The sequence below is a fragment of the Mycobacterium sp. E802 genome (assembly GCF_001666875.1).
Classification (GTDB): Bacteria; Actinomycetota; Actinomycetes; order Mycobacteriales; family Mycobacteriaceae; genus Mycobacterium.
Genome location: NZ_LZJD01000094.1, coordinates 1 through 55,408, shown reverse-complemented (window position 1 = coordinate 55,408; position 55,408 = coordinate 1). Strand labels below are relative to the sequence as shown.

Annotated in this window: 60 protein-coding genes, 5 tRNA genes and 1 pseudogene (1 of these 66 cut by a window edge); 37 read left to right on the top strand and 29 right to left on the bottom strand. The window is 66.4% G+C overall.

Annotated elements, in window-relative coordinates:
- The 3 genes in view from A5699_RS14670 to A5699_RS14660 are tightly spaced (at most 44 nt apart) and all read right to left on the bottom strand, a layout consistent with a single transcriptional unit that may run on beyond the window.
- Positions 1-327: the 5' portion of a hypothetical protein gene (locus A5699_RS14670; RefSeq protein WP_067770436.1), read on the bottom strand. 204 nt of this gene lie to the left of the window's left edge; the window shows 327 of its 531 coding nt (coding positions 1-327); the start codon lies at positions 325-327; its stop codon lies beyond the left edge, outside the window.
- A gap of 44 nt (positions 328-371) precedes the next feature.
- A complete protein-coding gene (locus tag A5699_RS14665; RefSeq protein WP_067770434.1) occupies positions 372-797 on the bottom strand; it encodes a PPOX class F420-dependent oxidoreductase in 426 nt (141 codons plus the stop codon).
- A gap of 24 nt (positions 798-821) precedes the next feature.
- Positions 822-1,571: a Clp protease N-terminal domain-containing protein gene (locus A5699_RS14660; protein ID WP_067770432.1), complete on the bottom strand. Its 750-nt coding sequence runs from the start codon at positions 1,569-1,571 to the stop codon at positions 822-824.
- Positions 1,572-1,737: 166 nt separating this feature from the next.
- On the opposite strand from A5699_RS14660, the gene A5699_RS14655 reads away from it, so the two are divergent.
- On the top strand, positions 1,738-3,081 hold the full coding sequence (locus tag A5699_RS14655; RefSeq protein WP_067770481.1) for a HAMP domain-containing sensor histidine kinase: 1,344 nt from the start codon (positions 1,738-1,740) through the stop codon (positions 3,079-3,081).
- Between the two features lie 10 nt (positions 3,082-3,091).
- On the opposite strand, the gene A5699_RS14650 is transcribed toward A5699_RS14655, so the two are convergent.
- A complete protein-coding gene (locus tag A5699_RS14650; RefSeq protein WP_067770430.1) occupies positions 3,092-3,757 on the bottom strand; it encodes a FadR/GntR family transcriptional regulator in 666 nt (221 codons plus the stop codon).
- Between the two features lie 140 nt (positions 3,758-3,897).
- Between A5699_RS14650 and A5699_RS14645 the strand changes: the two genes are divergently transcribed.
- Positions 3,898-5,055, top strand: a complete 1,158-nt coding sequence (locus A5699_RS14645; RefSeq protein ID WP_067770479.1) for an MFS transporter — start codon at positions 3,898-3,900, stop codon at positions 5,053-5,055.
- 76 nt (positions 5,056-5,131) lie between these two features.
- Entirely contained in the window at positions 5,132-6,268 is a 1,137-nt protein-coding gene (locus tag A5699_RS14640; protein ID WP_067770428.1) for a TDT family transporter, read from the top strand.
- 2 nt (positions 6,269-6,270) lie between these two features.
- Here A5699_RS14640 and A5699_RS14635 read toward each other — a convergent pair whose 3' ends face one another.
- Positions 6,271-7,206: a LysR family transcriptional regulator gene (locus tag A5699_RS14635; protein ID WP_067770427.1), complete on the bottom strand. Its 936-nt coding sequence runs from the start codon at positions 7,204-7,206 to the stop codon at positions 6,271-6,273.
- Positions 7,207-7,474: 268 nt separating this feature from the next.
- On the opposite strand from A5699_RS14635, the gene A5699_RS14630 reads away from it, so the two are divergent.
- Entirely contained in the window at positions 7,475-8,533 is a 1,059-nt protein-coding gene (locus A5699_RS14630) for a 3-deoxy-7-phosphoheptulonate synthase (protein ID WP_067770425.1), read from the top strand.
- Here the strand turns inward: A5699_RS14630 and A5699_RS14625 are convergent.
- From A5699_RS14625 to A5699_RS14605, 5 genes are all read right to left on the bottom strand, one after another.
- A complete protein-coding gene (locus A5699_RS14625; protein WP_067770423.1) occupies positions 8,530-9,342 on the bottom strand; it encodes a hypothetical protein in 813 nt (270 codons plus the stop codon). The genes A5699_RS14630 and A5699_RS14625 overlap by 4 nt on opposite strands.
- Before the next feature lie 116 nt (positions 9,343-9,458).
- Positions 9,459-11,030 carry a PPE family protein gene (locus tag A5699_RS14620; RefSeq protein WP_067770421.1) on the bottom strand — a complete coding sequence of 524 codons (1,572 nt, stop codon included), beginning with the start codon at positions 11,028-11,030 and terminating at the stop codon, positions 9,459-9,461.
- 129 nt (positions 11,031-11,159) lie between these two features.
- A complete protein-coding gene (locus A5699_RS14615) occupies positions 11,160-11,816 on the bottom strand; it encodes a heme oxygenase (biliverdin-producing) (RefSeq protein WP_067770419.1) in 657 nt (218 codons plus the stop codon).
- A 110-nt stretch (positions 11,817-11,926) separates the two neighbouring features.
- Complete coding sequence (locus A5699_RS14610) at positions 11,927-12,493, bottom strand: TetR/AcrR family transcriptional regulator (RefSeq protein WP_067770417.1); 567 nt, start codon at positions 12,491-12,493, stop codon at positions 11,927-11,929.
- A gap of 88 nt (positions 12,494-12,581) precedes the next feature.
- Positions 12,582-12,657: transfer RNA gene (locus tag A5699_RS14605), tRNA-Gly, on the bottom strand.
- 182 nt (positions 12,658-12,839) lie between these two features.
- On the opposite strand from A5699_RS14605, the gene A5699_RS14600 reads away from it, so the two are divergent.
- The 14 genes from A5699_RS14600 to A5699_RS14540 all read left to right on the top strand — a co-directional run bounded on the left by A5699_RS14600 (position 12,840) and on the right by A5699_RS14540 (position 23,144).
- Positions 12,840-14,492: a serine/threonine-protein kinase gene (locus A5699_RS14600; RefSeq protein WP_067770415.1), complete on the top strand. Its 1,653-nt coding sequence runs from the start codon at positions 12,840-12,842 to the stop codon at positions 14,490-14,492.
- Between the two features lie 338 nt (positions 14,493-14,830).
- Positions 14,831-15,973 carry a site-specific integrase gene (locus A5699_RS14595; RefSeq protein WP_067770413.1) on the top strand — a complete coding sequence of 381 codons (1,143 nt, stop codon included), beginning with the start codon at positions 14,831-14,833 and terminating at the stop codon, positions 15,971-15,973.
- A 181-nt stretch (positions 15,974-16,154) separates the two neighbouring features.
- Positions 16,155-16,364 carry a helix-turn-helix domain-containing protein gene (locus A5699_RS28565; RefSeq protein WP_369806700.1) on the top strand — a complete coding sequence of 70 codons (210 nt, stop codon included), beginning with the start codon at positions 16,155-16,157 and terminating at the stop codon, positions 16,362-16,364.
- Entirely contained in the window at positions 16,361-16,591 is a 231-nt protein-coding gene (locus A5699_RS14590) for a hypothetical protein (protein ID WP_067770411.1), read from the top strand. The genes A5699_RS28565 and A5699_RS14590 overlap by 4 nt, the downstream gene beginning before the upstream one ends.
- A gap of 507 nt (positions 16,592-17,098) precedes the next feature.
- Positions 17,099-17,329 (top strand): hypothetical protein, encoded by a 231-nt coding sequence (locus tag A5699_RS29170; protein WP_157561260.1) that lies wholly within the window; start codon positions 17,099-17,101, stop codon positions 17,327-17,329.
- Positions 17,326-17,622: a hypothetical protein gene (locus tag A5699_RS14585; RefSeq protein WP_067770409.1), complete on the top strand. Its 297-nt coding sequence runs from the start codon at positions 17,326-17,328 to the stop codon at positions 17,620-17,622. The genes A5699_RS29170 and A5699_RS14585 overlap by 4 nt, the downstream gene beginning before the upstream one ends.
- Positions 17,619-18,983, top strand: a complete 1,365-nt coding sequence (locus A5699_RS14580; RefSeq protein ID WP_067770407.1) for an AAA family ATPase — start codon at positions 17,619-17,621, stop codon at positions 18,981-18,983. Before A5699_RS14585 ends, A5699_RS14580 begins: the two co-directional genes overlap by 4 nt.
- Before the next feature lie 428 nt (positions 18,984-19,411).
- On the top strand, positions 19,412-19,612 hold the full coding sequence (locus A5699_RS14575; protein WP_067770405.1) for a hypothetical protein: 201 nt from the start codon (positions 19,412-19,414) through the stop codon (positions 19,610-19,612).
- Positions 19,613-19,829: 217 nt separating this feature from the next.
- Positions 19,830-20,105, top strand: coding sequence for a hypothetical protein (locus A5699_RS14570; protein WP_067770403.1), 276 nt, complete (start codon positions 19,830-19,832; stop codon positions 20,103-20,105).
- Between the two features lie 208 nt (positions 20,106-20,313).
- The gene (locus A5699_RS14565; protein WP_067770401.1) at positions 20,314-20,505 is read left to right on the top strand and encodes a hypothetical protein; all 192 of its coding nucleotides are present in this window, start codon (positions 20,314-20,316) and stop codon (positions 20,503-20,505) included.
- Positions 20,489-20,947 (top strand): HNH endonuclease, encoded by a 459-nt coding sequence (locus A5699_RS14560; RefSeq protein WP_157561258.1) that lies wholly within the window; start codon positions 20,489-20,491, stop codon positions 20,945-20,947. The genes A5699_RS14565 and A5699_RS14560 overlap by 17 nt, the downstream gene beginning before the upstream one ends.
- Before the next feature lie 187 nt (positions 20,948-21,134).
- Complete coding sequence (locus tag A5699_RS14555) at positions 21,135-21,488, top strand: hypothetical protein (protein ID WP_231965719.1); 354 nt, start codon at positions 21,135-21,137, stop codon at positions 21,486-21,488.
- Positions 21,488-22,021, top strand: a complete 534-nt coding sequence (locus A5699_RS14550; RefSeq protein ID WP_067770397.1) for a hypothetical protein — start codon at positions 21,488-21,490, stop codon at positions 22,019-22,021. The genes A5699_RS14555 and A5699_RS14550 overlap by 1 nt, the downstream gene beginning before the upstream one ends.
- Positions 22,022-22,292: 271 nt before the next feature.
- Positions 22,293-23,144 (top strand): hypothetical protein, encoded by an 852-nt coding sequence (locus A5699_RS14540; RefSeq protein ID WP_067770392.1) that lies wholly within the window; start codon positions 22,293-22,295, stop codon positions 23,142-23,144.
- Positions 23,145-23,276: 132 nt separating this feature from the next.
- Here A5699_RS14540 and A5699_RS14535 read toward each other — a convergent pair whose 3' ends face one another.
- The 7 genes from A5699_RS14535 to A5699_RS14505 all read right to left on the bottom strand — a co-directional run bounded on the left by A5699_RS14535 (position 23,277) and on the right by A5699_RS14505 (position 25,727).
- The gene (locus A5699_RS14535) at positions 23,277-23,747 is read right to left on the bottom strand and encodes a hypothetical protein (protein ID WP_157561256.1); all 471 of its coding nucleotides are present in this window, start codon (positions 23,745-23,747) and stop codon (positions 23,277-23,279) included.
- 327 nt (positions 23,748-24,074) lie between these two features.
- Entirely contained in the window at positions 24,075-24,269 is a 195-nt protein-coding gene (locus A5699_RS14530; protein ID WP_067770388.1) for a hypothetical protein, read from the bottom strand.
- Positions 24,266-24,730 (bottom strand): hypothetical protein, encoded by a 465-nt coding sequence (locus A5699_RS14525; protein WP_067770386.1) that lies wholly within the window; start codon positions 24,728-24,730, stop codon positions 24,266-24,268. Before A5699_RS14525 ends, A5699_RS14530 begins: the two co-directional genes overlap by 4 nt.
- A 115-nt stretch (positions 24,731-24,845) precedes the next feature.
- Positions 24,846-24,920: transfer RNA gene (locus tag A5699_RS14520), tRNA-Val, on the bottom strand.
- Between the two features lie 17 nt (positions 24,921-24,937).
- Positions 24,938-25,011: transfer RNA gene (locus A5699_RS14515), tRNA-Cys, on the bottom strand.
- Positions 25,012-25,041: 30 nt separating this feature from the next.
- Positions 25,042-25,114 (bottom strand) — tRNA-Gly (locus tag A5699_RS14510).
- Between the two features lie 109 nt (positions 25,115-25,223).
- Positions 25,224-25,727 (bottom strand): hypothetical protein, encoded by a 504-nt coding sequence (locus A5699_RS14505; RefSeq protein WP_231965718.1) that lies wholly within the window; start codon positions 25,725-25,727, stop codon positions 25,224-25,226.
- A gap of 118 nt (positions 25,728-25,845) precedes the next feature.
- Here A5699_RS14505 and A5699_RS14500 point away from each other — a divergent pair.
- Both A5699_RS14500 and A5699_RS14495 read left to right on the top strand, forming a co-directional pair.
- Positions 25,846-25,920, top strand: a tRNA-Val gene (locus A5699_RS14500).
- Positions 25,921-26,025: 105 nt separating this feature from the next.
- Entirely contained in the window at positions 26,026-28,413 is a 2,388-nt protein-coding gene (locus A5699_RS14495) for a Tex family protein (protein WP_067770384.1), read from the top strand.
- A gap of 3 nt (positions 28,414-28,416) precedes the next feature.
- Here A5699_RS14495 and A5699_RS14490 read toward each other — a convergent pair whose 3' ends face one another.
- From A5699_RS14490 to A5699_RS29165, 4 genes are read right to left on the bottom strand one after another with little or no spacing between them, the layout of a single operon-like run.
- Entirely contained in the window at positions 28,417-29,130 is a 714-nt protein-coding gene (locus A5699_RS14490; RefSeq protein ID WP_067770382.1) for a TVP38/TMEM64 family protein, read from the bottom strand.
- Positions 29,131-29,174: 44 nt separating this feature from the next.
- The gene (locus A5699_RS14485) at positions 29,175-30,200 is read right to left on the bottom strand and encodes a ketopantoate reductase family protein (RefSeq protein WP_067770380.1); all 1,026 of its coding nucleotides are present in this window, start codon (positions 30,198-30,200) and stop codon (positions 29,175-29,177) included.
- Between the two features lie 47 nt (positions 30,201-30,247).
- Positions 30,248-31,162: a LysR family transcriptional regulator gene (locus A5699_RS14480; protein ID WP_231965717.1), complete on the bottom strand. Its 915-nt coding sequence runs from the start codon at positions 31,160-31,162 to the stop codon at positions 30,248-30,250.
- Between the two features lie 17 nt (positions 31,163-31,179).
- On the bottom strand, positions 31,180-31,329 hold the full coding sequence (locus tag A5699_RS29165; protein ID WP_157561255.1) for a hypothetical protein: 150 nt from the start codon (positions 31,327-31,329) through the stop codon (positions 31,180-31,182).
- Positions 31,330-31,534: 205 nt separating this feature from the next.
- Between A5699_RS29165 and A5699_RS14475 the strand changes: the two genes are divergently transcribed.
- The 3 genes from A5699_RS14475 to A5699_RS14465 are packed head-to-tail and all read left to right on the top strand — an operon-like array spanning position 31,535 to position 34,334.
- Positions 31,535-32,488 carry a TauD/TfdA family dioxygenase gene (locus A5699_RS14475; protein ID WP_067770378.1) on the top strand — a complete coding sequence of 318 codons (954 nt, stop codon included), beginning with the start codon at positions 31,535-31,537 and terminating at the stop codon, positions 32,486-32,488.
- 32 nt (positions 32,489-32,520) lie between these two features.
- Positions 32,521-33,540, top strand: coding sequence for an aldo/keto reductase (locus A5699_RS14470; protein WP_067770376.1), 1,020 nt, complete (start codon positions 32,521-32,523; stop codon positions 33,538-33,540).
- On the top strand, positions 33,537-34,334 hold the full coding sequence (locus tag A5699_RS14465) for an NADPH-dependent oxidoreductase (protein ID WP_067770374.1): 798 nt from the start codon (positions 33,537-33,539) through the stop codon (positions 34,332-34,334). The genes A5699_RS14470 and A5699_RS14465 overlap by 4 nt, the downstream gene beginning before the upstream one ends.
- Positions 34,335-34,413: 79 nt before the next feature.
- On the opposite strand, the gene A5699_RS14460 is transcribed toward A5699_RS14465, so the two are convergent.
- From A5699_RS14460 to A5699_RS14440, 5 genes are read right to left on the bottom strand one after another with little or no spacing between them, the layout of a single operon-like run.
- Complete coding sequence (locus A5699_RS14460) at positions 34,414-35,628, bottom strand: acyl-CoA dehydrogenase (protein WP_067770372.1); 1,215 nt, start codon at positions 35,626-35,628, stop codon at positions 34,414-34,416.
- A gap of 5 nt (positions 35,629-35,633) precedes the next feature.
- The gene (locus tag A5699_RS14455; RefSeq protein WP_067770370.1) at positions 35,634-37,268 is read right to left on the bottom strand and encodes an ABC transporter substrate-binding protein; all 1,635 of its coding nucleotides are present in this window, start codon (positions 37,266-37,268) and stop codon (positions 35,634-35,636) included.
- Positions 37,265-38,863 (bottom strand): ABC transporter ATP-binding protein, encoded by a 1,599-nt coding sequence (locus tag A5699_RS14450; protein WP_067770368.1) that lies wholly within the window; start codon positions 38,861-38,863, stop codon positions 37,265-37,267. Before A5699_RS14450 ends, A5699_RS14455 begins: the two co-directional genes overlap by 4 nt.
- Before the next feature lies 1 nt (position 38,864).
- Entirely contained in the window at positions 38,865-39,713 is an 849-nt protein-coding gene (locus A5699_RS14445; protein ID WP_067770366.1) for an ABC transporter permease, read from the bottom strand.
- Complete coding sequence (locus A5699_RS14440; protein ID WP_231965716.1) at positions 39,710-40,651, bottom strand: ABC transporter permease; 942 nt, start codon at positions 40,649-40,651, stop codon at positions 39,710-39,712. Before A5699_RS14440 ends, A5699_RS14445 begins: the two co-directional genes overlap by 4 nt.
- A 156-nt stretch (positions 40,652-40,807) precedes the next feature.
- On the opposite strand from A5699_RS14440, the gene A5699_RS14435 reads away from it, so the two are divergent.
- The 3 genes from A5699_RS14435 to A5699_RS14425 are packed head-to-tail and all read left to right on the top strand — an operon-like array spanning position 40,808 to position 43,884.
- Positions 40,808-41,761: an LLM class flavin-dependent oxidoreductase gene (locus A5699_RS14435; RefSeq protein ID WP_067770364.1), complete on the top strand. Its 954-nt coding sequence runs from the start codon at positions 40,808-40,810 to the stop codon at positions 41,759-41,761.
- A 32-nt stretch (positions 41,762-41,793) separates the two neighbouring features.
- Entirely contained in the window at positions 41,794-43,068 is a 1,275-nt protein-coding gene (locus A5699_RS14430) for an NtaA/DmoA family FMN-dependent monooxygenase (protein WP_067770471.1), read from the top strand.
- Between the two features lie 15 nt (positions 43,069-43,083).
- The gene (locus tag A5699_RS14425) at positions 43,084-43,884 is read left to right on the top strand and encodes an SDR family NAD(P)-dependent oxidoreductase (RefSeq protein ID WP_067770362.1); all 801 of its coding nucleotides are present in this window, start codon (positions 43,084-43,086) and stop codon (positions 43,882-43,884) included.
- Here A5699_RS14425 and A5699_RS14420 read toward each other — a convergent pair whose 3' ends face one another.
- Positions 43,885-44,382, bottom strand: coding sequence for a DUF1990 domain-containing protein (locus A5699_RS14420; RefSeq protein ID WP_067770360.1), 498 nt, complete (start codon positions 44,380-44,382; stop codon positions 43,885-43,887).
- A gap of 31 nt (positions 44,383-44,413) precedes the next feature.
- Between A5699_RS14420 and A5699_RS14415 the strand changes: the two genes are divergently transcribed.
- From A5699_RS14415 to pdxT, 11 genes are all read left to right on the top strand, one after another.
- Entirely contained in the window at positions 44,414-45,043 is a 630-nt protein-coding gene (locus tag A5699_RS14415) for a PaaI family thioesterase (protein WP_067770357.1), read from the top strand.
- The gene (locus A5699_RS14410) at positions 45,040-45,471 is read left to right on the top strand and encodes a TIGR02611 family protein (protein WP_067770355.1); all 432 of its coding nucleotides are present in this window, start codon (positions 45,040-45,042) and stop codon (positions 45,469-45,471) included. Before A5699_RS14415 ends, A5699_RS14410 begins: the two co-directional genes overlap by 4 nt.
- A gap of 74 nt (positions 45,472-45,545) precedes the next feature.
- Positions 45,546-47,591, top strand: a complete 2,046-nt coding sequence (gene thrS, locus A5699_RS14405) for a threonine--tRNA ligase (RefSeq protein WP_067770353.1) — start codon at positions 45,546-45,548, stop codon at positions 47,589-47,591.
- A complete protein-coding gene (locus tag A5699_RS14400; protein ID WP_067770351.1) occupies positions 47,588-48,184 on the top strand; it encodes an HIT domain-containing protein in 597 nt (198 codons plus the stop codon). The genes thrS and A5699_RS14400 overlap by 4 nt, the downstream gene beginning before the upstream one ends.
- Entirely contained in the window at positions 48,181-48,858 is a 678-nt protein-coding gene (gene pgsA / locus A5699_RS14395) for a phosphatidylinositol phosphate synthase (RefSeq protein WP_067770469.1), read from the top strand. Before A5699_RS14400 ends, pgsA begins: the two co-directional genes overlap by 4 nt.
- A complete protein-coding gene (locus A5699_RS14390; protein ID WP_067770349.1) occupies positions 48,855-49,766 on the top strand; it encodes a phosphatidylinositol mannoside acyltransferase in 912 nt (303 codons plus the stop codon). The genes pgsA and A5699_RS14390 overlap by 4 nt, the downstream gene beginning before the upstream one ends.
- Positions 49,767-49,800: 34 nt before the next feature.
- Positions 49,801-50,925 carry a glycosyltransferase family 4 protein gene (locus A5699_RS14385; protein WP_067770347.1) on the top strand — a complete coding sequence of 375 codons (1,125 nt, stop codon included), beginning with the start codon at positions 49,801-49,803 and terminating at the stop codon, positions 50,923-50,925.
- 2 nt (positions 50,926-50,927) lie between these two features.
- On the top strand, positions 50,928-51,989 hold the full coding sequence (locus A5699_RS14380; RefSeq protein ID WP_067770345.1) for an NUDIX domain-containing protein: 1,062 nt from the start codon (positions 50,928-50,930) through the stop codon (positions 51,987-51,989).
- Between the two features lie 163 nt (positions 51,990-52,152).
- Positions 52,153-53,001 carry a pyridoxal 5'-phosphate synthase lyase subunit PdxS gene (gene pdxS / locus A5699_RS14375; protein WP_231965720.1) on the top strand — a complete coding sequence of 283 codons (849 nt, stop codon included), beginning with the start codon at positions 52,153-52,155 and terminating at the stop codon, positions 52,999-53,001.
- Positions 53,002-53,034: 33 nt separating this feature from the next.
- The gene (tesB, locus tag A5699_RS14370; protein ID WP_067770341.1) at positions 53,035-53,883 is read left to right on the top strand and encodes an acyl-CoA thioesterase II; all 849 of its coding nucleotides are present in this window, start codon (positions 53,035-53,037) and stop codon (positions 53,881-53,883) included.
- Entirely contained in the window at positions 53,880-54,461 is a 582-nt protein-coding gene (gene pdxT / locus A5699_RS14365) for a pyridoxal 5'-phosphate synthase glutaminase subunit PdxT (protein ID WP_067770339.1), read from the top strand. The genes tesB and pdxT overlap by 4 nt, the downstream gene beginning before the upstream one ends.
- Before the next feature lie 54 nt (positions 54,462-54,515).
- Here pdxT and A5699_RS14360 read toward each other — a convergent pair whose 3' ends face one another.
- A complete protein-coding gene (locus tag A5699_RS14360) occupies positions 54,516-55,160 on the bottom strand; it encodes an RES family NAD+ phosphorylase (protein ID WP_067770337.1) in 645 nt (214 codons plus the stop codon).
- A pseudogene (locus tag A5699_RS29610) lies at positions 55,157-55,408 on the bottom strand (hypothetical protein); the annotation flags it as partial. The pseudogene A5699_RS29610 and the gene A5699_RS14360, both read right to left, overlap by 4 nt.

The window sequence follows — 55,408 nt, the reverse complement described above, 5'->3', positions numbered from 1 at the left end:
GGCGTACGGAGTGACGCCGTTGAACGTGAAATCCAGAGCCATCTGGTACGGGTTGGGCGCCGCGATGGTGGTCACGGTGACCGGGGCGCGCCAGGGACTGCCCTGGGCGCGCCAGCGCGGGGAGCCGTTCCAGCCCCAGCCGGGCGGGACGTCGCTGGCGAGCACGTCGTGCACGGTGACATCGGCGACGAGGCCGTCGTTCTCGACGCGAAGCGTTTCACCGATCCGGCCGATGGGGGTTCCTTCGGCCGAAGCCGCCGGCGGGGCCACCACAGTGGCGACGGCCACCATCACGGCCGTGAACATGAACGCGAACCAGCGAGGCATGCCAGGCATGATCGCACAGACTGAAACGTGTTACAGCCGGTTGGTCATGACACCCAGGGACCGACGCCGCCGACCTTGTCGATCCGGATCCGGGTCAGCCACCCGGGCGGGGCGTCTTTCGGTGGGAACGGCACCCCGGGAGCGGCCAAGGTCTGGGCCAGCTCTTTGAGAAGTTCGGGTGCACCGCCCTCGACGACCCGGGCCGTGCCGTTGATCGCGAGGTACGGCCGCATCGCCTCGCCGACCCGGCCGGGGTCCAGGATGGTCACCGCCACCCGCGGGTCGCGACGGATGTTGCGGACCTTTTTGTGCTCGGAAAGGTGTGCGATGACGAGCTCGTCACCGTCCGGGGTGGATTGCAGCGCGACCCAGACCAGCGTGACCTGTGGACTGCCATCGGGGTTCAGCGTGACCAGAGTGGCGTCGGCGCCTGCGCCGATCAATTCGCGTGCGGCGTCATTGAGTAACACCTTTCCTTGTACAGTCGCGCGGCGTCATTCATTCCCTGGGGTCTCCTGACTTTTCGTCATGAACGGGGCCAGGGCAGCGGCCAGTTCGGTCTCGAACCGGGCGGGGTCGGCGCCAAGTCGGTGCAACGGACCGTCTTGGTCCTCGGCTTCGGCCAGTGCGAGCAGGATGTGTTCGGTGCCGACGTAGTTGTGGCCCAGCCGAAGCGCTTGGCGGAAGGTCAGTTCCAGGGCCTTCTTGGCCGCGCCGTTGAACGGGATCAGTGCCGGGACCGCGCCGGTGGGCGGCGGCAGCGTGATGACGGCGCGGGCGGCCTCGGCGGTGATGCCCTGCCCGGCAAGGAGTTTGGCGGCCAGGCCGTCCGGTTCGGCGAACAGCGCCAGAAGCAGGTGGTCGGGGGTGATCTCGGAATTGCCGGCGTCGTGGGCGGTGTTCTGGGAGACCACGACGACGTTGCGGGCCCGCGGCGTGAACCGGCCGAAACCGGCGTTGGGATCGAGGGTGGACGGATCGAAATCGGGAACCTTCGGCACGAAGCGTTTCTGGGCAGCCTGTTTGGTGACGCCCATGGCCTTGCCGATGTCGGTCCAGGAGGCACCCGAGCGTCGGGCCTGGTCGACGAAATGTCCGATGAGGTGATCGGCGATCTCACCGAGGGCGTCGGCGGCGATCACCGCGTCGATCAATTGCTCGAGAGGTTCGGTGTGCGCTTTCTTGATGGCGCCGATGAGGTCGTCGAGGCGGACGGGGTTGGTGATGGTGACGGGTTGGCTCATGCGTCAACCCTAGGTTGACGCCGATGGATCGTCAACCGCAAGTTGACGGCTGGGCCGACCGGGGTGACGGTGTCGCAACGTCCGTGTGCGCGGATCGGGCAAGATAACGCCGGTGAATCTCGAAGAGCGTGTGCTGCGGCTGCTGCGCCCCGTGCTGCGGCCGGTGATGCGGGTGCTGTCGTTGCGCACCATCGTCATCGTGGCCGCGCTGTCGGTGGTGGTCACGGTCATCACGCTCGGAACCTGGGTGTGGATCGGCGTCACCAACGACCAGTACAGCCAGCTGGACCGCCGCCTGGATTCGTTGAGCAGCCTCGGTGACGTGAGCACGCTGCTCACCGCCACCAAACCGGGCTCGGCGGACACGGCGATGCCCGACGACGGCGGCCTGGTGCGTACCGCCCACATCGGCGGCGTCAGCGTCTCGGTGCCCAGTGACATCGTCTTGCCCAGGTTGGAGAACGGCTACGCCAACACCACGATCGACGGCGTCGAGTATCGGGTGCGCACGTTCACCGCCGGGCCGGCCACGATCGCATTGGGCGCACCACTGGCCGAGACGCAGCGCCGGATCGACGAACTGCATCTGCGGGTGCTGTTGATCTGTGCCGGTGTCATCGGCAGCACGGTCGTGGTGGGTTGGATGATCTCCCTGGTGATGATCACGCCGTTCCGTCTGCTGGCCCAGCAGGCCCGCGCCATCAACGCCCAGTCCAAGCCCGACGAGGTGCAGGTGCGCGGCGTGCGCGAGGCCGTGCAGATCGCCGAGGCGGTCGAGGGCATGCTGGCGCGCATCGGCAATGAACAGGAACGCACCAAGGCGGCGCTGGAGTCGGCCCGCGATTTCGCCGCGGTGGCCTCCCACGAGTTGCGGACTCCGTTGACGGCCATGCGCACCAACCTCGAAGTGCTCTCGACGCTGGACATGACCCCCGAGCAGCGACAGGAGGTGATCGCCGACGTGATGCGCACCCAGAGCCGTATCGAGGGCACGCTGACCGCGTTGGAGCGATTGGCGCAGGGGGAGCTGACCACGGTCGAGGATTTCGTGCCGATGGATGTGACCGAGTTGCTCGACCGTGCCGCGCACGATGCACTGCGTACCTATCCGGGCCTGCGGGCCACCCTGATGCCCTCGCCGACGGTGTTGATGCTCGGTATGCCGGCCGGCCTGCGGCTGGTGATCGACAATGCGATCGCCAATGCCGTCAAGCATGGTGGCGCCACCGAGATCCGGCTCAGCGCCGTCAGTTCGGCCGATGATGTGCAGATCGTGGTCGACGACAACGGTTCCGGCGTGCCCGAGGCCGAGCGGGCCGAGGTGTTCGAGCGGTTCGCCCGTGGCTCCACGGCGTCCCGGTCCGGATCGGGGCTGGGGTTGGCGCTGGTGGCGCAGCAGGCCGAATTGCACGGCGGGACAGCCGCTTTGGTGGAGAGCCCACTCGGCGGCGCGCGGCTGTTGCTGAGGCTGCCGCTGACCCGGGGGCGGATGGACGACGCGCCGTTCTGAACCGGTGCGCTCAGCAGTCCTGCGCCGGTGTGCGAGCCAGGAGTTCGTCGAGAAAGCCTGCGGCTTCGCGTCCGGCTCTCTCGACATCGCCGTCGGCGATCGCCTCGACCAACTCGGTGTGCGGGAACATCATCCCGTGCGGGGCGGCACTCGTTGTCGCGACGCTGGCGGTGATCGCCTCCAGAAGCCCGCGGTAGATCTCGATGAGCACCGGGTTGTGCGATGCGCGCACGACCGCGAGATGGAACTCGGTGTCGGACTGGGTGAACTGCTCGTGATCGGTGGTGGCGGTGTGGGCCAGTAGGGCGCGCAGGTCGGCGACGTCGTCGTCGGTCCGGGCCACCGCGGCCAGGCGAGCGCCCTCCACCTCGAGGCAGCGCCGGACCTGCAACACGTCGCGCAGTTCAGAACCGCACAGCCGGCGCAGCGCGGCCGATACCTCGCTGGTGGCACGCACGTAGGTGCCGTCGCCCTGCCGCACCTCGAAGATTCCGTTGTGGGCCAGGGCGCGGACGGCTTCGCGGACGGTGTTGCGGCCGACGCCGAGAGCCTCGACCAATGCGGCCTCGGTCGGGATCCGGCTGTCCACCGGCCATTCGCCGGAGGTGACCAGGGTGCGCAGCTGCTCGATCACCTGATCGACCAGGCCGGTGCGTCGCGTTGTGGCGAGCGGCACTCAAAAATCCTTTCATCCAATCATGGGATGTATGGCACCATAGCCGAGTGAACCGGCGTCTATCCAGCGAATCGCGGAACAGTTACGAGCACGATCTGGAACTCGAACTGGACGGCGCCGTAGAGGTCCGCCCGGCAACGATGGCGGCCGGCGGCGCGCTGCTGGTCGTGGCGGTGATCCTGACCGCACTGAACCTACGCCCGGCAATCACCAGCATCGGGCCCGTCCTCGGCGAGATGCGCGAGTCGCTCGGCGCCTCGGCGGTCTGGGCCGGGGTGCTCACCACCATGCCCGGGCTGTGTTTTGCCGCGGCCGGTCTGGCTGCCCCCTGGCTGGCCCGTCGGATCGGCCTGGGGCGCGCCATCTCGATCGCGCTGGTCATCCTCAGTGTCGGCCTCGTCATCCGCGTGCTCGACGGCCCCTACGTGGTGATCGGCGGAACCCTGGTGGCAACGGCGGGTATCGCGCTGGTCAACGTCCTCATCCCGGTGGTGATCAAGGGCTCCTTCCCGGCCCGGATCGGTCTGATGACCGGTGTGTACACCGCGGCCCTGCAGGGCGGCGGGGCGCTCGGATCGGCGGTCACGCCGCCGCTGGAGCCGCTGCTCGGCGGCTGGCGGGGAGCGTTGGGATCTTGGGCGGCGGTGGCCGTTGTCGCGCTGCTGTTCTGGCTCGTGGGAGCGCGCGCAATCAGCTCGGCCCGCGCCGCGGAATCGGCAGGTACGGCCCGCCGATCCCTGCTGCGTAACCCGCTGGCCTGGACGGTCACCCTGTTCTTCGGCTGCCAGTCTTTCCTGGCGTACATCGTGATGGGCTGGCTGCCCGAGGTGTTCATCGACAGTGGGGTCGACAAGACCGACGCCGGCCTGCTGGTCGGGTTGGTGTCGATCTTGGCGGTTCCGATCAGCCTGATCGTGCCGCCGCTGGCGGCCAAGCAGAAGCACCAGAGTGGGTGGATCATCGGGCTCGGCCTGATCGGCATGGTCGGCATGATCGGCCTGCTCGTCGATCCGGGGGCGGCGCCCCTGCTGTGGAGCCTGTTGGTCGGTATCGGGATGAGCGTGTTCTCCATGGCACTGACGGTGATCGCGCTACGGGCGCGCAACGCCGAGGACACCGCGCAGTTGTCCGGTATGGCGCAAGGCTTCGGCTATCTGCTGGCCGGTGTGGGCCCGTTCCTGTTCGGTCTGCTGCACGAGCTGACCGGTAGCTGGACCGCTCCGTGGGCGATGGCGCTGGTCGTCTACCTCGTGCAGATGGTGGCCGGGGCGCTCTCGGGCCGTCACCGCTACGTCTGAGCCACAAGTTTCACTTGTGAGGCCACAAGATCGTGGTGCCTACCGGTGACCGGTCGCAGCCACCACCCTTGATGGTGTGACGACCTACACCGCCGCCTACACAGCCGAGAGGCCGTTCCATACCGCCCTGGTGGCCGAGCCGGACACGGTCGGTTCGGTATTGCGCCACATCACTCCGAACTGGTTTGCCTCGGTCATGGGCACCGGCATCGTCGCGACGGCCGCGGTCACCCTCCCGCTGCACGTGCCTGGGCTGCATGAATTCGCCACGGCGGTCTGGATTCTCGCCGGCGCCGTGCTGGTGGCCCTGGCCATCGCGTTCGCCGCCCACTGGATCCGTCACCGCGAACAGGCGAAAGCCTATGCCGCACACCACGTGATGGGTCAGTTCTACGGGGCTCCGGCCATGGCGCTGCTCACCGTGGGCGCGGGTGCGTTGCTGCTCGGGCCCGCGCTGCTCGGTGAGTCCCTGGCCGTGGTACTCGACGTGGGACTGTGGACCGCGGGCACGCTCTTGGGATTGGTTGTCAGCCTGTGGCTTCCGTTCACCATGATCACCCGCACAGATCGCGCCGGCGTCGCCGCGGTGCCGGCCTGGATGATGCCGGTGGTCTCACCCATGGTCTCGGCCTCCACCGGCGCGCTGCTGCTGTCACACCTCGGTCCCGGGCAGGCGGGGATGACGCTGTTGGTGGCGTGCTACGCGATGTTCGGGCTGAGCCTGCTGGCCGGGCTGATCACCACCACGATGGTGTACTCGCGCCTCATGCACTCCGGGCTCAGTCAGGTGCAGGCGATCCCCACCGTGTGGATCGTGCTCGGTGTCGTGGGCCAGTCGATCACCGCGGCCAACCTGCTCGGCGCACACGCCGGTGCAGTGCTCACCGACGCTGCCGCGGTGTCGGCGCTGCACGCCTTCGGCATCGTCTACGGGCTGGTGATGGCGGGTTTCGGGGCGTTCGTGTTCTGCCTGGCCGTGGCGCTGACTGTGCACGGCGCACGCCGCGGGCTGAAGTTCAGCCTCACGTGGTGGAGCTTCACCTTCCCGGTCGGCACCTGCGTGACGGGGGCGTCGGCACTGGGCGCGGCCACCGGTGCGGCGGCGATCTCCTGGCTGGCGGTCACGCTGTACGTGCTGCTACTGGGCGCGTGGGCGACGGTCGCCACCAACACCGTGCGCGGGGTGCGGACCGGGCAGCTTCTGCGCGGGTGATCTCACCGCGCCGCGGCGATGTGACCGAGCAGGCTGCGCACCGCCCCGGCCGGCGGGGTCCGGCCGCCCGACCAGATGGCGCGCAGCTGCCGGCGCAGATCGAGACCGGCGACGGGCACTTCGGTCAACCGGCCCAGTGTGAGGTCGTCGTCGACGGCCAGTCGGCTCATCACGGCCGGCCCGGCGCCGGCCAGCACCGCGGCGCGCATGGCGGCGGCCGAGGACAATTCGATGACCGGCTCGGCCTGCCGGCTCGACGGACCCAACGTCGTGCGCAGGGCGGCGCTGAGGGCTTCCCTTGTGCCCGAACCTGATTCGCGTGACACCAGTGCGGTGTCGTTGAGTTGTGCGGCCGTAACGGAAGCGGACCGTCGCGCCCATGCGTGATCGGGAGGCACCACGGTCACCAGCTCGTCGTGGGCGATCACCCGGCTGTGCAATCCTTTTGGCAGCCCGGGGGATTCGATGAAGCCCAGATCGGCCGAGCCGTCGCGCACCGCGGCGATCACCTGATCGCTGTTGGCCGCGGTGAGGATGACCTGAGGCACGGTGGCGCTGGTACGCGCCGCCTCGGCCTGCAACGACACCAGCCAGCGCGGCATGAGTTGCTCGGCGATCGTCAGGCTCGCCGCAACCGCGACACGGCTGTGGCTCTCACTGCGCATCGCCGCCAGCCCGGAGTCCACCCGCTGCGCCACATCGAGCAACTGATCGGCCCACTCGGCGACCACCGCACCGGCCGCGGTCAGCCGTGACCCGCGGGGTCCGCGCTGAACCAGCCGCACGCCGGTCTGGGCTTCGATGGAGGCCAACCTCGAGGACACCGCTTGCTGGGTCAATCCCAGTTCACGCCCGGCGGCCCCGAGGCTGCCGGTACGGGCGATGGCCAGCAGCACGTCGAATGCGGCCAGTTCCGGCATCCTGGCGCTCAGCGGCATGCCCAGGATCGTAGAGTGCGCTCACAACTACTGCTTGTGAACGCACCGGTTGTGGCCGGGCGCCGGCTGTGGTGTAGCCTGGCCGACGTGACTATCGGTGTGTGTGCCGGCTATTGGCGCTTTATCGAGGCTCCGGGCGGAGCCGATAAAGCGCAGCACTAAGCACGCATCCACCCGGAGCCCAGGCAGTGACCATCGGTCGCTGCCTTTCGTCGTTACAGGGCGCCGGAATTGAGCCAGGTGCCCGCCACCAGGAAGGCACCTGAAAATGAACTTGGCGCAGATCGCCGACGCCCCCGCCACATCGGACCGCCGGGTCCGCAGTTTCAGCGCGATTCCCAGCCCGCACGATGTACTGACCGAGTTCCCGCTGGGGGAGCGTCGGGCCGAACGCGTGGCGCGCGACCGCGATGAGATCGCCGACATCCTGGCCGGCCGCGACGACCGGCTGTTGGTCGTGGTCGGCCCCTGCTCGGTGCATGATCCGGCCGCCGCGCTGGAGTACGCGTCACGCCTGGTGAAACTGGCCGATGCGCTCAAGGACGAGCTCAAGATCGTGATGCGGGTGTACTTCGAGAAGCCGCGCACCACGATCGGCTGGAAGGGCCTGATCAACGACCCGGGCATGGACGGCACGTTCGACGTGGCTCGTGGATTGCGTATCGCCCGGCAACTGCTGCTCGACATCATCGACATCGGCCTGCCCGTGGGTTGTGAGTTCCTCGAGCCGACCAGCCCGCAGTACATCGCCGACGCGGTCGCCTGGGGTGCGATCGGGGCCCGCACCACCGAATCCCAGGTCCATCGTCAGCTGGCGTCGGGGTTGTCGATGCCGGTCGGGTTCAAGAACGGCACCGACGGCAATGTTCAGGTGGCAGTCGACGGGGTGAAAGCCGCTGCCGCCCAGCATGTCTTCTTCGGCATGGACGACATGGGTCGTGGCGCGGTGGTGAGCACCGCGGGCAACGAGGACTGCCATGTGATCCTGCGCGGCGGTACCGACGGGCCGAACTACGGCGCCGACGCGGTGGCCGATGCCGCCGCCAAGCTGACCGGTGCCGGGCTGCCCGGGCGGGTCGTGATCGACTGCAGCCACGCCAATTCCGGCAAGGACCACATCCGCCAGGCCTCGGTGGCCGCCGAGGTGGCCCAGTTCGTGCGCGACGGGTTGCCGATCAGCGGGGTGATGCTGGAGAGCTTCCTGGTCGCCGGGGCGCAGTCGCCCGAGGCCCGTCCGCTCACCTACGGCCAGTCGGTCACCGACAAGTGCATGGATTGGGAGGCCACGGATCTGGTGTTGCGGGAGCTGGCGCGCCGCTCGGCCTAGTTTCCGGTCGGCTTGCGGTAGCTGCCGGTCGGATCCCGGTCGTACTTGGGCGGTTTGGCCGGGTCTAGTTCGATCAGCACGTCGTCGCCGGCGTCGTGCGGTGCACTGAAGACGACGACGGCTGACCCCGCCAGCGGAACCCGGGAATGGTGGGCGACGATGTTCGCGGTCACCACCCGGCGTCCGGTCGGGGCCTCGAAGGCGATGGTGACGGTGAACTGAGGGTCGTCTGCGGTCCAGCGCTTCAGGAATGTCACGTTGCGCAGCTCGCCTGGCGAACGCACACCGTGCCGGCGCAGCGATCCCAGCCAGCGCTGTCGTCGCCGGGTGTAGCGGATGCCCTGCCACGCGGTGACGGTGACGATCGCCGCGCCAAGTGCGAACACCACGCTGACCAACGCCATCACGCCGGCGCTGAAATCTCTGAACCACAATGCGGCCCCGATCAAACCGACCGCGATGCCGGTCAATGACGGGATCACGGCCACCCGGTTGCCGGTACTGCGCTGACCGAAGGTATCGCGGGCCTCGTCGGCGACGATGGCGGCCATGATGACCGGAAGAAACGAACCGACGATCGCGGCGATACCCAACCACGTCGACGGGTTGTGGGTCTGCATGCCGCGAATCCAGAGCGCGGCGCCGACGGCGATCGGAATCCACAGGATGAACGTGAGCACGGCGAAGAAACGCAGTGTTTCCGACGGTCTGGTGACGGGCACGGTGATCTGGCCGTGCTTTTCGACCGTGGAGAAGTGCGGAAGCGTGCCGTCCCAAGTGTCAGCTTGCGACGCGGTATCGCCGGACATGCGGTGCTCCCTTCTCCTCGGGACCACCAGTATCGGCATACGAGGTGCCGATAGTCGCCTAGAAGGACTGCGCGTCGCAATCCTCACGAATTGCTCATAGCCCCAATACAGTTCGGTTAAGAGTCATCCTCGGCGCCGTCGGACTGCCAGCTACCCGGCATCATCGGGATCGTCGTTCCGTCGCTGAAGGCGTCGTCGGTCAACGTGGTCAGCCCGGCCGGTCCGGCGAGAGTCGGTTTCGCTGCGGTTCCGGTGAATCCGAGGTTTCCAGCCCCACTCTCGGAGGCGCTCGTGCTGACGGGTTGCTCGGGGGGCGGTGCGGCAGCACCGTCGGCCGTCATGAACTCATAGCGGTAACCGCGGTCCTTGGCGGTTCCGCCGCGCCGCTTGCGGGCCTGCGACCGGCGCTTGTTGATCGCGGCAGCGGTGGCGGCGGCCGCGGCGGACGCGCCTACGGAGTCCGAAGCCTTGGCGGTGGCGCTGTACCGCGACGTCGCGCCGTAACCGAATCCGGCGCCGCCGCCCGGCACGGCATACAGGGAGGTCTCGGTCCCGGCGGACATCGGCGTGGGAGTTGACGGTGCAGGGGCGGGAGCGGAGGTGGGTGCGGGCGCAGGTGCCGCGCCTGCCGTCACCGATGTCGGCGCCGCGGAGCTGGGCAGCGCGGCGACCACGGGCGGCTCGGCGCGGGCGATCTCCTCGGCCGGCGCGTCGATCGGGATGTCGTAGGCCTGCGCCAGTCCCACGATGCCGAGCAGGCCCAGCATGGCCGGGGACACCGCTGCGGTCACTGCGGCGTAGAGCGGGGTCCCCAAGATGGCGAAAACCGCCGAGTAGGCACCGAGGAAAAACACGTTCATGTAGGTGCTGAACAGCAACGAGGGGTCGGCGATGATCTCGGCGAGAACCTGCGGGACTCGCCACGGCTCGAGAATGAATTCCCGCAGCTGGTCGTACATTCCGTAGAAATGCTCCGATTGCCCGGCCAGCCAATTGCCGATCGGATCGTTGGCCTTGATCCATTCGATGAACTCCTCGTACGAACTGAGCACATCGCTCAGGCTGAGGGAGGAGCCCGACTCACCGGCCCGGGCCACGGCGGCAGACTGCATCATCGTCGCCGACCCGGAGCCCACTTCCCCGACCCCCGGCGCCAGCAGGACCGGTGCCGCGGTGGACGGCGGCGCGGTCGCCACCGCAACCTTGGTGGACGCCTGGTAGACGGTCATCGTGGTGGCGGCCTGAATCCACATCCGGACGTAGTCGGCCTCGTTCACCGCGATCGGGACGGTGTTGATGCCGAAGAAGTTGGTGGCCACCAGTACACCGAGAGTGGTGCGGTTGGCGGCCAACTCGGCCGGCGTCGGCATGGCCGCCAGGGCGGTGGTGTACGACGCGGCGGCGGTCTCGATCTGGGCGGCCACTCCGGCGGTGCTGGCACTGGTCCGGCTCAGCCAGGCCACGTAGGGAACGTGCGCCGCGGTGTAACGCTCGGCGCTGGGTCCCTCCCATGCGCCCGCTCCCACGGTGCCCATCAGGGTAGTCAATTCTGCTGCTGCCGAGGAGTATTCGGTACTCAAGGCGTTCCAAGCTCCGGCGGCGGCCAGTAGCGGGCCGGCGCCGGGGCCGCTGCTGAGCAGGGCCGAGTGGACCTCGGGGGGTACGGCCATCCAGACGGGGGCGGTCATCACGCCGGCGTCTCCTCTCGATCGCTGTGTCCCCCACGTAAAAGTATGGTTAGCATAAGCTAACTTCAACTGTTTTGGGGTATGAAGTTCCTATGTGTTGGCGGGAACGTCAATTGAGGTTCGGGCTGGTCAGCGGCGGTAGGACGGCAGCATTTCGGCGAGCTCGTCGAAGACGCGTTGGTTGAGCGCGAAGGCCAGCTTCACCTCGTCGACCACGCGATCGATCTCCTGGGTGGCCAGGCCGAGCCCGTCGAGACGATTACGGTAGGCGTCCTTGTAGGGCTTGGGGCGCACCGGAAAGCTGTAGAACGCCAAGCCTTTTCCGTCGAGGTCGAATGAGCGCTCCAAGATGCGGCCGATGGCCTGGCCGCCGGAAAGATCGCCGAGATAGCGGGTGTAGTGATGGGCCACCAGGGCGCCGCCCCACGGCGAGTCGGCGAACCGGGCGCAGTAGGCCCGCACTGCTGGTGAGTCGATGTCGCGCTGGGCGCCCGGCGCCCAGTGATCCAGATCGGCGTCGATGGCATCCACCCGCTCGAGTGCGGGGTCGTAGACGGCGCTGACGAGCGGGTCGTCGCGATGCTCGCGGACGGCGGTCTCCAGCGCGTGGTAGATCGCCCGCAGCCGCAGCAGGTAGTCGACGTAGCCCTGCTCGTTGACCCGGCCGCTGAGAAGTTCGGTGACAAACGGCGACTGCTCGGCGGCCTCGTGCTGGTCGGTCGAGTCCTGACGCATGGCCGCCGACAGGGAGCGGATGGACTCGGTGGCGACGGCACTCGGCGGCATTTCGGCTCCACTTGGTAGGACTCAGCTTTGACAGGTTGTCAGCATGATGCTGACAACCTGTCGGAAACCTAACACGGTGCCGACGGGTTCGGGGAGCTACGAATTGTGAGTTACCGCGTCGCGCCGAGCGCGCGCAGCACAAACCGCTCGATGTTCGCCCGTGGCAGGTGACGCGGGGCAAGGCAGGCATGCAGCAGAGACATGGTGGCGGCTTCGTCATCGATCACGAACTGGCCGGCGGCAACACCCTGGGCCAGAATCTCACGCAACACGTCCTCGACCGCCACCACGTGATCGCGGATCGCCAGCATCGTCTCGGTGGACAGGGCTCCGTAGAGCTGCATGCCCATGCCCATGTGAAATTCCTGCCCAGCCTCCAGCTGGTGGCCGATGTAGACCTTGAGACGTTCGACCGGATCATCGACCTCGGCCAGCGCGGTGCGCAGCCCGTCGAGATACCGGGTCGTCTCGTGGGAAGCGAAGGCGATCACCACCGATTCCTTGTCGGGGAAGTGGTGATAGATCGCGGTCCGGCCGATGCCGGCCTCGGCCGCCAGCTTGGCCATGGTGATCGCGTCGAAGCTGTGCTCGGCCATCAGGGCGGCGAAGGCCTCGAAGATGCGCTGTTGGACCAGCTCGCGGTGTTCTCCGACCGATGAGGCGCTGATCCTGGGCACGCTCGACTTTAACGTCCGCTGCGAAATCCGAAGCTGTTAGTGCAGCCTTAGCAGCCGGCCCACGGAATCTGATGGCACAAACCCATCGTGGAGCGGATGACGGGATTCGAACCCGCGACCCTCACCTTGGCAAGGTGATGCGCTACCAACTGCGCTACATCCGCGCGCCACGAGCGAGATCGTCGCCCGTCGCGGTGCAGAACACTAGTCCACCGATGCGCGCTGACACAAATTTCTCGGACTGACTTGCATTGTGGGGCAACGAAAAATGTGTGCACCTCGGCACCGATGCCGTTGATCCGGATGCCGACGGCGGGCGGGGGAGGGCAGTTCGTAGGATTCCTGGATGCCGCTCAACGTCGGTCAGACGTTCGCCGTGTTCCGGATCATTCGACCGCTGAGCTCGAGCGGGGCGGGGCAGGTCTACCTCGCCCAGCATCCCCGGCGGGCCGGCCGTGACGTGCTGTCGGTGCTGCCGCAGGAGTGGTCCGCCGACCCGCAGCACCGGGAGCGGTTCCACCGGGAGGCGGATGTGGTTGCCGGGTTGTGGCATCCGGCCATCGCCAGGATTCGTGATCGCGGGGACCACGATGGCCGGCTCTGGCTGTCGACGGACTTCGTCGGCGGAACGGATCTTGCTGGTCTCCTTGAGCAGCACCCCAACGGCCTGCCGCGCGACCAGGTTTCCCGGATCATCACTACGGTTGCCGGCGCGCTCGACTACGCGCACAAGCACGGTGTGGTGCATCGCGACGTCAGGCCGGGCAACATCATCCTGGGTGATGTCGACGGTGCCGGAAAGGCGCCAGTCGCCCTCGTCGGCCTGGGTATCGCTGGAAACGCCGGGCCCGGCTATGCCGCACCCGAACAGCTTGTGGGCGAGGAGGTCGACGGCCGTGCCGACCAGTACGCCCTGGCCTGCACCGCCTATCACCTCTTGACCGGGATGCAGCTGTTCGCACATTCCAATCCCGCTGTCGTGGACAGCCGTCACATCAACTCGAAGCCGCCGGTGTTGGCCGACATCCGGCCCGACTTGGCCGACCTCGATCCGGTGCTGGCCAAAGCTCTCGCCAAGAACCCGGCCGAGCGGTTCGCCAGCTGCGGCGCCTTCGCCCACGCATTTGTCGACGAAACCCCGCTTCCCGCAGCGGCGTTGGCGCCGACGCCAGCAGCTGAACCCGCCCAACCGGAACCGCGATATCGGATGCTCGAGACATCTGGCTGGGTGCCCGCAGCGGTGATCGCCGCCGTCGGCGCCGTAAGTGTCGGCCTGTGGCAGTTGTGGCCATCCCCAAACGCCGCGGCGAGTGGACAGTCCGGCCCACCGCCAAGCGCCGCCACCGAAGCCGTCTCGAACGCGGCGATCACCCCGCCGCCGCCGACCGGTCCCGTGTTCGACGGCCTCTACCGCCTCGACTACGACAACCCGCACGCCACCCTCAACGGCAACCCGTGGCCGTCGGCGGGCAACCAGATCGCCAGCTACTGGTGGGCATTCCGCTCGACGTGCAAACCCTCGGGATGCGTCGCGACGTCGACGCGCATGGACGGCACCAACCCTGCCGTGCCGTCCACCGAAGGCGGGGGCATGGCTGCCATATTTCGTTTCATCAACAATTCTTGGCAGGGCGATTCGGGACGAGGTTCTCTGCCCTGCGAGGCGCCGATCGTCGGGCAGGCTCAGGCGACGGATACGGCGTTGGCATTGACGCCGCAGCCCGACGGTTCACTGGCCGGCACGCAGACCACCACCATCCAGACCAACGAGTGCGGACTGCAAGGTGCGGTGATCACCGTGCCCGTTCACGCCACCCGGCTCGGAGATGCCGTGCCGGGCAGCCCGGTCGCCAATCCTGCCGCGGTCGCCGACCCGCTGCCGCCGGCACCACAGTTGCCTCCGCTGCCGCCTCTGCCGCCCGCTCCACCGGTGCCCGCGCCTCCTCTTTTGCCGGCGCCGCCGGTTGCTCCGCCGGTGCCGTTACCACCGCCGGCATAGAGCCACCAACGGACCGCAACCAGGATCGCGATCGGTGTGTTCGCCGAAAAGTGCCACCCGGCAGGAGGATCGAGTAGCGGTCCGCAGGTGCACCGTTGGGTGAGCTTTCCGCTCACAACAGAAAGGCCCGGTCGAAACCGGGCCTGACCTTGAAGAACTGTGGTGCGCGATACTGGGATTGAACTTGTACCTGTTTTACGTTTCGAGTAACCGTTCTGAACTGCATCAACAGGCGTTCTGACCTGCTGATGAGTGAAACAGTACCAATGGACAGCAATGGACACAATGGGGCAGATTCACACTTGCTTGTTGCATGAAAGTTGCATGAAACTAGAGCCATGGCAGAGCGCAGGAAGTTCGGACGTATCCGCAAGTGCCAGCCATCGGGGCGGTATCAAGCGTCGTACACCGCGCCGGACGGGCGGATCTACAGGGCAGAGCGAACGTTCGCGGCCCGTGAGGACGCCGAGGGCTGGCTACACGAACGCCGCAAGGAGATTGACCGCGACTTGTGGAGTCCTCCCGCTACAGCCGACCAGAAGCGGAGCGCCGCCCAGAAGAGGGCAGCGGGGGAGCTGTTCGCCCCCTACGCCAACAGGTGGTTGGAGAACAGGACTGTGAAGGGCAGACCGCTCAAGCCGCGCACCAAGGCGCACTATCGGAGCTTGCTCGATGACTATCTCATTCCGTCGTTCGGCTCTAAGCAGGTCCGAGATATCACGATGCAGAGCGTTGACCGCTGGTATGCCCGCACCCTCAAGGACAAGCCGACTATGCGCGCGCATGCCTACGCACTGCTTCGGACGATCCTCGAAACCGCGCGCACCCGTGACCGAATCATCGAAACCAACCCGTGTCTTGTCCGTGGTGGGGGCACGGTATCCCGCAAAGTCAAGCCGCAGCCAGCAACCTTGGAGCAACTAGCCATCGCTACGGCGGCAATGCCGGAGCGTATGCGTCTCATGGTGCCGTTGTCGGCCTGGTGCGCGCTGCGGTTCGGTGAGCTGGTCGAGTTGCGCCGCAGTGATATTGACGTCACAAATGGCGTGATTCGTATCCGTCGTGCTGCCGTTCGGGTAGGTGGGAATTGGGTGGTTGGCGATCCCAAGAGCGAGGCCGGCGCTCGGGACGTAGCAATCCCGCCCCACCTCATGGATATGGTTAACGAACACCTCGAACCACTGCGCAGAGACGACCTGTTGTTCCCCGCCGTGTCGGGCGGTCATATGCAGCCCTCGACGCTCTATAGATGGTGGTACAAGGCTCGTGACGCTGCTGGACGCCCCGATCTGCGCTGGCACGACTTACGGCATAGCGGTGCCGTCATGGCCGCGATGACCGGGGCAACCCTGGCGGAACTTATGGCGCGACTTGGTCATTCGAGTCCGCAAGCCGCGATGCGTTACCAGCACGCCGCCCAAGGCCGCGACCGGGAGATTGCGGCGGCGCTGTCTCGGCTGGCTGAGGGTGCCGAATCATAGCTTTCGGGAATCTGTGCGCTCAAGAGAATGTGATTAGCATAACAGTAACGAGTTTCCAAAAGTTCCCCCGGAATCGGCATACCCGTCGAATACAGTAGTGGACATGACGCCGCAAGTGTGATAACGGCGGGGCGGCCCGCCCCGCAGGCGTCTCCCCGGTTCGATCAGATCGTGGTCGAACGTGTCCAAATGGAGATTTGCTGTGACTACTGTGCTGCCCGAAAAACCGACTATCGCTCAGGCTGCCGACTACGCCAATGTCGATCCGAAGACTATCCGCCGCTGGATAGCTCAGGGGAGGATTAAGGCGCACCGTTTCGGCCCCCGTCTGATTCGAGTTGATCGAGAGTCTTTGCTAGAGCTGGCGCGACCGGTCGGTGGTGCGCGATGACTGTCCTGGACTTCACTCGCGAGGACCCCGCCATCATGATCGACTGTGGCTCGATCGAGCCGCTTGTGCCGGAGGTTGACCAGTTCGTCAAGATCCCCCTGCGGGTCGTGTGCGGCCAGTCCGGTCTGGGGATCGAACTGGGGCCGTACACGCTCACCGAGCTAGACGTGTACGCACTGCGGCGGGTGCTCGCTGTCCACGATGACATTTGGCGGCAGATCGGGTGACGGCGGATGATACAGCCTTTTGCGTAGATGTCAATACTCAATGCGCTAGAATAAGTAGAGGTCGCCCTCGGGTGTGGCAGCCGCTCCCAGGCTCGAACGGGTACGCCATTCATCCCGACGGCCGTTTGCGGGATCGTCATCGAAATATCATCACCGACCCGGCGATTATCGCGGCGCTGATCCCGCCGAAGTCATCACCGATGGTGCGACTGGCGTGCTGTGGCCAGCCGGTGCGGATCGACCAGCCATCGACCGCTGAGGCGCATTGGTCAGATTGTCTACAGGACATGCTCGCGACGGGTTCACCCCGGAACGCCCCACGGGGGCGCCTGGACCCTAACCGGCACTACTCCCGCGAGAACCACCCCCGTCGTGCTCCACGTCGAGCCGTACTCGGTGAACCCCTGGTGCTGGCCCATAACGGGCAGTCCGGCCCCGACCGCAGATTGCGAACAATGCCGTGGTCGGCGGCTGTCCGAATCATGTTGCAACAAAAGGATTTTGGAGATGAACTGTCAGAACCCCGACGTGCATCCTGATACGCCCTTGAACCGAATCGGCGGCACTGGTGCTTGCCGCATGTGCGCCGCCGATCGGCAAGCGAAATTCAAGGCTGCCAACAAGACCGCGAAAGAGCTGTACAACGCCTTGACGGCCTGCGGCGTTCCCGCCGACGCTGAACGTATCGCCCAAGCATGGGCGCTGATGGAAGACGCCAACAAAGGAGAACCGGCATGAGCACGATCAGCGATGCACTCGTAGGAAAGTTCTTTCACACGACGGCCACTCAGGCCGACGGGTGTCGAACCATCGTCAATCAGGGGCGTGTGGTTGCCCACGAGGGCGACATGCTGCTCATTGAGATTTTCGACTTCGCGATGGGCGAAGCTCACGGGCAGGAACTTGTCACGTTGACTCAACTATCTGACCGCGGTGCCGTGTTCTATGAAGATGCCGACGAGATGAAATTCGAGTACGAGAATGGACCGCTCGGGACGGTTTCTCGCCACCACTGGGATCGATGCGAATGACTCGAAGTTTCCTTGCAGCGATCGGCGCGGACAAGCCCCAGCGGACGACTCCGCCCGCGCCGGCCAAGACGACCGAGACCACAACCCCGTACGGTCGCGCCGTCCTCGACAACCATGTCCCACGGATGCGCTCTACCCCTGAGGGCATCCGCAATGACACTCTCCGCGATATCGGCCGGCTATTGGGCGGGTTCGTCGGGGGTGGGGAGATCACATGGAATGACGCCCACGATCAACTTTGGGATGCCGCAGTGGACAGCGGTCTTGACGAATCGGAGGTCAACAGAATCTCCGACCATCTCGAATACGGTATGAAGGAACCCCTTGCGGCGCCGAATGATTGGACGCCCGACAAGCCGGTGCACGCTGTACCCGATAGGCCTACGGGCTTGCGATCCAAGATCCTCAGCCGGTCGCAGCTTCGCAACCTGCCCAAGCCGCAACCGTTGATCGACGGACTACTTACGCAGGGCACCACGGCATTGCTGTACGGCAAGTGGGGCAGCGGCAAGAGTTTCATATCACTGGATTGGGCGTGCTGCCTTGCAACCGGCAAGGCGTGGCAAACCCATACGGTCAAGCAACGCCGGGTGCTGTACGTGGCCGCTGAGGGCGTGTTCGGATACCAGGCGCGCGTCGAGGCGTGGGAAAAAGGTTGGGACACCAGCGTCTCCGACGAGTGGATGAGCTTCTACCCCGAGCCTGTGAACGTTTCGCTTGAGCATCACGTGACTGAGTTGTGCGAGTTCGTCGCTGAGGAAGGGTTCGACGTGATCGTGCTCGACACCCTGGCCCGCTGCACCACAGGCGCCGACGAGAACAGCTCGAAGGACATCGGTCTCGTGGTGGACGCCCTCGCCCGTCTGCGCGATGCAACACCCGGCCGGCTCGGGCTGGCTCTCGGGATTCACCACGAAGGCAAGAACGGATCGCTACGCGGCAGCACGGCCTATGAGGGCGGTGTCGATACCGTCTTTAACGTGCAAAAGGGCAGCGTCATCAAGTTGGTGAACACCAAGCAGAAGGACGCCCGCGACGGCGATGCCTGGTTACTCAAGCTCGCGCCCATCATGGGCACCAGCTCGTGCATTATCGACCGGGCGCATGCCGCCGACGTCGAACCCACATCGTGCATCGGGTGGATTCTCCGAACGGTGCGTGAGCACGGCGGGGTAATGCTGCAAGAGGATCTGCTCGACTGCCTCGGGTACGACCGACGTACTGATGAGAAGCCGGCCGAGAACCCGCCCTATGAGATAGCTGTGCTACGCCGCAAGCTTGGCCAGGCTGCCAACGAGAAGCGGGTGATCATCGCCGCCGATCCCACCAGGGACGGCAAGCTTGTGGTCAAACTGGCCTAGAAACTGGACACGTGTCTTGTCCATGGGCATGGACATAAGCCCATCTAACTATCTGTCCGGCCAATTCTGTCTGTCCATGTAAACAGCCCGTGGACAGGTTGGACAGATTTCTCGCTGACCAGCGCAAACGGTCTGTCCATGGCCTGTCCATGCCCATGAACCACGGTCAACCCAACGTGTGTGTTGCGTCTGTCTGTCCACCCCACCCCTTTAGGGGTGGACAGGACACACACGGAGACCCAAAGACATCTAGGAAAACAATTGACACCTCTAGCTCTCGTAGTGGGCGGGATTGATGGCCCCGAAAGCATCCCGCTGCACATCGACAACACGGGCGGATGGGCTGCGCATCATCTCGGTTGCACCGTGCACTTGACCATCACGCCTACGGGCACGACCACGCCCGCCAAGGCGCAATGGGTCGAGCAGTGACGCGGCCGTACCGCGACACCGCCGTCATCCCGCACCCGGAGGGCGAGTACCGGGTAGGCGTGTCCGATGCCGGCTGGCTTTATGTCTCCCGATTGTTGCCGCGCAAGGGCCGGTATCTACGGGTGGCGTTCGACCCCGAGACCGCCCTGGCGATCTGCGATGCCGTGGTCGACGCGGCCGAAACCATCACCATCTAAAAGACTTCCAGTCGGGTTCTCGCCGCCATCGGTCTAAACGGAGCCGTGGGCGGACTCCGCCCGCTTGGAAAATCCCCCTCGGGTCGAGCGCGTCGAGCTTCTCCCATCACGCGCTCCCCGAGGGGCCTCTAGCAAGAAAGCTTCGACTTTGACGCATATAGAAACAATCGGCGGTCGTCCGATCACCGTCGACCGCACCCCGCTCGGTGGTGTTCGGGTGTTCCGCCGTATAGGTCAGAACCACGGCGCCTATCTCATCTTCGACGTTGCCGATGTTCCGCGAGTGGCACGGGCAATCCTTGAGTTTGTCGAGGCCGACAGGGCAGGTCTGATCACCAGCCTGACCCTGCAGTCTGGCCCGCTGGTTATCGACAGGGCGGGCGGGTATCTCAGACTGTCTCGCCCCGATGGACGAAAAGAACCATGGCTGTCGATGACCGACGCGACTGCCTGCGATGTCGCCCTGGCGATGCTGTCGGAGTTGGAGCAATGACCCGCCGCAAGAATCCCACCACCTGCCGGGAATGCCGAGCGCACAAGACCCGACATCGCAGCGCTATTTGCTCTGAGTGTCGTGACCTACCGCGAGTCGAACGCGCAAAGGATGGCGGGGTAATCCTTCTCGGCCAGGTGAAGCTCAGTGAGCAGGCGGCCAGATCATTTGCTGACCTCATCCACGACACGCTCGAAGGTGGCGACTGATGCGGGCCAGCATCTCCGAACCTGATGGCACAACCATCGAACTGCACCGCCGCCACGACAACGTCATCACGATCAGCCGTGCCGTCGCCGGTAGTCGCGTGACCCTCACGCTTGAGCCTGCGCTGGCTCAACTGCTGGCTGATCACATCAACGATCTACTCGAAGGAGAGCAGCATGACATGGACTGGTAGCGGCAAAGGTAGCCAGATCCCGCAGGCATTGCGGCGCAAGGTCTTCGCGAGGGCCAACAACGAGTGTGAGATCAAGTACCCGGGAATCTGTACGGGCAAGGCCGAGCATGTGGACCACACTGTCAACCTGGCCTCACAAGGATTGCCTCGTGGTGTCAACGACCTCGATGGCTTGCAGGCCGCTTGTGTGCCATGCCATCGCAGTAAGACCGGGCGAGAGGGTCGGGCAGCGCAGCTCAAAGCGAAAGAGTCCATGAAGAGGAAGTTCGTCAACCCTGGTCTCGCTGGCGGAACGGACGTGGAACTACCGGAGTCGCCGTGGATCACTCGTGAACGCGAGCGTGCCGAACAACGGCAGCAAGACTGGGCCGCGAAAGCACTTGCTGAATCGGAAGAGCTGCGCCGACTGGCCGAAGAGTGGGTCCGCGAGCAGGACGACTGACCGGCTACCCAATCCCCTCCCTGACCCCTAGAGACATGGCCACCCACCTGTTTGCCTGACAGCGCATTGCGTGGGGATTTTCGTGGATTTCTACCCATATTCCCTGATAGGGACAATTTAGGTCCCCGAATAAGCCCTCTAAACGGGCCGATAACTACCCCTTAATCCCTCATTAGGAGGTTAAAACGTGTCTAGACGACCGAAAACGGCGGGTGAACGTCTGCGTCAACGGCTGGACGAACAGCTCGCAATGGCCGGTGAGGACATCGGCTATCAGTTGGAATGGACCCAACAGGAATCCGCCACCCTCGACCGTGCCGCCGATGCCGCTGACCGTGCCGAGCATCTATCCGCCTGTTGGGAAGCCCTCGCGGCTAACCCTGAGACTGATCCGGCGTTGTTGGTGAAGGTGTCCGGTGAGCTTCGCGCACTAGAGAAGTCGATCACCGATCTCATCTACAGAGTGTCGCTCACCGAGGGGCGGGCAAAGTCTCCCCAGCATCAGCGGGCGGCGCACTCTCGCTGGGATCGGGCGTACTGATGGCCCGCAAGACGAAGAAACCGGCCACGCGGGGGCCGCGGTTCTGCCCGCACATGGTGCCGTTCAAGAAGGAAAACGGCTGGCTGGGCTGCTTTCTGTGTCAGCGCGCGTTCTACGGCGAAAGCATCGACCACCCCCCGTTCGCATGCCCGAATCATCCCGAGGTCGTCGCCTACCGCGATGCTGACGCCGAATGGCATCTGGATTGCAGTTGTGATCACGGCGATTACGACGAGATGGCCAAGCAGTGGAGCTTATGCACCGATCTCGATGGAAAGCGCTACGGGATGCGCTCCACCGATCACCGATGTCCTCGCTGTGATGCCCCGGCCGCACTGGTCGGCGCCACGTGGATCTTCGACTGTGGGCACTACACCGGCCAGGCCGGCGTCCCGTTCTATCGCGTGGTGGGCAACCCGAAGAAGTGCACCGACTGTCCGAATGATGTCCCCCCGGCGATCGCCGGGACACCCTGGCGCGGTGACAAGTGTCCTCGCTGCGCCCTGAAAAGTATTGAGGAAAGCCATGTCTAGAGAACAGGTTGAACGTGTTGCCCAGAAGTGGGCGGAGTTCTTTCCGGTCGCCACACCCAGCGAGCAAGAACCCGTCGAAGAACCTGAACCCGAGCCGGGTAAAGGAAATGTCATCCCCACTGCAGGGAATCAGCCCCAGCTAACCGACGCGCAGATGGACGCGCTCGTGAGGTCGGGGAAGACGAACAACGAAATGCTGGCCGAAATGTTGTCAGCCCAGAACGCTGCATACCAGTGGTACGGACCCCAGAAGTAAAGGGAATGAACAACAATGATTGATTTGAAGAAGATTGATGCCCCCAGTTGGCAGCGTGAAGGCGCGCGGACGGCAATCCTGCAGAGAGCCGGTTTCGAGCCGCCCGAGGAACACGCGAACATCGCCGAGCGCTTGGCGAGATTCACCGTCCTAGGTACGCCGGTCACCACACGCCTGATTGATGCCGTAGTCACGGGCCAGGGCGACGTAGAAGCCCTCAGAGCGGGTGCGCTCGCCGAGTGGGGCGGGGACGCTCACCGACTCAACGAGATCGTCTCCAATGGAGTGGCCGAGGCGCAGGGTCGTATCGTGCGGGAAGTCGCTACTGCCACCTATCAGACCGTGCAGAAGCGCTTCAACGAAACCGCCACGGCGTTTGCTAAGGCTGCGATAGCGATCGACCCGGAGACGGTCGCCGAGGACGTCATCGCATTGGGCGACTTGAAGAAGCAAGCAAGCTGGCAGGACGCGGCCAAGCTTGCTGATGAACTCAGCGCGTTACTACTGCCACTTCTGGCGGCAGCGGCCAACGCCGGCCTGCCTCACCCGGCGGGCAAGGATTCCGCAGCGTCGGGATCTCGGAGCCCGAAGACGAAGTCAATGGTTCTCGGCTTGGTGGTCGATGCGAGCGCAGTTGAGAACGTGCGAGACGCCTGGTCTGCGCTCGACGCTGAGGGACGCACTGGGCCGTGGGGGCAACTCCTCAAGGTCAACGCGAAGATCACCGCGAAGGATCTCGCTGACTATGCACCGCTGCGCGAGCCGGCGCGGCTGGTCGATAAAAAGGTGGATCGTGGCGACGGGACGTTCGGCTGGGTAACGGTCGATCCGGAACTTGAGCCCGAGGACGACCCGGTGGTGAACTAAGAGATGAGCACACGTTGATTGCGGCGATGACCTTCACGCCTGACGCCGACCTAACTACGGTCTCGATTCGTCTCGAAGGCGGCGGGTCTGGGATTCCCGGTTACGTGACTACTGCCGAGGCGGATTCAGCTTCTACTTGTACTCCGCTCCCGGCGGAAGTTGCCCCGGGGGAAGGGGCGGAAGGCTCGTATCGAAGGTGATCGGGAACGGGTACGACGCTAGGGCTTGGTCGGCGGAGTCGTCGGGATTGGCGTATATCCCAAAGGTGTGGACGCCCTGGTCGAAGACCAGAAACGGCACCTGCAGATCGAACACCCGCCACTTGCACGGCGCGTCAGGCACATCATCCCAAATCCACGCCAACTCGACGTTGCCGCGAGTTTGCCCGCTGGGATCTCTGACTTGCACGTAGAAATGCGGGTCATGGTCGGTGCCGTTCTCGGCCCACATGCACAGTAGGACCGGGGCGGACAGTTGATGCGCCTGGTCAACCTGCAGTGGCGGCATACGGAACGACACAAACGGGATCTGGGTCGCGTTGACGGCACCGCCGACCATTACCGCGCTCTCGGTGGGGGCAAAGGCGTTTATGTGCACAGACATGTTCGTGATTATGCGGAATGCCACTGACAAATGGCCGCATTGCTAGCCGACGAGCCTCGGTAAGCTCTCACCCTGTCGGCCAAGCATGTCGCGTATCCCAGAGATCGCCCGCCGACATGACGAGACCCCGGCCAACCTCTCCATGGCCGGGGTCTCTTGTGGTTATTGGCTACCGCCTTGTCCGCCAACCCGTGAGGCGCATCGCGCACCAGCTAGTGATGCATCTGCCCGATGCGATGACCCGACCGTTGCGCGGGCTGAGCTTCAGTTCCATCTCGCGGCCACACGCCTTGCACCGTGGCAGCGCGATCCCTGCCGTGGTGGCGCTCATCGGTAGTTCTCTGATGTCATGTAGAACTGCCGTCCGGTGTCGGGATCGGTCCACATGCAAGGCATCCCATCGGCGTTGCCGTCCTCGTACTGGCATATGGGTAGCGGGCCGGCGCTGGCCCGGTCGGAGAAGTACAGGCCCCAGGTGATGAACCCGGCGCTGGCGATCAGCGCGACGGTGAACGCCTTCATCGGGCCGACTCCACATCGGAGAACACGGGCGCAAAGGTGTCAGCCGCGCTCATCCGAACGATCTCACCCCGAGCGGCCAGTAGGGCATCGGCCAAGTGCTGCAATGCTTCCGAGGGCAGTAGGTCGGTACTCCCGGCGATGGTGACCCACCGTTTGACCCCGCCGTGGCCGAACTGCACACCCTGGATGGTCGCGGTGATGTCGGCGGTACCCAGCTCCCAACCCATTGCAGTGTCGTGGGCGGCCTCGACGGTCCAACTGCGCGCCGTGAACATGCGGAACGGCGGCAACTGCTCGTCATCGCGACCGTTGAGATTGCGCCAATCCTCGATGTCGACGGCATCGGCGGGAATGGGCGGAAGTGGCGGGGTGTAGTCGGCGCAGAAGGCGCAGAGCCCATCGGCTCTATCGGTTGGGGCTGTGCACTGCTTGCATTCGGCGGTGGTCGCGTGATCGGACATGCGTCGGTCTCCCTTATCTCAGGGCTACCCGAAACGCTGTTGCATGGATGTTGCATGGATGTTGCATGCGAACTGGTGAGAAGTTCTAACTAGTACCTCTGACCTGCAAAGAATGTGGTGCGCGATACTGGGATTGAACCAGTGACCTCTTCCGTGTCAGGGAAGCGCTCTCCCGCTGAGCTAATCGCGCGGGTTGAAACTCTTTCTTGGAGGTGGAGACGGGAATCGAACCCGTGTGCACGGCTTTGCAGGCCGTTGCCTCACCACTCGGCCACTCCACCACTGGGGTTGATGCCACGATCGCACCTTCGAGCGGATGACGGGATTCGAACCCGCGACCCTCACCTTGGCAAGGTGATGCGCTACCAACTGCGCTACATCCGCGCGCCACGAGCGAGATCGTCGCCCGTCGCGATGCAGAACATTAGTCCACGGACGCGCGCAGACACAAATCCCCATTACGCGAGGGCGAAGTGGGGCTTAAAACGGTGTTTCAGAACAGTTGGTACCCCTGGCGTGAGATGGCGAAACCATGACGAGATTTCATGTCCCGACATCTGATGCCGGTTCCGGCGCTCTCGCAGCGCAGGGTTCCGGCGGTGATCGACTCCCGCTCGCTCAGTTGGGTATTCGCCTGCGGCGTGGTGTCGGTGGCGCAGACGAATGCGGCGGGCCGGCCCGGCCGCACCGAGATGCCGCGGCCGTAATCGAACTCACAGCTGGCCGGCCGCATCGGCGGGGCCCAGCTACGGTCGGTGACGTCGCACCGGGCCAGCTCGGCATCGAGGCGGCACCGCACGCTGCCCGACGGTGAGCTGAAGCTGGTCGGTTCGTTGACCTGCCGGTTCGTCAGGACGGACGCGCCGACAATGCGCGGGGTTACGCCCGGAGCGGAATCTGTCACGGTGACCCGATCGCTGCCGCAGCCGCTAAATAGGGCGCTAGCAGCAAAAACAGCGCCGCCGACAGCAGTCAGCCGAATGCGCAGGTGAACCATGACGGGTGACCATACGCCCGCATCGTGGTGCATATTTGGCAAATCAAACAAGTCGATCGGGTGGATACCGATTCGGGCCTGACCGGAAACGCGTGCTAGTGTTCGACGTCGTTCCCACGGTCTCGTAGCTCAGTGGGAGAGCGTCCGCCTCACACGCGGAAGGTCGCTGGTTCGAACCCAGCCGGGACCACCATCACCACCCACGGCTTCGGAGAAATCCGGGGCCGTTTTTTCGTGGCCGGACACACAGTTCCCCGTGCCCGGGTGTTGTCGGTTCGATTCGGTAGGGTCCTCCGACGTGACTCAGAGCGTGACCGTGGGAACCATCAAGTCCGTAACCGCCCGTCTGGCCGAGGAACTCGCCGTGAGCGAGCGGCAGGTCGCCGCCACGGTGGCGCTGCTGGACGAGGGCGCCACGGTCCCGTTCATCGCCCGCTACCGCAAGGAGGTCACCGGCAGCCTCGACGACGGTCAGCTGCGCACCCTGGAGGAGCGGCTCGGCTACCTGCGTGAGCTCGACCAGCGCCGTGAGGCCGTGCTGGCTTCGATCGAGGAGCAGGGCAAGCTCACCGACGAACTCCGCGCCGCCCTGATGGCGGCCGACACCAAGGCCCGGGTGGAAGACATCTACCTGCCCTACAAGCCCAAGCGGCGCACCAAGGCCCAGATCGCCAAGGAAGCCGGGCTGGAGCCACTGGCCGACCGGCTGCTGGCCGACCCGTCCCTGGTGCCTGACGAGGTGGCCGGCGAGTTCCTCAACGACGATGTTGCCGACGCGGCCGCGGCCCTGGAGGGCGCCCGCCACATCATCATCGAGCGGGCCTCCGAGGACGCCGAGCTGGTGGGTGCCACCCGTGAGAAATTCTGGGCCGACGGCTCCCTGTGTACCGGACCGTGGTCGGAGGAGGCTGCGAAAAGCCCTGCGGCACAGAAATTCCGTGACTACTTCGAGTTCTCCGAACCGTTGGAGAACATGCCGTCGCACCGAGTGCTGGCCGTGTTGCGCGGTGAGAAAGAGCAGGCGCTGTCACTGAACTTCGACGGCGGCGAGGATGAGCAGTACCAGGCGATGATCGCTCAGGCGCTCGGCATCGACATGACCGCCAAGACTCCGGCCGCCCCGTGGCTGGCCACCACGGTGCGGCTGGCGTGGCGCGCCAAGCTGATGATCTCGGCCGCCGTGGATGCGCGGATCCGGCTGCGTCAGCGCGCCGAGGAAGAGGCGGTCGCGGTGTTCGCCCGCAACCTCAAAGACCTGCTGCTGGCCGCGCCGGCCGGCACCCGGGCCACCCTCGGACTGGACCCGGGCTTCCGCACCGGGGTCAAGGTCGCCGTGGTGGACGCCACCGGCAAGGTCGTCGACACCTGCGCGATCTTCCCGCATCAGCCGCAGAAGCAGTGGGACCAGTCCAAGGCCACGCTGGCGGCCCTGATCGCCCGGCACAACGTCGAGTTGATCGCCGTGGGCAACGGCACCGCCTCACGGGAGACCGACGCGCTGGCCAGTGAGCTGATCGCCGATATCCGTGCGGCCGGAGCGAAAGCGCCGGTGAAGGCCATGGTCAGCGAGGCCGGCGCCTCGGTGTACTCGGCGTCGGAATACGCGGCCCGCGAGCTGCCCAGCCTGGACGTCACATTGCGCGGCGCCGTGTCCATCGCCCGGCGGCTGCAGGATCCGCTGGCCGAGCTGGTGAAGATCGACCCGAAATCGATCGGTGTCGGTCAGTACCAACACGACGTCACACCTGGCTCGCTGGCCCGCAGCCTCAACGCGGTGGTCGAAGACGCGGTGAACGCGGTCGGGGTGGATCTCAACACCGCCTCGGTGCCGCTGCTGGCCCGGGTGTCGGGTGTCACCGAATCCCTGGCCGAGGCGATCGTGGCGTACCGGGAGAGCGCCGGCGCCTTCCGCAGCCGCAAGGCGCTGCTGGATGTTCCGCGCCTGGGGCCCAAGGCCTTCGAGCAATGCGCCGGCTTCTTGCGGATCCGTGACGGGGAGGACCCGCTGGATGCCTCGGGGGTGCACCCGGAGGCCTACCCGGTGGTCCGCCGGATCCTGGACCGCTCGAGCGTCACCCTGGCCGAGCTGATCGGTGACGAGCGCACCCTGCGCGGGCTCAAGCCTGCTGACTTCGCCGACGAACGGTTCGGGGTGCCGACGGTCACCGACATCCTGGCCGAACTGGAGAAGCCCGGCCGTGACCCGCGCCCGGCGTTCTCCACCGCCACGTTCGCCGCCGGCGTGGAAAAGGTGGCCGACCTCAAGCCGGGCATGGTGCTGGAGGGCGTGGTGACCAATGTGGCGGCCTTCGGTGCCTTCGTCGACGTGGGCGTGCACCAGGACGGCCTGGTCCACGTCTCGGCGATGGCCGACCGGTTCGTCTCCGACCCGCACGAGGTGGTGAAGTCGGGTCAGGTGGTCAAGGTCAAGGTCGTCGACGTCGACGTGGAGCGCCAGCGCATCGGACTCACGTTGCGGCTCAACGACACTCCGCAGCGTGAGGCGGGCAAGCGGCCCGGCCAGGGCGGTCAGAACCGTCGTGACGGCGGCAACCAGGGCCGCGGCGGTGACCGGCGCGGCCAGAACCAGAACCAGAACCGCGGCAAGAATTCCGGGCGCCGGGACTCGAACCAGCCGATGGGCTCGATGGCCGAGGCGCTACGCAACGCCGGCTTCGGCCGCTAGCGGCTACGTCTGCTCCGGGGCCGGATCGGCCCCGGAGTGATGGCGGCGCCACGAGCGGTATCCGCGGTGCGCGGCGAATGCCCCGATGATGGCTGTGACGCACCAGACGCCGATCGCGGTGTAGGCCAACGGCGCGGACAGGTCGCCGATCGACGCGCCCAGTGCGGTGTAGACGAACGCGCGCGGCACCGATCCGATGAACGCCCCGGCGGCCATTTGCCACAACGGAACCCCGAACGCGCCGAAGGCGTAGGACGCGAGCGCATCGGATACGCCGGGGACGAAGCGCTGTCCGACCACGGCCCACAGGCCGCCCCGGGCGATTTGGCTGTCGAGCCGGTCGGCCCGTCGGGTTCCGAGCAGGGCCCGGGCGCTGTCGCGTCCCGCACGTCGGCCGATCAGGCTCGCGACCACGGCGGTACCCACGGTCGCGCCCAGCGTCACGAAGGTGCCCAGGACGGGTCCGAACAAGACGCCGCTGCCGGCAGCGAGGATCGGACCGGGCACGAACAGCGCGCCCAGCCCCGCCGAGACCACGACGTAGACGAGTGGTGCGGCCGGACCGGCGGCGGCCACCGCGCCACGAACGTCGTCGATATCGATGACGCGGGCGACGGCCACCAGGTAGAACAAGCCGAACAGGAACGCCACGAAGACGATGAGCCGCAAGATGTGCGGCCACCGGTTGGTGGCGGACGAGTCATCGTGATCAGTCATGGCGAACACGATTCTTCCCCACGAGGTGATCCGTGGGTCCGCCGCTAAGCGCTTGTGGTCACCACGATGTCGTGTCGAAACTGCGCATCGGGTTCGGGCCCCAGCTTCTTCAGCGCGGCGGCGGCGTCGAGTGAACGTACCGGGCGGCCCACCCGCGCGTGTTCGGCGGTGACCCGCTGGATCAACTCGTTGACCGGAGCGCTCTGCCCGTGCAGGCGGGCCTGCAACACGATTTCGCCGTTGAACCAGTCGGTTTCCACCTGAGTGTGCCCCCGGGCCACGCTCTGCCACGTGGAACTGAAGTAGTCGTCGTGGACCCGGCCCTGCAAGAGATCCCCGCGCCGCTGCGCGTCCTGTTCCGCGGTGACGAAGGAAATGCCGGCAGCGGTGAGCACGCGTTCGGCTTCTTCGCGGGCCCGGGCGATCAGTGTGTCGGCCTGAGGCCCCGGCCGGTAGGCCGCGATCACCCCGTTGCCGAGGTTGGCGATCAGCTTGCGGTATTTCCACGCCATGACGTCGTCACGGACCTGTGATTCGAACCGGGCCACTCGTAGGGCGCTGCAGATCTGTTCGGCCAGTGCATCCCGGCCCGTGGGGTAGCGGCCGAGATCGAGGATGCCCGCCACCGGGTGGCTCTGCTGGATGACCACGCCGGGATCGAGGTGAGCCGCCGGCAGCATCACCGTGACGCCGTAGACATTGGCGAACCTGCGCAATGCGGCTGCTTCGTTGGCGACGCCGTTCTGAGCGACGAACACCGGTGTGTCGGCCGGGGCGTGGGCACTGAGATCGTCGAGTGCCGCGGCGGTTTGGTGGCTCTTGACCGCCAATATCACCACCGGACGTGTGGACCAGTCGACCTCACCGGCGTCGGCAGCGGCCGGCAGGTCGACGACGTCGGTGCCGGCCTGCGTCACCAGGGTGAGCCCACAGGTGCGGATCGCGTTGAGGTGTGCACCGCGGGCCACAGCCGTCACGTCGTATCCGGCCAACCGCAGCTGGCCGGCGATCACCCCACCGATCGCCCCGACGCCGTACACCACGAACGGGCGGGTCAAAGTTCTCGCCATCGCAGGTTGCCTCGATTCTTCGGTGTGCGCAGGACGACGGTGGTACCTCACGATGCGACGCCGAGTGGTTCAGCGGGCGGTGTCGGTAGTGCTTGGTCTGCGATCGCCCGCAACGTGCGCAGGACGAGGTCGATGTTCGGATCGCGCTGTCGGCCGGCGCGGACGACGGCACTGATGGCGCGGCCGCCGAGATCGAGGCCCGGGACAAGCAGGCTTTCCAGGTGGGCGGGCACCGAGAGCCGCGGCACGATGGCCGACGCGACCTCGGTGGCCGCCAGCTCGCACAGGTTCTGCGCCCCGATCAGCCGGTGCTTCACCTGAGGGACGAAACCGGCGCGCTCACATGCCCGGAGCGCGGCCAGCTCCAACCCGGAATTCGGTGGGCCGGTGACCCAGAAACCGTCGGCCAGTGCGCACAGGCCATGCTTTTGGATTCGCAAATGCGCGTCGGTGGGGGCCAGCAGCACGAGCGGCTCGAACAACAACGGCGTGGTGGCCAACCCGCCCGTGGGCTCCGGGCCGAGGAAGTCGTACCGGCAGGTGATGGCGACGTCGACCTCGCCCTGACGCAGCAGCCGCACTGCGCCGGTGCTCGTATCCTGCTGAACCTGCACTCGGAGATCCGGTGTGTCGCTGTTGAGCCGTTGCATCAGCGGAACCGCGAGCGTCGGAATGCCCATGTTGAACGTGGCGATGGCGACCTGCCCGGCCACTCGGTCACGGGTTTGCGCCACTGCGGTCATGGCCTCGTCGACGGCGATCAAAATCCGGCGCACGTGCTCGGCGAGTACCTGGCCGCTGCGGGTCAGCCCGAGCGTGCGCCCGTCCCGACGGAACAAGACTGCGCCCGCTTCCTCTTCCAGCACGCGAAGCTGTTGGGATACCGCAGAACTCGTGATATGGCGGTGCGATGCCACGGCACTGACCGAGCCGAGGTCAGCAAGGTCTGCCAGCAGCATCATCCGACGAAGGTCCTGCATCACGCACCGCCGGCGCGGTGCCGGGCGAGCAAGCCATCGACGCATGCGGCATCGGCGTTGAGCCCAGTGGTGAAGTCCGTCGGATTCACGGTCGTCAGAATGACAGAAGTGCCGGTCGCGCGCAGCTCAAGATACGCCGCGGTAGCCACCCCAATGACGGTGAGCAGGTCTTTCAGGCTTCGGTGCGACAGAAATCATCGCAATTGTAATTCCGGTGTCATCCGGGCTTCACGTGAGATTAAGCCGAGCTGAAGGGATCCGGTAGTCGAAGACTGTTGTTCGTGCCCCGGGCGGCATCGACTCTGGCCGGTGCGAGAGGACTCGCTCAGCCGTCACGAGACAAGGAGTAAGCAGATGACCGACGTACGCGAAAAGACCAGGGAAAGCAGCAGACTCACCGACACCGGGCTGGACATCGTGCCGGTGGCCGGCTACATCGGCGCCGAGATCCACGGTGTCGATCTGCGCGACGATTTGGAAGCCGGCGTCGTCGAGGAGATCCGGACTGCGCTACACACCTACAAGGTGATCTTCTTCCGCGATCAGGAAATCGGACATGCCGAACAGGTCGCGTTCGCGCGGCGGTTCGGCAAGGTGACCCCGGCGCATCCGCACGAGGAGGAGCCTCCAGAGGGTTTCCCGGAAATCCTGCCGATCGACAGCCGGCGCTACGAACGGCACCTGGGCCGTAAGCGCACCTCGTATGACAGCAGTTGGCACACCGACGTCACCGCGCTGGTGAACCCGCCGGCGGCGTCGATCCTGCGGGCGCACATCCTGCCGCCCTACGGCGGTGACACGGCGTGGACCAATCTCGTTGCGGCATATGAGAATCTGCCCAAGGATTTGCGTGACTTCGCCGACAGGCTCGACATCAGGCATCAGTTCAATGCCCGGGCGGTGGCCGGCAGCCAGCGCGATCGTAAGGTGCGGGAGGCCAACCTGGTGAGTTATCACCCTGCGGTTCGGGTGCATCCCGTCACGGGGGAGCGCGCCCTGTTCGTCAGCCCCGGGTTCACCCGCGGTGCCCGGGAGATCCGGGGCTACTCACCGACGCAGAGTGAGGCGATCCTGAAGCTGTTGTGGGACGAGGCCACTCGTACCGAATACACCGTGCGGTTCCGCTGGGCGCCGGGCAGCATCGCGTTCTGGGACAACCGGGCCACCGCACATCTGGCGATCCCTGACACCGGTCACCTCGACTACGACCGGGTGCTCTACCGCGTCACGCTCGAAGGCGATGTGCCCAGGGGCGTGGACGGCCGTGTGTCCGAGTCGGTCTCGGGTGAGCCGTTCTACGGATCCTGACCGAGCTCGAAGACAAGAGAAAGCAGGCACATATGACAGAGCCACCGACGCGCATCGAGCAGCGCCGGTTGGGCGCCGACGGACCGGAGGTTTCGGCAATCGGACTGGGGTTCATGAGCTTTCGCACCGGAGCCGGGCCCGAGGACGAGAAGCAGGCCACCGAACTGGTCGCCGAGGCTGTCGACCTGGGCGTCACGCTGTTCGACACCGCCGACGTATACGGCCCGGAGTTCAGTGAGATTCTGCTCGGTAAGGCGATCCGGGGCCGGCGGGATTCGCTGACCATCGCCACGAAATTTGGCAATGCGCTGGATCGCGACACCAACCCCGATGCCCGGGCGCTGGACGGCAGACCCGAGTACGTCCGCACCGCGATCGAGGGCTCGTTGCGCCGCCTCGGGGTGGACCACATCGACCTGTACTACCAGCATCGCGTCGACCCGGAGGTGCCCATCGAGGACACCGTCGGTGCGCTGGCCGAACTGGTCGAGGCGGGCAAGGTTCGCCATATCGGGCTGTCCGAACCCGGTCCGCAGACGCTGCGCCGTGCGCACGCGGTACACCCCATCGCCGCGATCCAGAACGAGTGGTCGTTGTTCACCCGGGACATCGAGGCCGATACCGTGCCGGTCGCCCGCGAACTCGGCATCGGCATCGTGCCGTACTCGCCCTTGGGCCGCGGGTGGCTGACCGGCCGCGTGCGCAGCACCGAGGACGTCAAGGGGGTGCAGAGCCGTCATCCGCGTTTCGGCGCCGACGTGTTCGACCACAACCGGGCCCTAGCCGATACCGTCGCCGAGATCGCAACTCAGATCGGCGCGCAACCGAGTCAGGTAGCTCTGGCATGGGTGCTCTCGCGTGGGCCGGACGTGGTGCCGATCCCGGGGACGCGACACGTCGACTACCTACGGGAGAACCTCGGTGCGCTCACCGTGGATCTCGGTGCGGAACATCTGGATCAGTTGGAGGTCATCGCCGACCAGGTCGGGGGACACCGGTCCATCCGTCCCGAGCATCTCGGAGTCGAGGCTCCGGCGACGGCCGCGTCATGACCGTCATCGCCCGCTACGGCGACATCGACGCGGCGCTGGCCGTACACAACGACACGTTGGCGCTGCAACTGGCACACCGGTCAGTGCGGAAGTTCGCCGATCAACCTGTGACCGATGAACACCTTTCGGCCTTGGTGGCCGCTGCCCAGTCGGCGGCCACCTCGTCGAATCTGCAGCCGTGGAGTGTGATCGCGGTTCGTGATCCGCAGCGCAAGTCCCGGCTGGCAGCGATGGCGAACAACCAGCAGTTCATCAACGAGGCCCCACTGTTCCTGGTCTGGGTGGCCGACCTCGGCCGGGCCCGGCGGCTGGCACAGCGGTCGGGCGCCGGACTCGACGGCGCCGACTATCTGGAATCGACGATCATCGGGTTCGTGGACACCGCACTTGCCGCCCAGAACGCCGTGATTGCGGCCGAATCACTGGGCCTGGGAACCGTTTTCGTCGGAGCGATCCGCAATCACCCCGAGGAGGTGGCAACCGAGTTGGAATTGCCGCCGCACGCGGTGGCGACGTTCGGTCTGGCGGTGGGCTACCCGGACCCGACGGAGAACGCCGGGATCAAACCGCGGCTACCGCAAGCCGCGGTGCTGCACCGCGAGCGGTACGACGCGCATACCGCCGACTCGCATGTGCCCGGGTACGACGAACGGATCGCGGTCTACAACAACCGCTACGGCTTGTCCGGCACGTGGAGTGAGCGCGTGCTGAGTCGGCTGGCCGGCCCGCATTCGCTGTCCGGGCGGCACAAGCTGCGCGAGCAACTGGAACGCCTCGGCTTGCCGTCGCGCTGATGAGACCAGCCGAATGTGAAGAGGATGGCGAGATTTTCGAAAAACCTCGCCATCCTCTTCACGTTGGGCGGAAAGCTGCTCAGAAGAACCCGGAATCGGGCAGCGCCGCGCCGTTGACCGCGAGATCCCCGAGCACCCGCGCCTTGTAGACCGTCGGGTTATGGGAGAACAGGGTCCGCAGATTGCGCCAATGCCGGTCCAGCTGCGCGGAGGCGCGGATCGAGGACGCACCGCCGGCGTCGAAGATGCGCGACGCGGCCCGCAGGGCAGGCTGCTCGATCGCCACCTTGACCCGTGCGGCGGCCACCGCGCCGCGGTCTTCCAGCTCGGCGTCGATGCCGCTGATCCGGGCGGTGTCGAGCGCCGGGGCCAATTCGGTTGCCGCCCGCAACACCAGCGCCTCGGCGGTGTAGGCGACGGCGTCGATCTCGCCGACGATCTCGAGCAGTTGCGGATCTGACGCCGGAGCGTCGGCGGTGGCGAAGGTGTAGGTACGCCGGCGGTCGCGGACCAGCGCGGCGGCCTCGGCGGTCAGCGTGCGCAGAATCCCCGCGGCGATCGCGTGCAGATACAGCTGCACCAACGCCCCGCGCGCCCGGTCCACGCCGACCCGGATGCCGAGCCGCAGCACCTCGTCGTCGTGCACCGCCACATTGTCGAATATCGTGGTACCACTGCCGGTGTGGCGCTGTCCGATACCATCCCAGTCGTCGGCATGGGTGATCCCGGCCCGGTCGGCCGGGACCACCGCGGCCACCGGGGAACCGCTTTCGTCCTCGGCCGTCGCGCGCACGTAATCGGAGAACTGGGCTCCGGTGCTGTAGAACTTTCGGCCGGTCAGGCGCAGCCCATCGGTCGTGCGCACCAATTTGGTGTCGTAAGTCTGGCCACCGACGCGGGCGGTGCTGAGCTCAGAACTCACTCCACCGATCAGTCGGCCCTCGGCCACCACCGACAGCCATCGATCCTTGGCCGGGCTGCCCGGGACACGTTGTAGCTCTTCGACGGTCGCGTAGTGCACGCGCAGGATGTGGGTCAGGTCCGGGTCCGCCTGCGCCAGGCTGATCAGCAGCCCGAAGAATTCCGGCACGGTGTAGTCGCCACCGCCGAGGTCACCGGGCAGTCGGACCGCGCCCAGCCGGTGCTCCCGTACCAGCTGCAATCCCAGCGCGGGCGGTTCGTGTCCACCCTCGTCGAGGCGGCGCCGATAGTCGGCGGCAATCTCGTCAAGCACATCCTGGAGCTGTGGTCCGCGAGGAACGGGCACAGCCGTCAGCACCGAGTCGGTGGTCATGTGGGTCAATCCTTTCCGGTGATTGCGGTCGGTGACTCGTCGATCCAGGTGTCGTAGAACCAGGGCACCGAGTTGGCCGCGTTGGCAAATCCCCGCACCCGAGGGGCGACGGCGAAAATCTGGGTGTCTTCGAGCAGCGGAATTGAGTACGCGTTGTCGATGACGTAATTGTTGTATTCCTGCAGCACTTTCAGCCGCTGCGCCGGATCGGTGGCTTCGATCTGGGCGTGCAGCAACCGGTCGATGGTCGGGTCCGCGCCGTCGAGGGCGTACAGGTCACCGCCTTTGCTGTCGTAGTTCTGCCAGAGCCGCACCGGGTCGGCGGTGGGCCAGCCGTTGCGCCGCAGGCCAACCGAGTCCTCGATGCTGGCGGTGGGGTAGTTGGCGAAGTCGGTCTGGCGGATCACCAGCCGGATGCCGATGCGCCGCAGTTGGCGCTGGATCAGTTCGTACATCGGTTTGGCGGTGTGGTCGTAGACGTCCACATAGATCTTCACGGCCAACTCGTGCCCGTCTTTGACCCGGTAACCGTCGGCGTCGACGTGGGTCCACCCGGAGGCTTCCAGCCGCCGTACCGCTTCGTCCGGGTCGTAGCGGACGGCGTCGCTGCGGTCGGTGTAGCCGGGAAAGTTCTTCGTGACGATGTTCTGGGCCGGCTTCCAGTTGTCGGTGTAGAGGGTGTACAGGATTTCATTGCGGTCGATGCCGAAGCCGATCGCCTTGCGCACGTTGATGTCCCGCATGAACGGCGCGCTCTGCCGGACATCGAGGGTGTTGGCCAGCCCGGGGGTACGCAGCCCGCGGACGTCGAAGCCCTCCCGGGCCAACAGGCGTTCGTCGGGCGGTTGTGAGTAGCGGATGGCGTCGGCCTGACCGGCACGCAGCGCGCCGACCCGGACGCTGTCCTCGGTGACCGGGATGACGGTGATCGTGTCCAGGTATGCCTCACCCTGGTGCGGCGCGGTCGCCGGCGCCCAGTTGTAGCCCCGGCGTTTGGACAGCACGATCTGCTTGTCCGGGATCTCCGAGGTGGCGACGAACGGCCCGGACCCGATGAGGTTGGTGACGACGGACTGTTGCTCCTTGGTGGCGTCGATCGTGGCGTCGGCGACCAGACCCGAGGTGTTCAGCGACAGCACCGCGATGAACGGCGCATACGGCTTGCGCAGGGTGACCCGGACCGTCCGGCGCGCGGGGTCGGCCGTGATCGAGTCGACCTCGGGGAAGTAGGTGTTGCGGGTGATGCCTTTGTCTTTGTCTCCCTTGGCTTCCCATTCCAGGTTGCGGCGCACGGACTCCGCGTCCAGCGGTTGCCCGTTGCTGTAGGACACGTCCTCGCGGATGGTGAACTCGTACACCCGCTTGGACGGATCGACCGTCCACTTCTCGGCGATCCACGGCACGAACTCGAAGGTCTTGGGGTCCTGGTAGATCAGGCGGTCCAGCATCTGGTCTTTCAACAGGCTGTTCTGCCAGTAGCTGACCTGGATCTGCAGCGAAGCCGGCGCCTCGGCATCCAGATATGTCAGGTCCCCACCGCGAGCGCCGGCCGGTCGCGCCGGAGCATCGTCGACGCTGCCGCATGCGCTCACCGCGGCGACGACCAGCAACCCCGCGGCCAGGACCCGCCGAATACTCATGCGGCCCGGGCCGGGGTGCCGGGGACGGCATCGAGCAACCGACGGGTGTAATCCTCCGCCGGCGCGGTGAAAACGTCAGCTGGAGAACCGCTTTCCACCAAGCGGCCGCGCTCGAGCACGCTGACCTGGTCGGCGATCTGCCGGATCAGACTCAGGTCGTGGGAGATGAACAGGTAGGTCAACGCCAGTTCCTGCTGCAGCTCGATCAACAGGTCGACCACCTGTGCCTGCACATGAACGTCCAGTGCCGACGTCGGCTCGTCGAGCACCAAAACCGGTGGGTGGAGCACCAAGGCGCGGGCCAATCCGGCCCGCTGCCGTTGGCCGCCGGAGATCTCGTTCGGTTTGCGGCCGGCCAGCGCAGCCGGCAGCCCGACCCGGTCCAGTGCCTCGGCCACCTCCCGGCGCCGCTGCGCCCGCGACCCGATCCGGCTGATGCGCAACGGTTCGGCGATCGCCTCACCGATGGTGAACCTGGGATCAAGGGCGGCCAGCGGGTTCTGGTGTACCAACTGCAACGTCCCTGCCTGCTGACGCTGCCGGCCGGCGGGAAACGGGGTGTGTGCGGCCCGCACGGACCCGTCCACCTGCACCTCGCCGGCGTCGAAGTCGGTGAGCCCGGCGAGCACCCGGGCCACGGTGGTCTTTCCGGAACCGGATTCCCCGACCAGGGCGTGGATCGAACCGGTCCGGACGTCGAACGTGACGTCATCCAGGGCCCGGTGCTTCCCGTAGCGTTTCACCAGCCGCTGTACCCGCAGGATCGGCGGGGCCGAGGCGGTCGCGATCGGCCGGTCGGCGTACTTGTCCGGCGACAGCGCGGGTGCCGCGGCGATCAGCGCCCGGGTGTAGTCATGTGCGGGACTGGTGAGCACGCCTGCGGTGGGCCCGGATTCGCGTACCCGGCCGTCGCTCAGCACCACCACGGTGTCGCTGTGCTGTTCGGCCAGCGCCAGGTCGTGAGTGATGAACAAGACGCCGAGCCGGTGTTCGATGCGTAACTGGTCGATCAATTGCAGGATGCGGCGCTGCACGGTGACATCCAGGGCGGAGGTGGGCTCGTCGGCGATCAGCAGCCGGGGCTGACCGGCGATGGCGATCGCGATCAGCACCCGCTGCAGTTGACCACCGGAGAGCTGGTGCGGGTAATCGCCCGCCCGGCGTCCGGCGTCGGCGATCCCGACGTGGTCGAGCAGTTCCACGGCCCGTCGGCGGGCCTCGGGGCGATCGGCGATCCGGTGTACCCGCAATACTTCGGCGATCTGGTGGCCGACCGGTTTGAGCGGATCCAGGGACCCGAGTGGGTCCTGGGGGACGAAACCGACGGTGCTGCCGCGAAGTTCTCGCCACCGGCGTTGTGACAGCGCCGTGACGACGCGATCCTCGACGCGGATGTCTCCGGTGGTGATCCGGCCGTTGGCGGGCAACAGGCCTTGCACGGCACGGGCAATCGTGGATTTTCCCGACCCGGACTGGCCGACCAGGGCCACCACCTCACCGGCGCCGACGTCGAACGAGACGTCACGGACCACCTCGCCTCGGTTGGCGTACTCGATGGTCAGCCCGGAAAGCGACAGTAGTGCAGGAGAATTCATTTCAACCGACCTTTTCTCGAATGATGTGGGCAAGCCGCGACAGGCTCATCACGGTCAACACGATGGCCAGTGCCGGGAAGAACACCAGCCCGGGAGCGGAGTTGATGTAGTTGCGGCCCTCCGAGATGAGCAGTCCCCATTCGGGTTCCGGTGGCTGTGCCCCGTAACCCAGGAAGCTCAGCGAGGCGATCGCCAGGATCGCGGCACCGAACTGCAGTGCCGCCAGGGACAGCACCGAGGAGTAGGAGTTCGGTAGCACGTGCCGGAACAACAGGGTGAGATGCCCGGCCCCCAGATGGGCGCTGGCCTCGACGAACGGAAGGTTGCGCACGGCCAGGACCTCGGAGCGGGCCAGCCGGGCGAACACCGCGATGGAGGAGATGCCCACCGCGATGGCCGCGTTCACGGTGCCGAAACCCAGGGCCACGATGATGGTGATCGACAGCAGCAGTGTCGGAATCGACAGCAGCACATCGATGATCCGGCCGATGACGCTGTCGGTGATCCGACCGAAGTAGGCGGCCAGCAGGCCCAGGAAGGTGCCGACCAGCAGGCCGATCACCACGGCGATGAACGATCCGGCGATGGTGGCCGCAGTGCCGGCGACCACTCGGCTGAGCAGATCGCGGCCGATGTAATCGGTACCGAACGGATGCGACAGGCTGGGGCCGGCCAACGGCAGCCCGGGGTTCTCCTGCAGCGGGTCGTAGGGTGCGATGACCCCGGGTGCGACGATCATCGCTGCCACCGCCAGCAGCAACAACACCGGCGGGATGTCCCAGGCTCGCACGGAGATCCGGCGGGCCGGCCGGGTTACGGCCACCGTGGACGCCGTATCGGTGACGATCATGCCGGCACCGCCGATCTCGCGATCCTCGGATCGATCAGCGGGTAGATCACGTCCACCAGCAGATTGACGACGACGAACGTCACCGACACCGTGATGACCACCGCCTGGATGATCGGGGTGTCCTGATTGCGGACGGCGGTCTCGGTGAGATACCCGATGCCGGTGCGGTTGAAGATGGTCTCGGTGATCACCGAACCGGCCAGCAGCTCGCCGACCGTGATAGCCACGATCGTCACCGTCGGAATGGACCCGTTCTTCACCAGATGCCCGAAGATGATCCGGCTGTCGTCAAGTCCTTTGGCGCGCAACACTTCCACATAGGGTTGGGCCGCGGCGTTGCTCAGGCCCTGGATCAGAACCTGTGCAATGGGCGCGGCGACCGGCAGGGCCAGTGGCAGCGCAGCCAGCACCGTCGATCGCAAGCCCTCGTCGCGCACCGCCGAAACCCAGCCCAGGTCGAACGACAACCATTGCAGCGCCACCAGTCCGGTGACGAACACCGGGATGGACAGAAAAGCCGGCGGCAGCACCCGCGCGACTTCACGCACCGCGGACCACGGCGCGAACACCGCGGCCAGCGCGATGGCGAAGCCGAGCACTGCTGCGATCAGGAACGCGACGCCGGCCAGCGCCAGTGTGGAGGGCAGTGCATGGGCCATCAACCGGGCGACGGATTGCCCACTGTTGAGCGAATATCCGAGGTCGCCGGTGAACAACCGCTGCACCGAGACGCCGAACTGCACGATCGCCGGATCGCTGAGCCGGTAGTAGTCGCGTAACACCTGAGCGTCCTGATCGGAGATCGGGTTCTCCGGGTTGGAGATCTGTTGTTCGATCGGATCGCCCGGCAACACGTTGAGCACGAAAAACACCGCGGTGTATGCCAATACGATCACAATGATCGATTGCCCGACGCGCCGCAGGGTGAAGTTCAACACTGGGCGAACGCTAGAGTGGCGCCGCGGCAGCGGCAATCATTCGCACCTTTAGGAACTTTAAGTCCAACGTTCAGCTGTGCTTAATCCTCAGCGCAATTGGAGTTGCGGTGATCGCAATTGTTGCCCGGCCCGGATCGTGGAACCACCGTGGATCGCATGGGGTCAACGTTTTCGGTCGGGGTGGAGGTCATCGGTGACGGTCTCGCCGACGACGGTGGCAAGGCCGCCGCTGTGGGACGGCTGGCCGCTCGGCTGGAGGACGCCCGAGTCTCCTACTGGGTGATCGGCGCCGGCCGGGGAGAGGTCAACGAAGTCGCCAGCGTGAGCTTGGAGCCGTCCCTGTTGGCCACCATCGCCGCGCGGCACAGCACCCGGCTCGGTCTGGTGATCGCCGCCGCTCCACACCGCGACCATCCGTACAACCTTGCCCGCAGGCTGGTTTCGGCGGATCACGCCGCCCGAGGTCGGGTCGGTTGGCTGGCCCTGGATTTCGACCACAGCATCGCCTTGAACGCCGCCACCGACACCTGGACGGGCACCGATCTGGATGCCGACCACACCTCCGATGCGATCGCCGCGGTGCGCGCACTGTGGCGGACGTGGCCATTGGATTCCGTCGTGGGAGACCTGGACTCAGGTGTGTTCGCCGATGTGACCAGGATCCGGCGGGCCAACGTGCGCAACCGGTATCAGATCACCGGTCCGCTCAATGTGCCCGGCTCGGTGCAGGGCGACCTGCCGGTGTGGCGGCAGGCCGGACCCCACGCGGACGGCGGTGGCGCCGATCTGTTGATCGTCGAAGATGGCGATCCGATCCCGACGGGCGTCGGCGTCGTGATCCGGTTGAGATCACCTGACCGGGTCGAGGCGGTGCTCGCCGGGTCTTCCGGGTGGCCCTCGGTGGCCGGGATCCTGCTGCGACTTGCCCCGGCTGAGCTCGACCACGTGCTGGAGCATGTGCTGCCCGCAGCGCGCGAAAAAGGACTGCCGGGGGATCCCGCAGCCGGCACGCTGCGGGAGCGGCTCGGCGTTGCCTTGCCCGAAAGACCCGACCTAAGCGGCAATCCGACGGTGTTCGACACCGTACCCAACCCCGGAGGACGACTGTGACACAACCAAACCGGTTGATCCTGAACGTCAATGTGCTCAACCTCGGTATCCACACCGGTGCCTGGCGGCGCACCAGTGAGCCCCCGACGTCCTTCGCCGATCCGGGCTATTACGTGCGGATGGCCGAGATCGCCGAGCGCGGAAAGCTCGACGCGCTGTTTCTGGCCGACGGCCCGGCGTTGCGCGAGCATCCGGCGCTGCGTCCGTCGCAGGCACTCGAGCCGAGCGTCATCCTGGCCTCGGTGGCCGCCGAAACCGAGCACCTCGGCCTGATCGCGACGTTGTCGTCCACCTTCAACGACCCGGTCGAGTTGGCGCACCGCCTGCTCACCCTCGACCAGCTCTCCGGTGGCCGGCTGGCCTGGAACATCGTCACCACCTATTCGGTTGGGGCCGGGGGAAATTTCGGGGTGGCCGACTATCCGGACCGGCACGTCCGCTACCGTCGCGCCGCGGAATTCGTCGATGTGGTGCGCGCGCTGTGGCGCGATGCCGCCGACCCCGGTGGACGCGGAATCGACCACCACGGTGAGGCTTTCACGGTGGTCGGTGCCCTACCGCAGGGACCGTCGCCGCAGGGATATCCGCTGTTGGTGCAGGCCGGCGGCTCCCCGCAGGGCCGCGAACTGGCCGGCCGCGTCGCCGATGCGGTGTTCAGCGCCGAACTCGACCTGGGCGCCGGCATCGAACACTACCGCTACGTCAAGGATGTCGCGGTGGCTTACGGCCGTGTGCGCAACGACGTCAAGATCCTGCCCGGGCTGATCACTACCATCGGCAGCACCCGGGCCGAGGCCGAGCGCCGGTTCGCCGAGCAGAACGCGCTGCTTCCGCCCGGGCACGATCTCGACCGGCTGTCCCAAGTGCTCGGTGAGGACCTGTCGGACTATCCGCTGGACGGCCCGGTGCCGGCGCATCTGCTCGGTGAGGTGGCCGATCCGGCGAAATTCGGTGCCTCCCTGGGCTTCCGGGAATCAGTGGTGCGGTTGATCGAGAGTCGAGAACTCACGCTGGGGGAGGCGGTGCGAGAGTTCAGCGGGGCCGGTCACCGGGTGGTGGTCGGCACTCCGGTCGAGGTGGCCGACACCATCGAGCGATGGTTCTTGGCCGGGGCGGCCGACGGATTCAACCTGATGCCCGACGTATTTCCGGACGGTCTGGAGATCTTCGTCGACGAGGTGGTGCCGCTGCTGCAGGCCCGTGGTGTGTTCCGCACCGAGTACACCGAGACGACGCTGCGCGAGCGGTTCATCGGCCGCGCCCATTCCGGTGGGGTGCCCACCCTGGTCAAGGCTCGGCCGGCGTAGCCGTAGTTTGTATGCGTGGACACCCGGATCGCTGTCGTCACCGGGGCGAGTCGCGGCGCGGGCCGCGGGATCGCCGCAGCCCTGCTCGCCAAGGGGTGGCGGGTGTATGTCACCGGGCGGACGGTGACGGATCCGGGGGAGGGCGGCGTGGCCGTCCGCCTCGACCACTCCGATGATGCCGCGGTGGGCGCACTGTTCGAGCGGATCGCCGAACACGAGGGCCGGCTGGATCTGTTGGTCAACAACGCCGCCGCGGTCCACGACGATCTGGTCAACCCGAAACCGTTCTGGGAGAAGCCGATCGAGTTGGCCGATGTGCTCGACGTCGGGTTGCGTTCGGCCTATGTGGCGTCCTGGTACGCGGCTCCGCTGTTGCTGGCCGCCGACAAGGGCCTGATCGCTTTCACGTCGTCACCCGGATCGGTCTGCTACATGCATGGCCCCGCCTACGGTGCCCAAAAGGCGGGCGTGGACAAACTTGCCGCGGATATGGCCGTCGACTTCGGTGGCACCGGGGTCTCGACGGTGTCGATCTGGATGGGCATCCTGCTCACCGAGAAGCTCAAGGCCGCGTTCGCCGGACATCCCGACGCCCTCGCCAAGACGGCCGAGCATGCCGAGACCCCCGAATTCACCGGCTATCTCATCGACGCGCTGTACCGCGACCCAGACCTGGCCACGTTGTCCGGGCACACCGTGATCGGTGCCGAACTCGCGACCCGCTACGGCATCACCGACGAAGGCGGCCGGGTGCCGCCGTCGCACCGGGACATGCTGGGCGCACCGAGGGAGCCCAGCTCGGCAGTCGTCAGATAGTCAGATCCCGGTGAGATAGCGGCGGGTCACGACCCGCTGCAGTAGCCGGGTCACCGGCCCGCCCAACCGGCTCCACCAGGTCGCCGGCCGGGAGAACGCCACCACTTCGGCATGCACCAGATCCGTCGACGCGTCGTAGCGGACCGAGAACAACTCCTCACCCGATTCGGGATGCCCGGCCAGCGTGCCGTAGGCGAAGCCGCGGCGGTCGGGTTCGGAGAGTACATAGACCACCCGGCACGGCGCCGGAACGGGACCGAGCCGGACCAGCAGATCGGTGCCGACAACAGCAGACTCGGTGCCGGCCTGCACCCGCAGCCCCGCGCCGCGCTGCATGCCCCAGCGCAGCACCGCGGCGCCCGCCTGTTCGAAGCGGTCGCGCCCGGTGCCGATGACCGCCGAAGCCCGGGTGTGGCGGTAGCCGTCGGGCAGGTTTCCCGCCGTGGCACCCGTCTCCGGATAGGTCAACGACAGCCTGGCCAACTCGTGCAGTTTCACGTCACCACCATGGCACCAATACGGTGGCTTCGTGGCCCCAGAAATCGACACCGCCAGAACGCACCCTGGCGGCGGCTTCAACCCGCCGAACCCGACCGATCGTGGCGGGCCCGATTATGGCCGGTTCATCGAGGCAGTGCGCACCCTGCAAGACCATGCCCGCGGCGCGGACGCACCCGATGAGGTGATCTCCGAAGCCGCCGACCTGGTCGAGAAAGTGTCGGCGCTACTCGCCCCGTACGAGGCCGACGAATGGCACTCGCCGTCGGGGCGGCGGCTGGACCTACCCAACCGCGGCAACATCACCTCTGTGCCGTTGCGGGTGTCGGTCACCGACGGCCGGGTCACCGGCACCGTCCGGTTTCGCCGGTACCACCTCGGTCGCAACGGTGCGGTGCACGGCGGTGTGCTCGGGCTGATGTTCGACTCGCTGCTCGGGTACACCGCGGCGAGCCTGACCCAGAGTCCTTACCAGCGCACCGCACACCTGGGTATCGACTACCGCAAGATCGTGCCGATCGGCACGCAGCTGCAGGTGGATGCCGGGATCGACCGCATCGAGGGCCGCAAGATCTTCGTCGCCGGGCGGGTGCTCGACGACGGCGAGGTGCTCACCGAGGGCAATGCGCTGTTCGTGCGGCTCAAGCCGGGGCAGCCATGAGCCTCGCGGAAAACCTCGCCGAGGTGAAGCGTCGCTGGACGGCATGGCGCGACAAGCTTCGCGCGCGCCCGGCAGCCGACTTCGTCTACCGGATCGCCATCGGCGTCGTCGGCACGATCGTGCTTGCGGTCGGCATCATCGCCATTCCGTATCCCGGTCCCGGCTGGGCCATCGTGTTTCTCGGGCTGGCAATTCTGGCCAGCGAGTTCGCCTTCGCCAAGCGGGCATTGCACTACGTGCGGGTCCGCTACGACGCCGTGATGGCCTGGTTCGATCGCCAGCACATCGCGGTCAAAGGACTCAGCGCGGCGTTCACCGGACTGGTCGTGGTGGCCACGCTGTGGCTCTTCGGCGCGGTCGGCCTTGTGGCGGGCTTGGTGGGGTTGGAGCAGCCGTGGCTCAAGAGCCCGCTCGGGTTGGGGTCCTGATCAGCAACACCGGCTGCCCACCCCGATAGCATGGTCGCGTTCGCATCAGCCCTCGCATGGTAGGAGACTCCCCGATGAGCGCCGCCCTCAGCCCAGCCCCCGCTGCCCCGATCCGGGTTGCGGCCGGGACGACCGCCGGTGCGGCGGTGCGCGAGGCGGGTCTGCCCAGCCGCGGGGCCGCCGACGCGATCGTGGTGGTGCGCGACGCCGATGGGCGGCTGCGCGATCTGTCGTGGGCGCCGGACACCGACGTTGAGGTGACGCCGGTCGCCGCCGACACCGAGGACGGCCGCAGCGTGATCCGGCACTCGTGCGCCCACGTGCTGGCCCAGGCCGTACAGGACCTGTTCCCGCAGGCCAAGTTGGGTATCGGCCCGCCGATCACCGACGGCTTCTACTACGACTTCGACGTCGCCGAGCCGTTCACGCCCGAGGACCTGCAGAAGCTCGAGAAGCGCATGCAGAAGATCATCAAAGATGGTCAGCTGTTCTCCCGCCGCGTCTACGACTCCAAGGATCAGGCGCGCGAGGAGCTGGCCGGCGAGCCGTACAAGCTGGAGTTGGTCGACGACAAGTCTGGTGACCCGGACGTGATGGAGGTCGGTGGTGACGAGCTCACCGCCTACGACAACCTCAACGCCCGCACCAAGGAGCGCGTGTGGGGTGATCTGTGCCGGGGCCCGCACATCCCGACCACCAAGTACATCCCGGCGTTCAAGCTGACCCGCAGCAGTGCCGCGTACTGGCGCGGCGACCAGCGCAACGCCAGCCTGCAGCGGGTGTACGGCACGGCCTGGGAGTCGCAGGAGGCCCTGGACCGCCACCTCGAGCTGATCGAAGAGGCGCAGCGCCGCGACCACCGCAAGCTCGGTGTCGAGCTCGACCTGTTCAGCTTCCCCGACGAGCTGGGTTCGGGGCTGCCGGTGTTCCACCCCAAGGGTGGTGTGATCCGCAAGGAGCTGGAGGACTACTCGCGGCGCAAACACGCCGAGGCGGGTTACGAGTTCGTCAACACCCCGCACATCACCAAGGAACACCTCTACATCACCTCGGGGCACCTGGAGTGGTACGCCGACGGCATGTACCCGCCGATGCACATCGATGCGGAGTACAACGAGGACGGCACGGTGCGCAAGCCCGGGCAGGACTACTACCTCAAGCCGATGAACTGCCCCATGCACCACCTGATCTACCGGGCGCGGGGCCGCTCGTACCGCGAACTTCCGTTGCGGCTCTTCGAATTCGGCTCGGTGTACCGCTACGAGAAGTCCGGCGTGGTGCATGGGCTGACCCGCGTTCGCGGTATGACGCAGGACGACGCGCACATCTACACCACGCGTGAGCAGATGCGCGACGAGCTGACCTCGCTGCTGCAGTTCGTGCTCGACCTGCTCTCGGATTACGGCCTGGACGACTACTACCTGGAGCTGTCCACCAAAGATCCCGACAAGTACGTCGGCTCCGACGAGATGTGGGACGAGGCCACCGAGACCTTGCGCTCGGTCGCCGAAGCCTCGGGTCTGGACCTGGTGCCGGATCCGGGCGGCGCGGCGTTCTACGGACCCAAGATCTCGGTCCAGGTCAAGGATGCGCTGGGGCGCAACTGGCAGATGTCGACCATCCAGCTGGACTTCAACATGCCCGACCGCTTCGAGCTGGAGTACACCGCGGCAGATGGCAGCCGGCAGCGGCCCGTGCTGATCCACCGCGCGCTGTTCGGCTCGATCGAACGGTTCTTCGGGGTGCTCACCGAGCATTACGCCGGGGCGTTCCCGGCTTGGCTGGCGCCGGTGCAGGTGGTCGGTATCCCGGTCGCCGACGCGCACCTGGATTACCTGTATGACGTTGCCGCCCAGCTGAAGTCGCGTGGTGTGCGGGTCGAGGTCGACGGCAGTGACGACCGCATGGCGAAGAAGATCGTCAACCACACCAACCAGAAGGTGCCGTTCATGCTGCTCGCGGGCGACAAGGACATAGAAGCTGGTGCCGTGTCGTTCCGCTTCGGTGACCGCACCCAGATCAACGGCGTGCCCCGCGACGAGGCCGTCGAGGCCATCGTGAAGTGGATCGCCGATCGCAACAATGCGGTGCCGACGGCGGAGCTGGTGCAGGCGCGATGAGCGAGCACGGCGGCGGAGACGCCATCATCGACCACGGCGGCGGAGACGCCATCATCGACCACGGCGTGGGTGCCCCCGACCATCTCCAGCGGCTGTGGACGCCGCACCGGATGAGCTACATCACCGAGGCGGTCAAGGGCGACGCCAAGGTCGGCTCGGCCGGCTCGTCACAGCCGTTCACCGACATCCCCGCGATGTCCGACGAGGACGGGCTCATGGTCGCCCGCGGTGAGCTGGTGTATGCCGTGCTCAACCTCTACCCCTACAACCCGGGTCACCTGATGGTGGTGCCCTACCGGCGGGTGTCGGAGCTCGAGGATCTCGACGAGGCCGAGAGCGCCGAGCTGATGGCGTTCACGCAGAAGGCGATTCGCGTCATCAAGGCCGTCTCCCGGCCGCACGGATTCAACGTCGGTCTGAACCTGGGCGTCTCGGCCGGGGGATCGCTGGCCGAGCACCTGCACATGCACGTGGTGCCGCGCTGGGGTGGCGACGCGAATTTCATCACGATCATCGGCGGGGCCAAGGTCATTCCGCAGCTGCTGAGCCAGACCAGGGAACTACTTGCCACGGAATGGGCCCGTCAGCCGTGAGCAACCTGTTCCTGATGAGCCGGGCGGCCTACGCCAAGTTGTCGAGGCCGGTGGCCAAGGCGGCGCTGCACGCGGGCCTGACACCCGACATCGTCACCATCGTCGGTACCGCCGGGTCGGTCACCGCGGCGCTGACGTTGTTTCCGATGGGCCAGCTGTTCTGGGGCGCGTTCGCGGTGTTCCTCTTCGTGCTCGCCGACATGCTCGACGGAGCGATGGCCCGGGAACGCGGCGGAGGTACCCGATTCGGCGCCGTGCTCGACGCAGCGTGTGACCGGATAGCCGACGGCGCCATTTTCGCCGGCCTGCTGTGGTGGGCGGCGTTTGGCCTGGACGATCCGACGCTGGTGGTCGCGCTCCTGATCTGCCTGGTCACCTCGCAGGTGATCTCGTACATCAAAGCCCGCGCCGAGGCGAGCGGGCTGCGTGGCGACGGCGGCATCATCGAGCGCCCGGAGCGCCTGGTGATCGTGCTGGTCGGCGCGGGGCTCTCCGGTGTGCCGTTCCTTCATGCGCCGTGGCTGTTGCATGGGGCCGCATGGCTGCTGGCGCTGGCCAGCGTGATCACGGTGGCACAGCGGATCCATGCGGTGCGCACCTCGCCGGGTGCGATGGATCTGCTGCACCGTACGCAGGCCGACGGCGGCGACACAACGGATCCGGGAGCCTCGTGAACATTCCGCTGTCCGGGCAGGTGACCGACCTGGGTTATGCGGCAGGTTGGCAACTCGTTCGAGCGATGCCGGAAATCGTGGCGCGCAACGTGTTCGACGCGGGCGCGTTCTACGCCTCGCGTGGCGGGGGTCCGAAACAGTTGCGCAAAAACCTCGCTCGGGTGACCGGAGTTGCCCCGGCCGAGGTGCCGGACGCGCTGATGCGTGCCTCCCTGGCCTCGTATGCCCGGTACTGGCGTGAGGCGTTCCGGCTGCCGTCGATGGACCTGACCGCGGTGGCCCAGCGCCTCGACGAGGTATTCATCGGAGCGGACAAGCTGCGGGCCGCGCATGAGGCCGGGCTCGGTGGTGTGCTGGCCCTGCCGCACAGCGGCAACTGGGACATGGCCGGTGTCTGGCTGGCCCAGCAGTTCGGCACCTTCGCCACCGTTGCCGAGCGGCTCAAACCAGAATCGCTGTACCGGCGTTTCATCGACTATCGCGAGAGCCTCGGCTTCGAGGTGTTCCCGCTGTCCGGTGGCGAGCGCCCGCCCTTCGAAGTGCTATCGGAACGGTTGCGGGACAACATGTTCGTCTGCCTGATGGCCGATCGGGACCTCACCCGCAACGGGGTGCAGGTCGACTTCTTCGGCGAGCCGACCCGAATGCCCGCCGGCCCGGCCAAGCTGGCGATCGAAACCGGGGCACCGCTGCACCCGGCGCATGTCCACTACGACGGGGACGATTGTGTCGTCGAGGTTTTCGACGCGCTCGACACCTCCTCGGGGGATGTCTCGGTGGTGATCCAGCAGCTTGCCGACCGGTTCGCGGCGAACATCGCCGCCCATCCGGCCGACTGGCACATGCTGCAACCACAGTGGCTGGCCGATCTGTCCGATGAACGTCGCGCCCGACTGGGTACCACCTGATGAGCGCTTGTGCGAAGAGGCGACGGAGCTAGCCATGCGTATCGGGATGGTCTGCCCGTACTCGTTCGACGTCCCGGGCGGCGTGCAATCCCATGTGCTGCAACTGGCCGAGGTGATGCGCGCCGGCGGACACTACGTCAGCGTTCTGGCCCCGTCCTCGCCGCATGTGAAACTGCCCGAGTACGTGGTCTCGGGCGGCAAGGCCGTCCCGATTCCGTACAACGGCTCGGTGGCCCGGCTGCGGTTCGGCCCGGCCACGCACCGCAAGGTGAAGAAGTGGATCGCCGAGGGCGACTTTGATGTGCTGCACTTGCACGAGCCCAATGCGCCCAGCCTGTCCATGCTCGCGCTGCAGGCCGCCGAGGGTCCGATCGTGGCCACCTTTCACACCTCGACGACAAAGTCGTTGACGCTCAGTGTGTTCCAGGGCATTCTGCGGCCCTATCACGAGAAGATCGTCGGCCGCATCGCGGTGTCCGATCTGGCCCGGCGCTGGCAGATGGAGGCTCTGGGCTCGGACGCGGTCGAGATTCCCAACGGGGTCGACGTGCCGTCGTTCGCCAATGCGCCTCGCCTGGAGGGGTATCCGCGGGCCGGCCGCAGCGTGCTGTTTCTGGGCCGGTTCGATGAGTCACGCAAGGGCATGGCGGTACTGCTGGGAGCGCTCCCGAAACTGGTGCGGCGTTTCACCGACATCGAGATCCTGATCGTGGGCCGCGGGGACGAGGACGCGTTGCGTGAGGAAGCCGGTGACCTCGCCGGGCATCTGCGCTTTCTGGGACAGGTTGACGACGACGCCAAGGCGGCTGCCATGCGCAGCGCCGACGTGTATTGCGCCCCGAATCTCGGCGGAGAGAGTTTCGGCATCGTGTTGGTGGAGGCGATGGCGGCCGGTACCGCGGTGGTGGCCAGTGAACTGGATGCTTTCAGCCGCGTGCTTGATCAGGGCCAGGCCGGCCGGCTGGTGCCCGTCGGTGACGCCGACGCGCTGGCCGACGCTCTGATCGAGGTGCTCGCGGACGACGCGCTGCGCGAGCGCTACATCGAGGCGGCCACCGAGCGCGTGGCCCGATACGACTGGTCGGTGGTGGCCGGCCAGATTCTTCGGGTGTACGAGACGGTGGCCAGTACCGGGGGCAAAGTGCAGGTGGGTGACTAGACATGGCGACCTGGATGGTGATCGCTGCGCTGGTGGTCCTGGTGGTGCTGCTGTTGGCCGCGGGCTGGGCCTATCAGACCGCCAATCGACTCGACCGGTTGCACGTGCGCTATGACCTGTCCTGGCAGGCGCTCGACGGTGCGCTGGCGCGCCGGGCGGTGGTCGCCCGTGCGGTGGCGATCGACGCCTACGCCGGTGCTGCGCAGGGCAAGCGGTTGACGGCGCTGGCCGATGCAGCCGAACGGGCGCCGCGATCAGGACGTGAAGCCGCCGAGAACGATTTGTCGGCCGCACTTGCCGCCGTCGACCCGGCTGACCTCCCGGTGCGGTTGGTCGCCGAGCTGGCCGACGCCGAAGCCCGGGTGCTGTTGGCCCGCCGGTTCCACAACGACGCCGTCCGCGACACCTTGGCGTTGCGGGAACGGCCCGCGGTTCGCGCGCTGCGCCTCGGCGGAACTGCCGCCTTGCCAAGCTATTTCGAGATCGTCGAGCGTCCGGAATCCCAGGATGAGGTCAACCCGGTGAGCCGCCGGACCTCGGCGCGAGTGGTGCTGCTCGACGAGACGGGCGCGGTGTTGCTGTTGCGCGGCAGCGATCCGGCGATCGACGATCCGGACAAGCCCGCGCCGCGGTGGTGGTTCACCGTCGGTGGGGCGGTCCAACCGGGCGAGGACCTGGCCGCGGCAGCGGCGCGCGAACTCGCCGAGGAGACCGGTCTGCAGGCCAGCCCAGCAGAGCTCGTCGGCCCGGTGTGGCGGCGCGACGCCGTCATCGACTTCAACGCGTCGGTGGTCCGTAGCGAGGAGTACTTCTTCATCCACCGGACCGCCCGGTTCGAGCCGTCGGCAACCGGGCGCACGACGCTGGAGCGGCACTACATTCACGGCCACCGGTGGTGCGATGAGACAATGATTGCCGAGTTGGTTGCCGGTGGGGAGGCCGTGTATCCGCTTCAACTGGGTGAGCTGCTGGCTCAGGCCAATGAACTGGCCGAACAGCCGGCAGCGTCGCCGCTGGCGAATACGCGTGGGACCGCGCATCGCGAGCTGCAAGCCATCCGGTAACTGCGGATTTAATGGATTTGGCGGCCGCACTAGACTGAATCAGTAGAACTTGGAGGACATGGCAGTGGATATCGGCGGGCAGGAGCGCAGCGACCGGGGAATCGCTGGCGCGGCGCAGAACGGTTCGAGTAACCAGACCGGGACCGCGCGCGTGAAGCGCGGGATGGCTGAGATGCTCAAGGGTGGCGTGATCATGGACGTCGTTACCCCCGAGCAGGCCAAGATCGCCGAGGCTGCGGGAGCGGTGGCCGTGATGGCCCTGGAGCGGGTGCCGGCTGACATCCGCGCGCAGGGCGGGGTGTCGCGCATGAGCGATCCGGACATGATCGACGGGATCATCTCGGCGGTCACCATCCCGGTGATGGCCAAGGCACGCATCGGGCATTTCGTCGAGGCGCAGATCTTGCAAAGCCTGGGTGTGGATTACATCGACGAGTCCGAGGTGCTGACCCCGGCCGACTACACGAACCACATCGACAAGTGGCGCTTCACCGTGCCGTTCGTGTGCGGGGCGACCAATCTGGGTGAGGCGTTGCGCCGGATCACCGAGGGCGCGGCGATGATCCGTTCCAAGGGTGAGGCCGGCACCGGCGATGTCTCCAATGCCACCACGCATATGCGCAAGATCGGCGGCGAGATCCGCCGGCTCACCTCCCTGTCCGAAGACGAGCTCTACGTGGCGGCCAAGGAACTGCAGGCCCCGTATGAGTTGGTGGCCGAGGTAGCCCGGGCCGGCAAGTTGCCGGTGACGCTGTTCACCGCCGGCGGGATCGCCACCCCGGCGGATGCGGCGATGATGATGCAGCTCGGCGCCGAGGGTGTGTTCGTCGGCTCGGGCATCTTCAAGTCGGGCAACCCCGAGCAGCGAGCGGCAGCGATCGTCAAGGCCACCACCTTCTATGACGATCCGGATGTGCTGGCCAAGGTGTCACGCGGTCTGGGTGAGGCCATGGTCGGCATCAACGTCGAGGAGATCGCCCAGCCGCACCGGCTCGCCGAGCGCGGTTGGTGATGAGCCGCTTGCGCGAAGAGCAGAAGTAACTGCATGGCGATTGAAGAGATCCTCGATCTGGAGCAGCTCGAGGTCAACATCTATCGCGGCGGGGTGTTCAGCCCTGAAAGCGGTTTCCTACAGCGAACTTTCGGCGGTCACGTGGCCGGCCAGTCGCTCGTGTCGGCGGTTCGTACGGTCGACCCGGCGTTCCAGGTGCACTCACTGCACGGCTACTTCCTGCGGCCCGGCGATGCCCGTGCGCCGTCGGTCTACACCGTCGAGCGCATCCGCGACGGCGGTTCGTTCTGCACCCGTCGGGTGAGCGCGATCCAGCACGGCGAGACGATCTTCACGATGTCCGCGTCGTTCCAGACCGACCAGACCGGCATCGAACATCAAGACGCCATGCCCGAGGCTCCCGGGCCTGATGATCTGCCCGGGTTCCGCTCCGGCGGCGCGTTCGACGACGCCGGGTTCGCCCAGTTCGCCGAATGGGATGTCCGGATCGTGCCGCGTGACCGGGTGGCGCGGCTGCCGGCCAAGGCGTCACAGCAGCAGGTGTGGTTCCGGCATCGGGATCCGCTCCCCGACGACCACGTGCTGCACATCTGTGCACTGGCCTACATGAGCGATCTGACGCTGCTGGGTTCGGCCCAGGTCAACCACCTCGACGTCCGCAAGCACTTGATGGTGGCGTCGCTGGACCACGCCATGTGGTTCATGCGCCCGTTCCGGGCCGATGAGTGGCTGCTCTACGACCAGTCCTCGCCCTCGGCCTGCGGGGGGCGTTCCCTGACCCAGGGCAAGATCTTCAACCGCTACGGCGAGATGGTGGCCGCGGTGATGCAAGAAGGCTTGACCCGCTACCAGCGCAACTTCGCGCCGGCGGAGAACTCATGACCCCTCACGTCGGGGTGCTCGCGCTGCAGGGCGACACCCGGGAACATCTGGCTGCTCTGCGCGAGGGGGGTGCCGAAGCTGCTACCGTGCGTCGGCTTTCGGAACTCGACGCGGTCGATGCCTTGGTGATTCCCGGCGGCGAATCCACCGCGATGAGCCATCTGTTACGCGAATTCGACCTGCTCGAACCGCTGCGGGCACGGATCGCCGAGGGCTTGCCGTGCTACGGCTCGTGCGCCGGAATGATCCTGCTGGCCAGCGAGATCGCCGATGCCGGTGCCCAGGGCCGGGCCGCGGTGCCGTTGAAGGGCATCGATATGACCGTGCGTCGCAACGCTTTTGGCCGTCAGGTCGATTCCTTCGAGGGGAACATCGATTTCGAAGGCCTCGACACACCCGTGCACGCGGTCTTCATCCGGGCGCCCTGGGTGGAGCGGGTCGGACCGGAGGTCCAGGTGCTGGCCCGTGCGGCCGACCACATCGTCGCCGTTCGGCAGGGTTCGATGTTGGCTACGTCATTCCATCCCGAGATGACGGGGGACCGGCGCATCCACAAGCTGTTCGTCGACTCGTTGTAGCCGCAGCAAACCCACGGCAGTCACCCCACGGCAGTCACATAGCCAGGCCCGCCGTCAGATAACGAGGTAGCCGAGTCGTTGTGCTGCGGCGGCGATCCGCCGCGAGAGGCCGGGATGAGTGAGCGGCAAGGACATCGCGGGCCGGGTCGGCATGGCCGTTTCGGCGGGGGCGAATAAGGCGATGCAGGGTTGGCCGGCGAAGCGGCTGTTGTAGTGCACGCCGTCGAGGTTGGGGAACGCCTCGGTGATACGGCGGGCCCAGCGTTGGGTGATGGAATGTGGGCCCGTCGAGAGTGCGAACGTGCCGCCAGCTCGGGTGGGCCACGCGCCTGTGCTGTCGGTGGCCAGATCGAGAAGTCGGAGTTCGCGGGTGAGTCGCAGGCCGGTCAGGTATGGGTTGTCGCGGACGCGGTCGATGGTGCGGGTCGCTTGGAAGGCCTCGGCGAGGGCGGGTGTGGGTTCGGATGCGCCGTACCAGACGCCGACCCCGGGATGGTCGTGTGCTGGAGGTGGAAGTGGGTCGAACCTCAAGTGCGGGCCGTGTTCCCGAAGGGCATTCCATGCCAGCACGTGATCACCGGTGGTGCGGTGCACACGCCACCACAACTCGTCGGTCAATACGGTGCGGTATTCCGAGTCCCGGATGCCGATTGTGCGCAGTTCTGCCAGAGGTGGCGGGACGGGAAGCCGTGTGCTCACGTGGCGTACCAGTCGGTGGTCGCGGCCGCCGCAACAGCCTGGTCGACGTCTCCGCCGGCGCGCAGCCACTCCACCGGGGTCATCGGCCGGCCATGGACCAGGTGGGGTTGAGGGGTGCGCAGAAAACCTGCGATGGCGACGGGATGCAGGCCTTCGGGCAGTGCCTTGAGGACCTGGTCGAGGCCGCGGACTTGCCGGGTCGGGCCGCCGTCGGCGCCGGTTTCGAACTGCAGTGTCGGGAAGACCCA

Excerpts from the sequence above, each read along its gene's own strand:
- pdxS (WP_231965720.1), top strand. The coding sequence starts at position 52,153 with ATGGCTGAGATGCTCAAGGGTGGCGTGATCATGGACGTCGTTACCCCC.
- thrS (WP_067770353.1), top strand. The coding sequence starts at position 45,546 with ATGAGCGCCGCCCTCAGCCCAGCCCCCGCTGCCCCGATCCGGGTTGCG.
- A5699_RS14645 (WP_067770479.1), top strand. The coding sequence starts at position 3,898 with ATGGCGGCCGGCGGCGCGCTGCTGGTCGTGGCGGTGATCCTGACCGCA.
- A5699_RS14445 (WP_067770366.1), bottom strand. The coding sequence starts at position 39,713 with ATGATCGTCACCGATACGGCGTCCACGGTGGCCGTAACCCGGCCGGCC.
- A5699_RS14480 (WP_231965717.1), bottom strand. The coding sequence starts at position 31,162 with ATGATGCTGCTGGCAGACCTTGCTGACCTCGGCTCGGTCAGTGCCGTG.
- A5699_RS14450 (WP_067770368.1), bottom strand. The coding sequence starts at position 38,863 with ATGAATTCTCCTGCACTACTGTCGCTTTCCGGGCTGACCATCGAGTAC.
- A5699_RS14615 (WP_067770419.1), bottom strand. The coding sequence starts at position 11,816 with ATGCCGCCGAGTGCCGTCGCCACCGAGTCCATCCGCTCCCTGTCGGCG.
- A5699_RS14565 (WP_067770401.1), top strand. The coding sequence starts at position 20,314 with ATGCGGGCCAGCATCTCCGAACCTGATGGCACAACCATCGAACTGCAC.
- A5699_RS14600 (WP_067770415.1), top strand. The coding sequence starts at position 12,840 with ATGCCGCTCAACGTCGGTCAGACGTTCGCCGTGTTCCGGATCATTCGA.
- A5699_RS14550 (WP_067770397.1), top strand. The coding sequence starts at position 21,488 with ATGGCCCGCAAGACGAAGAAACCGGCCACGCGGGGGCCGCGGTTCTGC.
- A5699_RS14475 (WP_067770378.1), top strand. The coding sequence starts at position 31,535 with ATGACCGACGTACGCGAAAAGACCAGGGAAAGCAGCAGACTCACCGAC.
- A5699_RS14525 (WP_067770386.1), bottom strand. The coding sequence starts at position 24,730 with ATGTCCGATCACGCGACCACCGCCGAATGCAAGCAGTGCACAGCCCCA.
- A5699_RS14590 (WP_067770411.1), top strand. The coding sequence starts at position 16,361 with ATGACTGTCCTGGACTTCACTCGCGAGGACCCCGCCATCATGATCGAC.
- A5699_RS14470 (WP_067770376.1), top strand. The coding sequence starts at position 32,521 with ATGACAGAGCCACCGACGCGCATCGAGCAGCGCCGGTTGGGCGCCGAC.
- A5699_RS14595 (WP_067770413.1), top strand. The coding sequence starts at position 14,831 with ATGGCAGAGCGCAGGAAGTTCGGACGTATCCGCAAGTGCCAGCCATCG.
- A5699_RS14535 (WP_157561256.1), bottom strand. The coding sequence starts at position 23,747 with ATGTCTGTGCACATAAACGCCTTTGCCCCCACCGAGAGCGCGGTAATG.
- A5699_RS14660 (WP_067770432.1), bottom strand. The coding sequence starts at position 1,571 with ATGAGCCAACCCGTCACCATCACCAACCCCGTCCGCCTCGACGACCTC.
- A5699_RS14530 (WP_067770388.1), bottom strand. The coding sequence starts at position 24,269 with ATGAAGGCGTTCACCGTCGCGCTGATCGCCAGCGCCGGGTTCATCACC.
- A5699_RS14435 (WP_067770364.1), top strand. The coding sequence starts at position 40,808 with ATGGGGTCAACGTTTTCGGTCGGGGTGGAGGTCATCGGTGACGGTCTC.
- A5699_RS14630 (WP_067770425.1), top strand. The coding sequence starts at position 7,475 with ATGAACTTGGCGCAGATCGCCGACGCCCCCGCCACATCGGACCGCCGG.
- A5699_RS14385 (WP_067770347.1), top strand. The coding sequence starts at position 49,801 with ATGCGTATCGGGATGGTCTGCCCGTACTCGTTCGACGTCCCGGGCGGC.
- A5699_RS14635 (WP_067770427.1), bottom strand. The coding sequence starts at position 7,206 with ATGCCGCTGAGCGCCAGGATGCCGGAACTGGCCGCATTCGACGTGCTG.
- A5699_RS14625 (WP_067770423.1), bottom strand. The coding sequence starts at position 9,342 with ATGTCCGGCGATACCGCGTCGCAAGCTGACACTTGGGACGGCACGCTT.
- A5699_RS14380 (WP_067770345.1), top strand. The coding sequence starts at position 50,928 with ATGGCGACCTGGATGGTGATCGCTGCGCTGGTGGTCCTGGTGGTGCTG.
- tesB (WP_067770341.1), top strand. The coding sequence starts at position 53,035 with ATGGCGATTGAAGAGATCCTCGATCTGGAGCAGCTCGAGGTCAACATC.
- A5699_RS14560 (WP_157561258.1), top strand. The coding sequence starts at position 20,489 with ATGACATGGACTGGTAGCGGCAAAGGTAGCCAGATCCCGCAGGCATTG.
- A5699_RS14505 (WP_231965718.1), bottom strand. The coding sequence starts at position 25,727 with ATGGTTCACCTGCGCATTCGGCTGACTGCTGTCGGCGGCGCTGTTTTT.
- A5699_RS29170 (WP_157561260.1), top strand. The coding sequence starts at position 17,099 with ATGAACTGTCAGAACCCCGACGTGCATCCTGATACGCCCTTGAACCGA.
- A5699_RS14540 (WP_067770392.1), top strand. The coding sequence starts at position 22,293 with ATGATTGATTTGAAGAAGATTGATGCCCCCAGTTGGCAGCGTGAAGGC.
- A5699_RS14410 (WP_067770355.1), top strand. The coding sequence starts at position 45,040 with ATGAGCCTCGCGGAAAACCTCGCCGAGGTGAAGCGTCGCTGGACGGCA.
- A5699_RS14460 (WP_067770372.1), bottom strand. The coding sequence starts at position 35,628 with ATGACCACCGACTCGGTGCTGACGGCTGTGCCCGTTCCTCGCGGACCA.
- A5699_RS14490 (WP_067770382.1), bottom strand. The coding sequence starts at position 29,130 with ATGACTGATCACGATGACTCGTCCGCCACCAACCGGTGGCCGCACATC.
- A5699_RS14455 (WP_067770370.1), bottom strand. The coding sequence starts at position 37,268 with ATGAGTATTCGGCGGGTCCTGGCCGCGGGGTTGCTGGTCGTCGCCGCG.
- A5699_RS14400 (WP_067770351.1), top strand. The coding sequence starts at position 47,588 with ATGAGCGAGCACGGCGGCGGAGACGCCATCATCGACCACGGCGGCGGA.
- A5699_RS14620 (WP_067770421.1), bottom strand. The coding sequence starts at position 11,030 with ATGACCGCCCCCGTCTGGATGGCCGTACCCCCCGAGGTCCACTCGGCC.
- A5699_RS14585 (WP_067770409.1), top strand. The coding sequence starts at position 17,326 with ATGAGCACGATCAGCGATGCACTCGTAGGAAAGTTCTTTCACACGACG.
- A5699_RS14655 (WP_067770481.1), top strand. The coding sequence starts at position 1,738 with ATGCGGGTGCTGTCGTTGCGCACCATCGTCATCGTGGCCGCGCTGTCG.
- A5699_RS14485 (WP_067770380.1), bottom strand. The coding sequence starts at position 30,200 with ATGGCGAGAACTTTGACCCGCCCGTTCGTGGTGTACGGCGTCGGGGCG.
- A5699_RS14465 (WP_067770374.1), top strand. The coding sequence starts at position 33,537 with ATGACCGTCATCGCCCGCTACGGCGACATCGACGCGGCGCTGGCCGTA.
- A5699_RS14580 (WP_067770407.1), top strand. The coding sequence starts at position 17,619 with ATGACTCGAAGTTTCCTTGCAGCGATCGGCGCGGACAAGCCCCAGCGG.
- pdxT (WP_067770339.1), top strand. The coding sequence starts at position 53,880 with ATGACCCCTCACGTCGGGGTGCTCGCGCTGCAGGGCGACACCCGGGAA.